Source organism: Mucilaginibacter sp. (genome assembly GCF_025362475.1).
In the GTDB taxonomy this organism is placed as follows: domain Bacteria; phylum Bacteroidota; class Bacteroidia; order Sphingobacteriales; family Sphingobacteriaceae; genus Mucilaginibacter.
In genome coordinates this window covers 1-57,671 of sequence record NZ_JANYGH010000067.1, presented here as the reverse complement: position 1 = coordinate 57,671, position 57,671 = coordinate 1, and the positions used below count along the sequence as shown (strand labels likewise).

Here is a 57,671-nt window from a genome sequence, read left to right as displayed (position 1 = left end):
GGGTGTTCTGATTTTAGCTATATATGTTCAGAATCCGGATTATGCTGTTTTAGAAATATTATTGTTGTAAATAGTTGTATTTCAAGAAAATATATGTTTTTTTAATTGAACCGCTTTTTGCATTTCTGATATACAGCTGTTCAATACATTAAGTTCATCCGTAACTGCGTACGCCCGTCTAGTACAAGATACTCTTTAAGATGGGATTTTTGAAGCCGGCGTGAACAGTAAAATATAATACTAGATGAAATAGGATAATACAGGCTTAGTTCCTTAATTCCGAGAATTCGGCTACGTTCGGAGATTTATTGCCTTCAATAGCAAAGACGTGCCCATGGGATCAATACCCTAATAGTACAAAGTACAGAACTTTAATTTCTTAAAAATTAAGGTTAATGAAAACTAATAAAAACCTACAACCGGCAGGGGTGGCCGTTTAACGATTGAACCAGTTTATCACAAAATCCAGCTTTGATCTTTTTAAAATGTCAACCCAGAAGCGATGTATATGCATTGATTTCATGCTTGTTAGTGCTTTATTTTATATAATAACTTTTTAAATGTAAAAATATTGTGATGAAACGTTGGTTGAGGGAAGCGGGTTACGGGGGGCCTGTTAAGATTTATAGTTTTAGAGCCGTGGGTTTTGAGAAAATAAGTTTGAAATGTTGGGCGGTTAACCAGCCTCCGGCAACATCCTCAACCTCCTGATCCAGATTCCCGCAAACCGAACCAAAAAAGCCCTGCAACTATTCATACATTTGCTTATTTTTGCGCGTTATGAGTATTTCTAAAACGTATTTGCCTAAAGAAACCGAGGATAAATGGTACAGTTACTGGTTAAAGCACGATTTTTTTAAGTCGGTGCCCGATGAGCGCGAGCCCTATACAATAGTCATTCCGCCGCCAAATGTTACCGGGGTCTTGCATATGGGCCATATGTTGAACAATACTATACAGGATGTATTGGTGCGCCGTGCCCGTATGAAGGGGAAAAATGCCTGCTGGGTTCCCGGAACCGACCACGCCAGTATTGCTACTGAAGCAAAGGTTGTTGCCATGCTTAAAGAACGCGGCATTAGCAAAAAAGACCTTACCCGCCCCGAATTTTTGGCTTATGCCTGGGAGTGGAAGGAAAAATACGGCGGTATCATCCTTGAACAACTTAAAAAATTAGGTGCATCCTGCGATTGGGATCGTACCAAATTTACCATGGACGAGGACTTATCCGAAGCCGTGATAGATACTTTTATCCACTTACATAAAAAGGGGCTAATTTACCGCGGTGTACGCATGGTGAATTGGGATCCGCAGGGAAAAACCGCGGTGAGCGATGAGGAGGTAATCAGGAAAGAAGTTAATCAGAAGCTTTATTATATAAAGTACTCGGTTGCGGGTGACGGGTTGCCTGTTGCGGGTGAAGAGGTATCATCGGTTGCTGATGAAGCTACCGGCAACACGCAACACGCAACACACAACTATTTAACCATTGCCACTACCCGCCCGGAAACAATTATGGCAGACGCGGCTATCTGTATCAACCCTAATGATGAGCGGTATTTGCATTTGCATGGCAAAACGGTTTTTATCCCGTTGATTAACCGCGAGATCCCGGTTATTTTGGATGAGTATGTTACCATGGATTTTGGTACAGGCTGTTTAAAGGTTACACCTGCGCATGATTTGAATGACTATGAACTTGGGCAAAAACACAACCTGCCGGTTATTGATATTTTAAATGATGATGGTACGCTGAACGAGAAAGCACAAATATTGGTGGGCGAGGATCGTTTTGCGGCACGTAAAAAAATTGCTGTACTGTTGGATGAAGCCGGTGCTTTAACAAAGGTAGAGGATTACAAATCGCAAATTGGTTTTTCTGAACGTACCGATGCGGTGATTGAGCCAAAACTATCCATGCAATGGTTTTGCAAAATGAGTGAAATGGCTAAGCCTGCCCTTGATTATGTATTAAATGGCGAAGTAAAGCTGATTCCTGAAAAGTTTATAAACACCTACCGCCATTGGATGGAGAACGTTAGGGACTGGAATATTAGCCGGCAGTTATGGTGGGGACAACAAATACCTGCATGGTATTTACCAAACGGCGAATTTGTTATTGCTAAAAATATTGAAGAAGCTTTAGAAGAGGCAAAGCTTAAAACTAAAAACCCACAGCTTACTATTCAGGACCTAGCTCAAGACCCCGATGTTGTTGATACCTGGTTCTCTTCATGGTTATGGCCAATATCTGTATTTAATGGATTTAAAGATCCTGAAAATGCCGATATCAACTATTATTATCCAACTAATGATCTGGTAACAGCTCCCGAGATCTTGTTTTTTTGGGTAGCCAGGATGATTATGGCCGGGCACGAGTTTAGGGGACAGGCGCCGTTTAAAAACGTTTACCTAACTGGTATTGTGCGTGATAAGCTGGGCCGCAAAATGTCAAAATCATTAGGCAACTCGCCAGATCCGCTTGATCTTATTGAACAATACGGTGCCGATGGTGTAAGGGTAGGTATGCTGCTTTGCTCGCCTGCAGGTAACGATTTGATGTTTGATGTAAGCTACTGCGAGCAGGGTCGTAATTTTGCCAATAAAATTTGGAACGCTTTTAAACTGATAAAAGGTTGGGAGGTTGATGCAAGCCTGGCAAATCCAAACGAGATAGCTATTGAATGGTTTGGCAGCAGATTTAACCAGGCCCTTGGCGAGATAGAAGATAACTTTGCACAGTACCGCTTATCGGAGGCGTTGATGGCTACCTATAAGCTGGTTTGGGATGATTTCTGTGCCTGGTATCTTGAAATGATAAAGCCTGTATACCTGCAGCCTATTGATAAAGTTACGTATACTACTACCGTTCAGTATTTTGAAAATATTTTAAAGGTGCTGCACCCTTTTATGCCTTTCCTTACGGAGGAGCTTTGGCATGATGAATTACTTGGAGAACGTGCAGAAAAAGATTGTTGTATTGTTGCCCAATTGCCAAACATTGGGGAAATAAATACTCAGCTAATTAGCGAAGTAGAGATCGTTCAAATTGTTCTTACACAAATCAGGAATATTCGTAACACAAAACAAATCTCACCTAAAGAGGCGCTTGAGCTATCCTATAAATCAAATTCAGGCGTAAATTATCAGCAATACCAGGCTATTATATCCAAGTTGGGTAATATAAGCCAGTTTAGCGAGGTTGATGATAAGGTTATAGGGGCAGTTAATTTTATTGCGTCAACTGATGAGTTTTTTATTCCCTTAAGCCAAAATCTCGACCCTGTTGCTGAGTGTGCAAGGCTTGGAAAAGAGAAAGAATACCTTTTAGGGTTTCTGAAATCGGTAAATGCAAAGCTTGGTAATGAGCGCTTTATGAGCAACGCCAAGCCCGAGGTTATTGAAATTGAACAACGGAAAAGAGCTGATGCCGAAGCTAAATTGAATATCATTGAACAAAACTTAATTGATTTGGCTTGCTAATTGCATGAACAAGAGGCTGTAAACCGCATAATGTAAAGGGCTATAATATAATATATATCATAGCCCTTTATAAAAAACGTGCGGTAACATGCCCATTGACCATGAGTAAAGAAGTAAGTTTTTTTAACTTTTCCATTTATAAAATTTTAACAAAGGAGCAGCCTTTCCTTGATCAGGCCCGTATCCGGCTGCTTTATTACGGTTTTCCGCTGGTGTTTATAGCCCTGGGCACCGTATTTCTGAGTGTGTATTTCCAGGGGCAAATGATGCTGGCTTATACTGCGGGGGCATTAATGGTATGTGTTGCCATCCTGTTTAAGATGTTGACCTACAGGCCCAACTGGCGTTTAATTTCGCACTTACTACTCAGTGCAGGTACAATAGCCAACGTCACCATTGTTTATTTAACAGTTCAAACAGTTAATATAGTTACGGTACAGGTAATTATACTGGTAATTGTGTTTAGCTATTACATGCTTGGGCAAACGGATGGGCTTGTTTATTCGTTGTTGAACACGGTGCCGGTGCTTGCTTTTATGATTGTTGAATTTACCAAGGGATATGTAATTGGCATAAAGCCTGATAAGATAGATCAATCAACCATTATTATTACGTTGTTTGCCAATTTTATATTGCTCATATTTATTCACAGCCACTTTTATACAGCCTTTTTAAAGAATATAAAACAGCTTAAAGATAGCAGCAAAGAACAGGAGGCGCTTAATGCAAGGCTTGAAAAAGCAATTGAAAAGGCCGAGAAATCAACTCATGCCAAATCTGAATTTCTTTCAACCATGTCGCATGAAATTCGTACGCCACTTAATGCGGTGATAGGAATGAGTAACCTGTTGATGATGGGAGACCCGCGAAACGACCAGGTGGAGAACCTGGAGGTGCTAAAATTTTCTGCAAATAACCTGCTTGCAATTGTTAATGATGTGCTTGATTTTAATAAGATAGAATCGGGTAAGGTTGTTTTCGAGAATGTGCGATTTAACCTTGTAGAGCTGATTAATAATATTTGTGGCGCGCAAATGATCAAGGCCGAAGAAAAGGGATTGAAGTTTAATGTTGAAGTTGATTGTACATTAAAAAATAAGGTGATTTTTGGCGACCCTACGCGCATTACACAAATTATTTATAACCTGGTTAGTAACGCCATAAAATTTACGCCAAAGGGAGATGTATTGGTTAGTGCTACCTGTTTTGAGGATAGGCATAATACAGTTACCGTTAAGTTTTTGGTAAAAGATACGGGTATCGGCATTGCAGAACATGAGCTTGCCAGCATATTTGAACCATTTACGCAAGAGTCATTAACCACTACCCGCCAATATGGTGGCACGGGATTAGGTTTGGCTATTATAAAACGATTACTTGATTTGCAGGGCCTGCAGATGGATGTTAAAAGTAAGGTTGGTGAAGGATCGGAGTTCTCGCTTACAATGGAGTTCCCGGTATCAACAGAAATGGTTGTGGAAAAAGTAATTGCCCCATTACCAAAGGCTGAGTACCAGGGAGATGATTTATCAGGGGTAAGAGTTCTTATTGCCGAAGATAACATTGTAAATGTTATGCTGATGAAGAAGCTATTATCAAAATGGAATATTATACCCACCATTGCCGAAAATGGCATACAGGCGGTTGAACTGATGCAATATGGCAATTTCGATATTATCCTGATGGATTTGCAAATGCCGGTTATGAATGGTTTTGATGCCACCATAGAGATCAGGAAAATGGCCGATCCTAAAAAGTCAAAGATCCCTATTATAGCGCTTACGGCTTCGGCTTTGTTTGATATTAAGGAAAAAGTTCAGGAGGCTGGCATGAATGATTATGTATCAAAGCCATTTAAGCCCAATGAATTGCTTGAAAAAATTCAAACCCTGGCAGTAGCCGTTTAAATGGGTTTGTTGTATGCCGGTAAATCTTCAATAAACTTATATTCTCTTTTCTCCAGATCAATGGTGCAATAGTAGTGTTGCAGTCCGTTACTAACTGCCAGCAGGGATACTTTATGCACCATGTTATAGCGGGCTACCTGGTCAAAGGTTTTTTGATCAATCGTAATTGATGGCGCCTTACACTCTACAATTAATATTCGCTTTCCGTCGCTATTAAACACCACAATATCTGTACGTTTTTGCAGGCCGTTGAGTTTAAGACCACCTTCGAGCCTGATTAGGGACCGGGGGTAGTTTTTTTGCCTGATAAGGTATTGCACAAAATGCTGCCTTACCCATTCTTCGGGCGTAAGAATGATCGTCTTTTTACGGATCTCATCAAACAGTGATAATTGCCCGTTCTCGTCGCTTATTTTAAAAGGGTAGGGCGGTAAATTAAGCGGCTGTAACATGAATTAAAAAGTCAAAATTAAAAAGTCAAAAATAGCAAGTAAAGCGGGTAACACAGAAGTGTTATAAATATTACTTTCCACAATTTGATAATAAGAACATTTTACCGCTTCGTTTTTTTAATTTTGAATATCCGGGATAAAAGTCAATTTTGACTTTTGATTTTGACTTAAAAAGATGACTGCTGCAGAAATATTAAAGGATATCAAAAACCGCAAATACAAACCTTTGTATCTGCTGCATGGCGAAGAACCCTATTTTATTGACCTGGTAAGCAATCATATTGAGCATCACCTGCTTCCTGACGCCGAGAAGGGCTTTAATCAAACTGTAGTATATGGTAAGGATACCGATATGATGTCGGTGCTTAACGCTGCCAAGCGTTACCCCATGATGGCCGATTACCAGGTTGTGCTGGTAAAGGAAGCCCAGGATATGAAATGGGGTAAGGATGATGACAATAAAAAAGGGATCGACCCCTTATTGAGCTATCTTGAAAAACCATTAGCAAGTACTATACTGGTATTTTGCTACAAATATGGAAAGTTTGATAAGCGCAAAAAAACATATAAAGCGATAGAGAAGAATGGACTCATTTTTGAATCGGCTCCTTTATATGATAGCAAGATACCCGCCTGGATTGAAGGATTTATAAGCGATAAAGGTTACAAAATAAACCAGCAGGCCTCGGCTATGTTATCAGAATACCTGGGTAATGATCTCTCGAAAATTTCAAATGAGCTTGATAAGCTGATGCTGAACTTGGCCGCCGGCCAGGAGATAACCCTGAAACTTATACAGGATAATATTGGCATCAGTAAGGAGTACAATGTATTTGAACTGCAAACCGCACTCAGTAAAAAAGACGCCTTTAAGGTTAACCAGATTATTAATTATTTTGAAGCCAACCCCAAAGCCAATCCTATAGTGCTGGTGCTGGGTAACCTTAATAATTTTTTTAGTAAGGTGTTGGCTTATCATTACGTAAAAGATAAATCACAACAAAACGTTGCCCGCGAGTTGGGGGTGAATCCTTATTTTGTGAAAGATTATGAACTTGCCGGTCGTAGTTATAACTATCCAAAAACAATGCAGGTTATCAGTTATCTGCGCGAGTACGACCTTAAAAGCAAAGGTGTTGAATCAAACGCTCCCCACGGCGAATTGATGAAAGAACTGATGTTTAAAATACTACACTAACAGCACGCTAAAGCTGCTTCGGTAAGCCGTAAAACAGGTAACATTTTTGTTAGGTGTATCAACTAATATACTGGTAGATGTACTTGTCGTTTAAGAAAAAACGCCCTTTGCAGTCTAATTTAAAGGTTTTTTGAGGTTTTAGACCTGTGTATTAACTTGTTTGTAAAGAACTATTTACAATGTAACATAATTTAACCTGTAATTTAATTCCCTATGTTCACTTAGCGAATAGCATCCTGCAGTGCGTTTGCGGCATGATAAATGAAAACATAAATTATTAGATTATGATACTTCTATTCTGCGGATTATCAGGGGCAGGAAAAACAACATTAGCACAAAATGTTGCCAATGAACTAACCGGACTTGCCATAAGAACGGAAATCATTGATGGTGATGAATATCGCAATGAAATTTGCCGCGACCTGGGTTTTAGCAAAGCCGACCGATGTGAAAATATACGTCGGTTAGGTTTTATTGCCAGCCGGTTTTCGGCACACGGCATTGTTACTATTGTAAGCGCTATAAACCCTTACGATGAGATGCGCCGCGAACTGGCCGAAAAATATGGACATGTAAACATTGTTTATATTGATTGCCCCATTAATAAACTTATCAACCGGGATACGAAGGGGCTGTACAAAAAAGCCTTTTTACCAGATGGGCATCATGATAAATTAACTAATCTTACGGGCGTTAACGCGCAGTTTGATGTACCCTATAAACCAGATTTATATATAAATACTAACGAAAGTACCATACAGCAAAGCACTTCATCACTGCTGTATTTTATCTTGAATAATCTTCATCCTGTTGAAAAGGCTCAACATAAAGTAAGCGATAGAATTTAGGCCAAAGGCCATTATCGTTTGTCGTATTGCCTATTATAGTTATGCAAAAAAGAACGCTCATTATTGCAGGCATGCACCGCTCGGGCACCTCGCTTATTACCCATTGGCTTGCTAAATGCGGTATGCAATTGGGCGAACGACTGGCCTTGCCGAATCACGGAAATGTTGAAGGTGACTTTGAAGATTTAGAGTTTTTAAAAATGCACGAAGAGATCCTCGCCAACCATCAGCTCCCTACATCGGGATTAACAGACCAACATGTAGACACCTTTTCTATCTACGAGCGCGAAAAAGTTAAAAGTATTATTAAAACCAAGCGGCAGTTATATGATCAATGGGGATGGAAAGATCCCCGAACATGTCTTTTCCTGGATGTTTATAAGGAGTTGATTCCCGATGCCTGCTATCTTATAATCCTGCGCAACTATCAGTCTGTAACCAGCTCATTATTGAGGCGGGAGTTTAAATACATCGATAATAAATACATGGCCCGTAAATACCTGTCGCGGTTGGTATGGACCTGGTTTAGGCGGAGCCGGCGACTGGACGCTTTTTACCATAGTTACAGTCAGGAATTTTTGAAAATTTGGATATCCTATAACCAGGATATATTAAAGTGTATAAAAAAATTAAACCGCGATGCTTTTGTAGTAGTTAATTATTCGATGTTGAATAAGGAAGATGCCAGCGTTTTTGCACACCTTCAAAATAACTGGAATTTTTCGTTAAAATATTTCAGGTTTCAGGATGTTTTTAAAGAAAGTCTCATGGGCAAGGATATTGACATTGATGGCTACATTACCGATAAATCATTAATTGCGACTGCAAAACAACTGCAGAATGAGCTTAATGGTTATATGATGATGGGGTAAATGCTTTAGCACAGCATTGTCCTAATAAAGAATTATACCCAGGCCCGTAAATTAAGTTTTAGGGGCTTGCTATTTTATAGTACAGGGCCTACTTGCTATCTATCCATTCTATTGCCAGGTCAGCATCGTTAAAAAACTGGAAAACAACTTTACCTGTCAGGGTATCTACGCTTTTTTTGGCAGATAGCTGGCTGAAAACGCTTGGCGAGTAGATCCAGGCAAAATATTGCAATCCTGCTTTTTCCATAGCTGGGAACCATTCTGTATTGCTCCAGTCTGCCGCTTCTGACCAATTGCCAAGTACATGAATATTGTTATTGAGCACCTTATGAGCATTGTTTTCTTCCAGCATATCCAGTATGCGCAGGCATCCCTTTTGTATTGATTCCAGGTTTTGGAAACCTGTCCAATCGGCATCTATACGGCTATGCTCCTGGTTATAAGTCAAGGTGATTGTGTCATCCTGGTAGTATCTATAGCCGTCTTTTACAGGTTCGATCCTTGTCGCATGGTCAAGCATCAGCCTAAAAAAGAAAGTTGACCCCTCACCAGGCACGCTTTCAATCCAGAAACTGCCGTTGTGCCTTTTCAGGATCTCGGCCGATATAAAAAGCCCCAGGCCCAAACCTTCAAAGCGCATGGCAGTATTATCAACCCGGTAATAACGATCAAATAGACGCATCAGGTCTTTTTCTTCGATGCCGATACCAAAATCCTGAACAGATACTATGAGGCTGTTATCAGGATGCAGGGTGCAATTCACAATTACCCTATCCGCCTCTGGCGAGTATTTTATAGCGTTGCTAAGAAAGTTATTTACTACCTGCTCCAGCCGGAAACGATCGCCGGTGTAGATGGCATCGTCAGCTTTTTCGAGAATGATCTGGTGCGATGCTGTTGCCTGTTGCACACTTTCTATACTATCTTTAAGCATCTCCACAAAACTGAAGGCTTCCATATTATAATCTATCTTACCGGCGTTGATCCGGGTAACATCCAATAGATTGCTGATCAGTTTCTCTAACCTAAGTATGTGTGCTGCCGATTTTTGTACAAATCCGGTTAGCTTTTGTACTTCATTTGTACGCAGCATCAGCTGATTAAAGGCCTTAATACTGGTGAGTGGTGTTTTTAACTCATGACTGGCTATTGACAGGAATTCATCCTTCTTTTGTTCGTTATCTTTTTGTGCCTCAATATTGGTATTTGTACCCAGCCATAATCGTATCTGTCCGTTCTCTACCAGTGGCACAGCCCTGGCCAAATGCCATACATACTGCCCGTCATGAAATTTGAGGCGAAACTCAACCGTAAATTCATTGGCGTTTTGCAAAGCGGCTTTCCATTTTAGCGCACTCCTATGCCTGTCATCAGGATGTATAAATTCCTGCAGGCTACGTCCCAATACATGATCCATACTTTGGCCAAAATCATCGCAAACGACTTCATTTACATAATCAAGAACGCCATCGGGGCGTGCTGTCCAAACCTGTTGCGGCATTGCATTCAGTAAAAATCTAAAACGCTGCTCGTTTTCTTTTTCTTTTTGCCGGGTAAGTACGGTTTCGGTTATCTCAAAAGCAAAAACCAAAATTCCATCCACAATGCCATCGCCGTCATACCTTGCCTGGTAAATAAATGTAAAGTAGCGGTCTTCAATAGGGCCGTTGGCGGTGCGCGCCAACGGTACTAAAAATTCTTTACCTTCAAAAGTATTACCGGTATAATAAACACTTTTTAATATATCTATAATAGGGGTGCCTGCCAGCTCTGGCAATGCTTCTAAAATGGGTTTATTCAACAGATCCCTGCCAGGAAAGAGTTGCTGGTATGGTGGGTTCACCAATTCAAATATCATCTCGGGCCCATCAAGCAAACAAATACCTGTAGGTAATTGCATAAAAAATCTTTTCAGCCTGTCGCGTTCGCCGGCTGCTTCGGCCTGGGCATTAAAAAGTTCAATGCTCCGTACTTTTACCCTTTCCTCCAATTCATCATTTAGCTTAAGCATATTTTGCTGGGCTAAAAACAACTCCTCGTTGGTGGCGCTCAGTTCTTCATTAGATGCCCTTATTTCCTCATTGGTGGCCTGTATTTCTTCATTGGCATTTGCCAATTCATAATTTAAAGCCAATAGCTCCTGCTTGTTTTGTTCGAGATTTTTTTTGGCTAAAACAAGTTCGGTTACTTCATATTTAAAACTTAAAACAGATACTATCTCCCCTTTCTCGTTTTTTATGGCCTGGTAAACAAAGTTAAAATAATGGTCTTTTAAAGGTTTGCCAATTTCGCTGGCCAGGGGTATGCAAATTTCATTGCCGGCAAAGGTTTCGCCGGTTTTGTAAACACGCTGCAGCTCATCCCAGATGGGTTGGCCGGCTACTTCGGGCAAGGCGTATAGTAAGGGTTTGCCTAATACCTCGCGGTTGGGAAAAAGCTCACTCTTATACCGTGGATTTATGAAATCATAAACCATATCAGGCCCGGTAACTATGGCTATCTGCGCAGGGATCTCCTCAAAAAGTTTTTCCATTTGTTTGCTCAGATTTTGGGCCTTTGCAGCAGCTACTATTTCTTTTTCCAGGCTTTCTTTTAAATTCCGTTCGGCAATCACCTGCTGGGTAACATCCTGGGTGTGATGAATAATGTAACTTATTTCGCCCTCGTTATCCAAAATCGGTGTGTGGGAGGTATTCCAGTAGTGTTCTTCAAATTGTAAAGTATTACTTGCATTGGGTATATCAAACCGCATTACCGGCAATTGATGCGGCTGGCGGGTTTCTAATACTTTATTTAACGAAAAGGAGATACCTCCCTCGTGTGATGACGGATCAGGAATTTGAGGGAAAACATCAAAAAGATATTGTTCTTCGAGCGCTAATCTCGTTCTACCTGTTAGCTGTAAATAGGCATTACTGGCCGTAAGTATATAAAAAGCCGGTGAAAGTACCAGGTAGGGTTGAGGTAACGTCTCAAAAACCCTTAACATTTCCGGGGGGAAAGCAGAACTATGTTTTAACGCCATTTAAGCTTTAGAAAGATGTATACAAGGATACTAAACGGTTAGCAGTTATTAAAATATCATTAGAGAAGAAAATGTTTTAAAAAAAATATTACGGTTAGCAGGTTGAGTATTTTAACTAATTGCCTCATCTTTACTTTGGTTTTTAAAAATAGTATGGCAGGTACCGCATCCATTCCCAAAATTTACTTGTACAGGCGTATTGTGCATGCCAAATTGTTTATTGATGATCATTATCACCAGCCCATCAACCTGGATGACATTGCTGACGAAGCCTTTTTCTCAAAGTTCCATTTCATTCGCCTGTTTAAATCTACTTACGGTAAAACGCCGCACCAGTATCTGATAGCTGTAAGAATTGAGCAAGCCCGCTTGCTGCTGCAAACAGGTACACCTGTAACACAGGTATGTTATGCTGTAGGGTTTGATAGTGCCAGCTCTTTTTCGGCTTTGTTTAAAAAAGTTCTGCGGCAGTCGCCTTATGCATACCAGCAACAGGCGCTTAAAAGATCGGCCGATATGCTGCAATCGCCACTAAAATTCATTCCTAATTGTTTTGCGCAGGAAAATGGCTGGATAAAAAACAGCAATTTTCAATAAGTACGCTCCTGCTTTATTGTTCATCTTTGGTTTAAACAATAATTGCAGATGATCACAAAAATGAACCACGTTAGCATATTTGTTCTTGACCAGGACAGTGCTTTTGAGTTTTACGTTAACAAGCTTGGTTTTAAAGTACATACCGATGCATCCATGGGGCCGGGAATGCGCTGGCTCACGGTATGCCCACCGGAGCAACCCGAACTGGAAATATCCCTTATGGCTATTGCCGAAGGCATGATGTTTAAAGAGGAGGCGGCCCAACAAATGCGTGCATTGGTAAGCCAGGGTACTTTTGGCTTTGGCGTATTTGAGTGTAACGACCTGATGGCAACTTATGAAGAGTTGAAAGCCAAAGGCGTTGAATTTAAAAAAGAACCAACAAAAGAGTTTTATGGTTTTGAAGCCTTGTTTAAGGACGACTCTGGCAATTGGTTCTCTTTGGGCGAAAAACAAAAAGGATAAAAATAGCCCCGAACCATGTTTACTGCAGTAAACATGGGAAACAACAAAATTACTGATGTAAAGAATTGTACTTTTAATGCTTTGCCTGCAGTATAACTAATACACGTTAGTTGAGCTGTTTTGTGGCGTTATATCCTTAAAAATCAATGATGTAACTGCTTTAAGCGCAATCGCTTTAGGAAAACCATTTGATTTTTAACTATTGGATATGAAACCCTTTAGCAAAAATAAAATGGTAATGCCCTAAAAGGGGTATTATTTTACAGTTTCTTCTTTGGTAACAACTGGCTTAGGGGCAGCAGTTTTGGTGTTACTTTTTGCTACAGTTTTTTTAGCTTCTGCTGGTTTGGCAACAGGCAAAACAGGAGCTTTGGCTTCAGCCGAAATCACTTTGGTTTTTTTATCGGCCTCGGCAGGAGCTTCTTTTTTGTCGCTTATTTTGGCAGCAAGTGTTTTAGCTAAGTTCCTGGCAGCTTTTTCAATAGCCTTAGTTACATTTTTCAGGTCTGGTCCAATTTCGCTTACAATAGCTTTTAACTGATCAGTAAATTTATCGTTCAATTGTTTTTTAAGAGCTTTGCGGGCCTCCTTCGCGGAGGATTTTGTTTTTTTATTTTTCATGGAAAAGGGTTGAGAAAATTCAGGTTGATTTTGAACTTATTTTCGGCACAAAGGTAGGTTAATATAAAGCTAATCTAATATTATGTTTATGTTAACAAAGTTACTGTATGTTAACTGATTGTTAATCATATAGCATAACCAAATTTTTGCAAATCTGTTTTAAATTTGCGTTTTTTTGAAAGCGCTGTGGTTATTCATAACTTAGCGCCCTTAAATACTTCCTGAAAATTATGATTCAAGATTTAAACTCTTTAAACCAGGTTGCCGAATTTCACAGCACTTTTAAACACCCTATTATAGCTGCGCCACAGATTCCGTCAAAGGAGCGGTGCCAGTTACGTATAGAACTTTTGGCCGAAGAGCTTAAGGAATTACAGGAAGCGGTTAATGATAATAACCTGGTTGAAATAGCCGATGCGCTATGCGATCTGCAATATGTTTTATCAGGTGCGGTACTGGAGTTTGGTCTTGGCGAAAAGTTTAAGGAATTGTTTGATGAGGTTCATCGCTCCAACATGAGCAAGGCCTGCAAAACTATAGAAGAAGCTAACCAAACTATTGAGCATTACCGTAATACAGCGGGTACCGAATCGCACTATAAAGAGATTGACGGATTATACCTGGTATATCGTACCGCGGATAGCAAAACACTTAAATCAATTAATTATTCGCCTGCCAATTTGGGCAGTATTGTAGGGTAGATAGCTAAAAGCTGAAGGCGGAAAGCTTAAAGCTAATTAAGAAACTACCTTTTTTAAATTTATAAATTAACAAACAACAACTTGCCAGAATCAGCCCCAAATCAACCCGAAATTAAAGAATTTATGCACCCGCGTAACCGCCATCGCGAGGGCTATGATTTTAAGGCGCTGATGAGGGCCATTCCCAAGCTACGGCCTTTTGTAACGGTAAATAAATATGATAGTCAAACTATCAACTTTGCCAATCCAGAGGCGGTTAAGTTGCTTAATAAGGCTTTATTAAAGCATCATTATGGTATCGGCTTTTGGGATATCCCCGAAAGCTATCTATGCCCACCTATCCCAGGCCGGGCCGATTATATTCATTATGTGGCCGATCTTTTAGCTACAGCCAATGGCGGTGTTATTCGTAAGGGCAAAAAGGTTAGGGTGCTGGATATTGGGGTAGGGGCAAATTGTGTATACCCTATCATTGGCCACCAGGAATATGGCTGGAGCTTTGTGGGGATAGATATTGATGAAGAAGCTTTACAGGCAGCCCAGGAAATTATCACTAAAAACGATGAGCTGAAGAATGCCATTGAACTAAGGCTACAAAAACACAAGGCGGATATTTTTGTATTTGCCATAAAACCCGGCGAGAAGTTTGATCTTACCATTTGCAACCCTCCATTTCATGCCTCCATTAAAGAGGCTGCCGAGGGCTCACGCCGCAAATGGAATAACCTGGGCTTAAAAACAGATAACGAACCCGTACTAAACTTTGGCGGCCAAAATACCGAATTATGGTATCCCGGTGGCGAAGCAGCATTTTTAAAACAAATGGCTACGCAAAGTACCCGTTTTGCTAAACAATGCTTATGGTTCACTACACTGGTATCGAAAAAAGAAAATTTACGCATTTTGTATAATGCTTTGCAAAAGGCTGGTGCAACCGAGGTGCAAACCATCAACATGTCGCAAGGGCAAAAAGCAAGCAGGATCATGGCCTGGACCTTTCTTTCGCCAGAAGACCAGCAGGAATGGGCTAAAAAGCAATAATTACGAGCTGGTAGTTTTTAATCAATTGATAATTATTTTTTACCATAAGCGGCTTTTTATTAAAGCTGTTTATGTACTTTTATATTGAAACAACAATCGATTGCGTATTAACTAAACCTCAGTGTTATAGCATCTCACCACTATGAAAAAAAGCTCAACCATTGTTTTAAGCTGCTTATTTATATTGGCGCTCACATCATTCAATCCCGATAAGGGCTGGATCAGCCTTATGGATAAAAAAATGAGTAAGTGGACAATTTACCAAAGTTACCGGCTTAAGTTTCCTTATAAAGGGGAGGCGCCTAAGGATGTGAACGGTAAAACCCTGCCGCCCATTGGTTACGATAAAAATGAGGCAAATGTATTCTCAGTACAAATGCAAAACAATGAGCCGGTATTACACATCAGCGGCGAAATTTATGGTTGTATTTATACCAAACAGGAATTTCAAAACTATCACCTTAAGCTGAAAACCAAATTCGGTACCAAGAAATGGGATCCCCGCTTAAATGAACCTATGGATTCTGGCCTGCTATACCACTCGCAGGGCGAATGTGGCGCCGACTATTTTCATTCGTGGATGTTATCAGAGGAGTTCCAGGTGATGGAGGGAGGCATAGGCGACTATTGGAACGTGGGTACTGCCCATGCAACGGTTCGTGCAAATAAACCAGCAGGCGTACCCAATTATGTGTTTAATAAAGATGCCGATAGGGTATTTATGGGTGTAGGGGCACCCAACCAGGGTTTTTGCCAACGCCACGAAAACTTTGAAAACCCAAAAGGCGAATGGAACACTATGGAATTGATTTGCTACGGAGATAAGAGTGTTTATATCGTAAATGGGCATGTGGTTAATGCCTTGTCAAACCTAAGTTACCAGGATGGTAAAGGAAGTAAACCCCTAACCAAAGGCAAACTCCAACTGCAAAGCGAAGCTGGAGAAGTATATTTTAAAGATATCCAGATCAAAAGCATTGATAAAATGCCAGAGGAGTATGCTGCTTTTTTTTAAATGCAGTTTTCTAAGGATGGTCTAAGGAAATTGTAACTCTGCATAGTTGAGTCTCCAATTATGCAGAGCGGATATACCAGGCTGGATCTGCATCGCGAAGACGCAAATATGCGTCTCTACAACCCCCAAATCATCAGCTTAAAATCTCCGCGATATCGTCGAAGCCTTTTTCGCGGGCCAAATCGGCAGGGAGTTTACCTCCCTCCATACGGGTATTAATTTCAGCGCCTTTTTCCAATAGTAGTATCAACAGTTCTAAATTTCCGTTTTGTGCTGCAGCGTGCAAGGGGGTAGCGCCGGCTTGTTGCTTTATATGAATAAGCGATCCGTTTTCAATAAGCATACTGGCAATCTGGGTATAATTGCCGGCGCACGCCGAATGAAGCGGGTAAACATGAAAGCCATTGTTTGATGGGAGGTTTACATCGGCACCTTTCAGCACCAGGTAACGGGCAACATCATAATTCCCAAAATAGCAGGCCAGGCCAAGCGGGGTGAAGCCATCCCGGGCATAATCATTAATCGAGCTGGGGTTGGCGTAAATAAGATTAGCCATCACATCAAGCTTGCCTGCGGCTGCGGCCTCAAATATATTTATCTCGCCAACATGCTTCAGCAACAGTTCGGTAACTGCAGGCTTTTTGTAATAGCATGACAACATCAATGGTGAAACCTGGTGGCTGGTAAGGGTTGTTGCCAGCTTGGGGTTTTGTGTAAGCAAGGCATCCAATTGGGGTAAATTGGCAGCGGTGATATATTCTTCCAGGGTTTCTATACTCATTATTTACAGTTAAATAAGGGCGTTGAAATTTTTTTATAGGTTAGGACAGCCCTGTTATTCAATTATACTAAAAAAATAAAAATACGCCTAACTATTTACATAATCTGCTAACTTTATATTTCAACAGTTAGCAAAATTTTTGATGATTGGTGAGGATAGGAAAAAATTTTATGTTGTTTTTGTAAAGTTTACATAGGTGAAATTTTATGTAAGTTTGCAGTTAAAGGATGTTACATCAGGATGCCGGTAAAAGGAAATCAGTTTAAATCAAATAGTTTCAAGGACGATAATCAGCCCCGTCAAACCAATGGCAAGGCCGAAAAAGAAAGTGTAATTAAAAAGGCACTTCCTAAGTTACCCCAATTGGATATGGTGAACGGGCGTACGGTAAAAATAGCGGGTTTGTTTTCGCTTTTACTGTCTGTTTACTTCCTTATCGCCTTCACATCATACCTGTTTACCTGGCAGGAAGATCAAAGTTATATTTCAACAACTAATGGCGGCTGGCATAACCTGGCTACCGGTAAAACCGTGCAGGAAATTGCCGATGCCGGCACACCACAGGTTGCTCAAAACTGGCTGGGTAAATTTGGCGCGCTGTTAAGCAACCAGTTTATTTACGAGTGGTTTGGGGTAGCATCATTCCTGTTTATTTTTATATTTTTTGTGTTGGGATACCGGTTGCTGTTTAAAGTAAGGCTATTTTCATTATCCAAAACGCTGGCTTACTCTATATTTGGAATTGTTTTTACCTCAACAACTATAGGCTATTTTCATGCCTTTATTATTGATTATCCACACTTTTTAGAAGGCGGCTTTGGCTACTGGAGCAACCGTTTGCTTGATGCACAGATTGGTCCGGCGGGCACGGCTGGTTTGCTTGTATTTTTGGCCCTTGCGGTATTGGTGATCGCTTATAATATCGATTTTAAACTACCATCCAAAAAAGAACGGGTTAACGCCGTGGAGATAGACGAAGTAGTTCCAGAGCCTGTTGATTTGGCTGATGAAGAAATACCCATCCCGATGGAGTGGCCCCGCGGTAACCGGGTTGTAGATACATTAAACCCCGAGGTGAATGTTGTAAAACCCGAACCTTTAAAGCAACAACCGCTGATACAAACACCAATATATCACGAGCCGGTTGTTTTAACGCCTACTAACACTGCACGTTCTGAACCGGAAGAAGAGACGGAAATACCGCTTACCATTGATGTAAACCGTCCCCTGCCAGAACTTGCCGTTGAAAAAGCCGACGATGTTAAAGCACAGGAGCTGGTAAATAAATTTGGCATTTATGACCACAGGCTTGACCTGGCAACTTATAAATTTCCACATCTTGATTTGTTAGAGAACCACGGATCAAATAAAATATCGGTAAACGCCGAGGAACTGGAAGCCAACAAGAACAAAATTGTTGAAACGCTGAACCATTATAATATCGAGATAGATAAGATAAAGGCCACCATTGGGCCAACGGTTACGCTATATGAAATTATACCTGCACCCGGTGTACGCATCTCCAAGATCAAGAACCTGGAAGATGATATCGCGCTGAGTTTAGCCGCGCTGGGTATCCGTATCATTGCCCCAATGCCGGGTAAGGGTACCATAGGTATAGAGGTACCAAATCAAAACCCCGAAATGGTTTCGATGCGGTCTATCCTTTCTACAGAAAAATTCCAGAATACTACGATGGATCTGCCCATCGCTTTGGGTAAAACCATATCCAACGAGGTGTTTATTGCCGATTTGGCCAAAATGCCCCACCTTTTGGTTGCGGGTGCTACGGGGCAGGGTAAATCTGTTGGTATCAATGCCATATTGGTTTCGCTGCTGTTTAAAAAGCACCCGTCCGAACTTAAATTTGTTTTGGTGGATCCTAAAAAGGTGGAGCTTACGCTTTTCCGTAAGATTGAGCGGCACTTTTTGGCCAAACTGCCCGATGAGGCCGATGCTATTATTACCGATACCAAGAAGGTGGTAAACACCCTTAATTCATTATGTATCGAGATGGATCAGCGGTATGATCTGTTGAAGGATGCGCAGGTGCGTAACCTTAAAGAGTACAATGCCAAGTACGTTAACCGCAAAATAAGTGATCCCGAAAAACATCGTTATCTGCCATTCATTGTACTGGTGATAGATGAGTTTGCCGATTTAATGATGACAGCCGGTAAAGAGGTGGAGGTGCCTATAGCACGTATTGCCCAGCTGGCCCGTGCGGTGGGGATCCATTTGGTTATTGCTACACAAAGGCCGTCAGTAAATATTATTACGGGTACTATTAAGGCCAACTTCCCTTCAAGGCTTGCTTTCAGGGTACTATCAAAAATAGATTCGCGTACGATATTGGATGCCGGCGGTGCCGATCAGCTGATCGGTCGTGGTGATATGCTGTTCTCTACAGGCAGCGACCTCATCCGTTTGCAATGCGCCTTTGTAGATACGCCGGAAGTTGAAGCGATATCTGATTTTATAGGTAATCAAAAAGGTTATCCTACAGCACTGCTGCTGCCAGAGTATGTTGGCGAAGGCGAAACCAGCAGTGCCAAGGAGTACGATCCGGATGATCGCGACCCTATGTTTGAGGATGCCGCCCGTTTGATAGTACTGCATCAGCAGGGGTCAACATCCTTAATTCAGCGTAAAATGAAGTTAGGCTATAATCGTGCAGGTCGTATTATTGATCAATTAGAAGCCGCAGGTATAGTTGGCGCATTTGAAGGCAGCAAGGCCCGCGATGTTTTATATCCCGATGAATACAGCCTGGAAAGGTACCTGGAAACACTTCAAAAACCGAAGGATTAAACCATTTACAATTTATATGCTCAAAAGCAATAACTATTAACAGTAATAGTTGTTGAAGAATAAAACAACCGATGAAAAAAATAATTTTAAATACCCTTATAGCTTTAAGTACCTGCACTACCGCATTTGCCCAAAAAGATACACAAGCCAAAGCTATTTTAGCCCAGGTAAGCCAGAAATATAAATCGTACGATGTTATTAAAACCGATTTTTCTTTTACGCTGGATAACCAGCAGGCGGGAGTTAAGGAAACCCAAACAGGCACGTTGATTTCAAAAGCCAAAGCGGGTAAATACAAGGTTACCCTTTATAGCTCGGCATCAGTAAAGGATGTGGATAAAGAGATCATTAGCGATGGCAAAAGCCAGTGGACCTATCTGAAAAAAGATAAAGAGGTACAGGTAGGCGACGCTGCCAAAGGAGGAGAAGGCATTAATAACCCATCCCAGATTTTTACTATTTATGAGCGCGGCTACAAATACCTGTACACCGGCGAGCAAAAAATAGCCGGCAAAGCTTTCCAGGTGATAGACCTTACTCCTGAAAACGAGAAGCAAAGTATCTTTAAAGTTCGTTTGCTTATTGATAAGGTAAAAAAACAGATCTACAGCGCCCTTTTGTTTGATAAAAATGGCAACAAATATAACTACACCGTAAAAAGCTTTACCCCTAATGCACCTATTGCCGATAGCATGTTTGCATGGGACGCCAAAAGCCATCCCGGTATTGAGGTGGTGGATTTAAGATAATTGATACATTTTGCTATCATAACAAGGCGATGAATTTTAAAACTCATCGCCTTTTTCTTTGCCCATCGCCTGTGTTATTGCAGGTGATATAGTGAAATGGTTGGCTGTGAGGACAGCATAAGGGTTCGAAAGATATGTTAAGTTTTTTTTATTCCCTCCCAACGGGAGGGGTGCGGCTGGAATGTGCGCAATGGCAGGGAGGGGTTTCGCTGACATGCCATATGCAGCGGTACTTGAACTCCTGATTTAACCCCTACCTTCCCTTCCCCGAGGAAGGAATCGCACATTGCCCCTGCCTTTTATATCTTTCAAACACCTATGGTGGGGACACAGCCAACGGGGTAAGATAATTACTCTTCAGTTTTTGGCACTCTCTTATCTGGCATTGGTCCGCGTTTGTAGATGATGAGGCCATTGAGGAAATTGCGCAAGATCTGGTCGCCGCAGGGTTTAAAATTGGGATGGTCATCATTACGAAAAATGGCGCCCAATTCGGTCTTGGTAATGCGGAAGTTGGCCAGCTCCAATACTTTTATAATATCATCATCGGTAAACTTCATGGCTACCCTCAGCTTTTTCATGATATCATTATTACTCATACTATTGGTATTTAATTATATGGAAATGTCTATTTTAACTTTTTTGTTTTTGATCTTTTCGCCTTTTATCTGTTGAACGGCCTTCTCAATCCGGTTACGTTTAACAGCGGCGTAAGATGTGTAATCAAGCACTTCAATTAAGCCTACATCTTCTTTATCTAAACCCCCCTTTTTCAACAGCAGGCCTACAATGTCAATCTTATTAACCTTGTCCTTTTTACCGGCGGCAATGTATAATGTAGCCCATGGTGATGGTGGCGGCACAATCGGGTCTGCCGGTAGTTCTTCAACTTCCGGCATATCTTTTAAATAGGATGGCTTTTCATCGGGCGCTAATATCAGGTATGATGTTCCTTTGGCGTGCATTCTCGCTGTACGGCCATTGCGGTGCAGGTAAGCCTCCTCGTTATGCGGCAACTGGTAATGTACCACGTGCTCAATCTCGGGTATATCCAGCCCGCGGGAGGCCAGGTCTGTGGTGATCAATAAACGGTGACTGCCATTCCTGAACTTCAGTAAGGCACGTTCCCTGTCATCCTGCTCCATACCACCATGGAAAATATCATGCGGTAATCCTCTGTCAAATAATAGATCACTGATGCGTTCTACAGCTTCGCGATGGTTACAGAAAACAAGGGTGGCTTTATCGCCTATTTTGCAAATCAGGGCAAACAATGCATCCAGCTTATCGGCTGCTTCGGCTATTACGGCTTTTTGTTTGATATCCGGCGCATTAGCGGCATTGGTAAGGTAATCTAATTCAACTGGCCTAACCATGCCCGTAAATGAAGGAATTTCCTGCATTTTAGTGGCCGAGGTAAGCATCCGCTTTTTGATGTTGGGCATTTGCTTAATGATAAAAGCCATATCCTCCTGGAAACCAAACTCCAAAGCTTTATCAAACTCATCCAATATCAGGGTGTGGATAGTATCCGTACTGAAACTATGACGGCGCAAATGATGTGCTATCCTTCCCGGTGTACCAATCAAAACAGCAGGTGGCTGCGAGAGGTTATTACGCTCAATTTTCACAGGGTGACCGCCATAACAGCAATTTACCTTAAAGCCGCTGCCAATGGTTCTGAAAACCTGCTCAATCTGTAAAGCCAACTCGCGCGATGGCACCATGATCAGAGCCTGCACAGTTGGTATACTTGTATCTAATAAACTTAACAATGGCAATAAAAAACCAAGTGTTTTACCCGAACCGGTTGGCGATAGCAGTATCACATCGCTTTTTTTGGCTGCGGTAATGGCAGCCTGCTGCATTTCGTTAAGGGCATTTATTTTAAGATTCTCGAGCGCTTGCTTTATCATTGTAGGCGCAAAGATAAGGTAAATATAGTGGTGAAGGTTATCTTTAAGGTTTGATAGCTGTATAAAACCGTCATTGCGAGGTACGAAGCAATCTCCATGTTATACGAGCCAACTATATAAATTCGATCTGCCGTTGTAGAAGATTGCGTCGTATCCCTCAATTACGGTTTTTATATTTAAAAAATCATACTGCCATACCCTCATCCATCATTCTGTCCTCAGGGTCGGGCTCGTGGTAGTTTTTAATGAAGCTTGCAATTTCTTCGGCCTGCTTATGGGTTAGGTCGCCCATGCAGCTGTATTCCCATTCGTTCATTTTATCATCAAAAACAATATCGCCCAAATCAACACTGCCTTCGTTTAAGCCAAAAACCCCTGTCGAACGCATATTACCACCGGGCATTATTTGGGTTGCTGGTTTGATAATGATTAAGCGATCGCCATTGCTGGTATATAGACTATAATTTGCCGACTTTATCATGATTAAAGTATTTGCTTAACCTACAAACACGCTTAAGTTTTGTTTTTATTGTAGTATAAATATAATAATATGACTACCAGTTCATCAGCTTCATTACCCTTGTAAACTCGGGTTGTAAGCCAGCATTAATTGTAATATTTTGGCCGGTTATGGGGTGGTTAAAGTTTAGGGTTGAAGCATGTAGCAACATGGTGGTCATATCCCAGGTATCTTTAAAAAATTTGTTCTGCTTATTGCAGCCATGAGTTCGATCGCCAATAATAGGATGGAAAATATGACTAAAATGTTTGCGCAATTGATGCATGCGCCCGGTAGTAGGCACTGCTTCAACTAAAGAATACCTTGATGTGGAATGAGCGCCAAAAGGAATATCCAATTCAACACGGTTAAGGGTGGTATAAGTTGTAAATGCCTCCTGCAGCGTGCCATTTTCCTTGCGCAGGGGATAATCAATATCTTCCGTATCGGGTGTATGACCACGAACTATGGCCAGGTATTTTTTATGCACCTGGTTTTCCATAAAAGCCTGTTGCATGGCAATTTCTACCTGTTTTTCAAGGGCGAAAAGTAATATGCCACCTGTTTTTCTGTCAATACGATGCACAGGGTTAACTTTTTGGCCAATCTGATCGCGCAGCATCTGCAGGGCAAATTCAGATGCATCAGCAGCAATAGGCGAGCGGTGTACCAGCAAGCCATGCGGTTTATTGATGCCTATAAGGTATTCGTCGCGATATAATATCTCTAACATTCGGTGCAATTACAAAACGCGAAGTTACAAGAATAGATTTGAGATGTGAGACATGAGGTTTGAGGAACTGTTTTTAAATAAATGAGATCGTGATTGCAAGTTTTACTATCCTGGGAATACTGAAAAGAAAATGACGTTTGAAAAGTTTGTCATCCTGAGGAACGAAGGATCTATTCACAGACTGTACAGGGCGAAGAAGGATAGCGAATAATAGATCCTTCACTGCGTTCAGGATGACAAATAGCTCGTCATTTTAATAAGTTAAACAGCTAAAAAAAATATTTTAATTAGTCGGCCTTTTTATATCTTTAGTTCAAACAAAAATCCTATAACCAATGGCTTCCAAAGCAATAACCAGCACAGGCAATACCGCGCCTGATGATATTAATGCCGCTCCCACCCGTTTATTTTCGTTAGATGCCCTTCGCGGCTTTGATATGTTTTGGATTATGGGGGGCGAAGAGATCTTCCATACGATGGCTAAAGCCACCAAATCACCGTTTTGGGGAGCTATTGCAAATCAGTTTACACACCCCGACTGGAATGGTTTTCATCTTTACGATTTGATATTCCCGCTGTTCCTGTTCATGGCCGGCGTATCTACCCCGTTTTCTGTTGGCCGCGAATTAGAGAAGGGCAAAAGCAAAAAACAGTTGGTGCTGCGTGTTATAAAAAGAGCCTTCATATTGGTGCTACTGGGTTTGGTGGTTAACAACGGATTGAACATTATGCCGATATCCGAGATTCGTTTTGCCAGCGTGCTTGGGCGCATTGGGATAGCTTATATGTTTGCCAACATTATTTACCTGTACAGCAGCGAGCGGATGCAGATGGTTTGGTTTTGGGTATTCATCATAGGTTACTGGCTGCTGCTCAAATTTACTTCGGCACCGGGCTTTCCTCATGGCGATTTAACCATGCAGGGCAATTTTGCATCATACATGGATAGGATTATCCTGCCGGGCAAATTGTATTTAGGTATTCATGATCCCGAAGGTTTATTTTCCACTATCCCCGCTATCAGCACCGGTTTGTTAGGAATAATTACCGGCACCATATTAAAGAAAACCGGTTTAAGGCAAATGAAAAAAGTGGCTATACTGGGCATTGCTGGTGTCATATTCCTGATTATTGCTCAAATCTGGAATCTTGATTTCCCTATCAACAAAAACCTGTGGAGCAGTTCATTTGTAATGCAGGTAGGCGGTTTAAGCCTGCTGTTGATGGCACTTTTTTATTATATTATAGATGTGCTGGGTTATCAAAAATGGTCGTTTTATTTCAGGGTGATCGGCATGAACTCTATACTGATCTATGTATCCGGCCATTTTATAAAATGGGGTTACACCAATAATGGTTTCTTTGGCTGGATAGGTCAGCTCATCGGCGATCCTTTTAATGCGGTAGCCATGGCCATTACCTTTGTAATGGTTAAGTGGCTGTTCCTCTATTATTTATATCAAAAGAAAACCTTTTTAAGGGTTTAATCCATAAAGGAGTATATGCAGATATTCGCGGATGGGAAAATTTAGGTTAATACCGTCTTTTTCGCCGGGTCAGCGTTGCTGGCGTTTTGCTTTTCCAGTTCCTCAAAATACTTCTTCTTTACAACGGTGGTCATTTTATGATCACCGTTATGGTTCCAGCCGGGAGGCATTACAATGTAAAGGAGCTTGTTTTTAATGCCGGGCGCCTTATATACATCTTTTACTAAGGCTACTATTTCGCCAAAGTAGGCGTCCAGGAAACTATTTTTAATCAGCGGGCGACTGATGCCGTACTCAATAGGAATTTCCATTTCTTCGTTTTGGTAAGTGCCAAATACTTTATCCCAAATAGGCAGCAGGTTACAAAAATTGGTATCCATGTATTTTATATTACGGGCATGGTGTACCCGATGATGCGATGGCGTAAGCAAAATATTGTTTAAAAAGCCTAATCGGGCATCCTTCATTACGTTTTCGCCAATATGGATAAATGTTCCCCAAAATCCATCAATAAACATAATTACAAACAGCATGGTAGGGGTAACGCCCAACATGATGCAAACCGTGGTGCGTATAAAATCGGCGTAAGGCCCCTCTAAAAAGAAATGCGCGTTACTGATGGCCAGGTTCATGGTTTCGGGCGCGTGATGGGTGGAGTGAAGGCACCAGAACAACCTTACTTTATGACCGAAGTAATGGTACAGGAAATGGCCAAATTCCCAAACTATGTAACCATAAATAAACCAGTACCAGGTAAATGTAGTTTTAAAAAAAGCATGTTTTTCAAATAAACCTATGCACAGGAAAACCATGCCTATGGATATATACCGCCCGATAACAGAATTTAATACGAATGAAAAAAATGGTATTTTATAATGGATAACCTTAAAGCGTTTATAAAAGGCTGCCCGTATAATTTCAAGTGAGAGCAGGAACGGCAGGATTGGGAATAGCATCGCCCTGAAACCGTCGTAAGTAAGCAATTTGCCATAATCGCCAGATTTGATGATGTTCATCAAACTGTTCCAACTGCCCCAGCCAAAAAAGCCTTTAAAAAAATCAAGTATGGTATTCAAAAAATCCATTGTACAAAAATTTATAATTGGTATGAGTTAATAACGTATAATGTGTTAATGTATGTACATTATTAATTCATAAAATTAGAAAATTAAGATTAATAAACAAATAGGTCTGTATAGGTTATCAATGTAACAATATTATATAAAGGCTGAAAGCAGAATGCGCAAAGCCTTTGTTCTTGATGAAAGTAACCAGGTTGTTTGTAACTATTGTTGAATGGGGGGCAGGGGCGAGAACTAAAAGTTTGTTAATGACGTTACATTGAGGACAGGTGTGAAAGCTGCGAATCGTATTATATATTATTAGATAATCTAACAGAAAGTTTAGCTTTAAGCAACTCTTACAACCATTTTCATGAATTTCGATATAGATAGGCAAACACTAAATGATTTGGCAATATTTCAAAATAACAATTCCCGCCAATCTATATATAGCCTTTTCAACCAAACAAATACAATTGGTGGCAATGAAGCGTTGCATGATATGTTCAACAAGCCGCTTATCGATCCTGTTCACATACAGGAAAGGGTAGAAGTGTTTTTATATATTGAGGAACATGATATTAAAATTAGCTTAAATAGAAATGATTATGATTTTGTAGAGTTTTATTTAAAAAAGCATTACCATGCTAAACCATTTTCGGTTATAACCCGGTTTTTAGAAAAAATCATACATGCGTTTATTACTAATGATGATCATTATGTAATTCAAACCGGTATAGAAAATACGCTATCGATACTGGAAAGCTTAATAGATTACGCTGAAGCACTCAAGGGCGATCTGCCAAAAAAAATACAGGAATTCCGCTTAATTATTTTAAATACTTTCCAGCCCGAAGAATTTGTATGGCTAAAACAATTGATAAAGAAACCTAATCGCAGCCCGGCGGATATGGCGAAAGCGGACCACTTTTTCAGGCACCTTGCCCATGAAAGAATGAAGATTTTGTTGAATGTTGCTTACCAGTTAGATGTTTATCAATCCGTAAGTTTAAGTGGTAAGGCGCTTGGTTTTACATTTCCAGTAGTTAATGATACTAACGCAACGGGATTAACTATTAAGGGCTTATTCCACCCGTTTATTGCCAATCCTAAAAGTAACGACATTGAATTTAGTTCCGACAAAAATGTTTGTTTTATTACCGGTACTAATATGGCCGGAAAATCATCTCTGCTTAAATCAATTGGAATTGCTATCTATTTATCTCAAATAGGCTTTCCGGTGCCCGCGAAACACATGGTGACTTCCGCATTTAAAGGTCTGATTACAACCATAAACTTAGCGGATGATGTTGAACAGGGACATAGCCACTTTTATAAAGAAGTTTTGCGAGTTAAGCAAGTGGCTGAAAAATTAAATCAGTCAAAAGATGTTTTCGTCATTTTTGACGAACTGTTCAGGGGGACAAATGTTAAAGATGCCTATGATGCCTCTCTTGCTATAATTGCTGCCTTTGCAGAGGTAAAAAGCTGTTTTTTTGTAGTTTCTACACATATTGTTGAGGTTGCCCATGAATTATCATCCATTGAAAATATCAATTTCCGATATATGGAAACTGTTTTTGAAGATACGAACCCAGTAAATACCTATAAACTTAAAGAGGGTATTACAGAAGAGCGGTTAGGAATGTGGATTGTTAAAAATGAACGGATCCTGGAAATAATAAAAAGCTCTTTAAAACCATAACATTAGGTTAATAATTAAAACCAATCGTCCATTCAACTTTATTAGTAAAAGACGTTTATGAACCTTTATCAAAAGAAATGGCTGGATGTATTGCACAATACCCGGCTGCCGGGATGGAAAATTGAAGCACAGGGCGAAGATATTTTTATTGAAATGCCCCAGGTAACCGATCTGAAACTGATTCGGGATAATCTGCCAGAAACTTTGGCATTAATGTCATTGGATATTGATGTGCCAAAGGAGCGGTTAAAATTCATTATACACAACGGGCATGAGCAGTTTGATTACCTGTTAAACCCGGGCGATGCCGATCTTAATAAAGCTTAGGATTCAATTTTAGCTTTGGTAGATACGATAGTAACCAATAGCCCCATTAATGCTATCAGCACAAATGATGCTCTTAACGTGGCAACACCTGCTATAAAGCCAATAACCGGCGGACCAACAAAGAAGCCAAGGAAACCAATAGTAGATACCGCTGCCAAAGCAACGCCCGGCAACATCGTTTTTGATTTACCTGCAGCGCTATAAACCATTGGCACTACAGATGATACACCGGCACCAACCAGTAAAAAACCAATTATTGCTGTATAAATATAAGGGAAAACTACAGCTATTGTGAGGCCTGTAGCGGTTAACAGACCGCTTACCTGTAAGGTGCGTTTTAGGCCAAATTTATGGGCAAAGGCATCTGCCACAAAACGACCAATAGCCATGGTGAACATAAACGCTGTAAAGCCTATCCCTACCATGGTTGCGGGGGCAAGCACTATTTTTTTAAAGTAGATAACACTCCAGTCAAACATGGCCCCCTCACAAATCATGGAGCAAAAAGCAATCACTCCTAATTTAATCAGCGATTTATCGGGCATAACAAATACAGGCCCGGCGCTGGCTACTTTATCATCCTCTAAATAGCGGGCCGCTATGGCTACGCCGGCCGCAATAACAACCAGCATAAGCAAAAAATGATATAAGGGTGAAATATTATGAGCTATCATTAAAGAGCCTATCCCGCCGCCTGTAAACCCTGCCAGGCTCCATAAACCATGAAATGATGCCAGTATAGGGCGTTTATAAATCTTTTCGGTAGCTACGGCCTGGGTATTTACAGCTATGTTAACTGCGTTACTGCTAAAGCCGAAACAAATAAGGCAAATAATAAGCTGAAATGTATTTTGTGCCAAACCTAAAGTTACCAGCGCGATTGCATACACCAGCAATGCACTGATTAACAACCTTCGGCTGCCAATTTTAGTGATGATCCACCCGGAAAACGGCAGAGAACACATTAAACCAACAGGTAATGAAAACAGTACAGCACCTAAAGCGGCATCAGAGAGGCCCATGGTTTGCTGTACCGTAGCTATACGTGATGCCCAGCTTGAAAAGCTTAAACCAGCCATAAAAAACATGGCTCCCACAGCTATGCGGAGCGTTGTTTTGGAGTTTAAAACCGGGAGGGCGGGAGCGTCTATCATCTGTATTTTTATTATGCTAAGTGTAAAAAATACACTTAGTTGTATTAATGCAAATATAGTGCTTTAATTTATACTTTAAGTAAGCTAAATCGTTTTTGACTTTTGAATGGATTTTAAAACGAAATTACGTAATTGTACTGAAAATCAATAGTGTTAATTGCAATCTCCATTCGGCGAACATGATTCGCCTTCAATAACGGTTAGTGCTGGTTTGCTGTTTTCCAGTTGCCATTCGGCAAATGATTTCTCAATTGTTTCCTGGAAAACCGGCACAGCCTGCGCACCCGATACACCATACTTGTTATTCATCACAAAAAACGGAACCCCTCTTATGCCTAATTGTTGAGCCTCGGCAATATCATACTTTACGTTGTCAGCATAAGTATCACTTTCAAGTACCTGTTTTATTTCTTCGGCATTAAGGCCAATATTGGTTCCCAGTTGTATAAGGGTGTCGTTATCATCAATATTTAAGCCTTCGGTAAAGTAAGCTTTAAACAGGGTTTCTTCGGCCTTATCGCCAAGGTTATGTTTTTTGGCAAGGTGGCTAAAACGGTGAGCTTTGAAACTGTTAGCCACAACTGCCTTGTCGAAATCATAGGTAAGGCCAACTTCGGCAGCCATTTGGGTAACGTGGTTGTTCATTTGCTGCGCGTAGTCAAGTGTCCAGCCTTTGGCATCAGCCAGGTATTGACTAATATTGATGTTAGGGTCGGTTTTCATATCCGGGTTAAGCTGAAAGCTTTTCCACTCAATTTCCACCTGGTCTTTATGATCAAATTGTTCCAAAGCCTCTTCAAACCTGCGCTTGCCTATATAACAAAACGGGCACATTACGTCGCTCCAAATTTCTACTTTCATCGTATTCCTGTTTTAAGGATACACAAATCTAAAATAAGCAACCTGTTTCCCCGTAAGGGTAACGTAAAATTTGAAAATGGTAGGTTTTTAATTTTCCATAAACATTTGGATAGCTTGCTGTAAAACAATTGCTTTGCAAAGCTTAAATCCAATTCCTTTATGATGTCGAAAAAAATCCTTTTTATCTTGTTAGCTATTACCTGTGTCAACTACAAATCCATAGCACAACAAAAATCCAATCCTTTAAAAAACGACAATAATTTATTCAGCGCGGGGTTTGCTTCGGGTTTTATAGGTGGCTTATATGATAATTGGTACCCTTATAAAGAATTGGAAAAGCACGGCAATTTTGGCCTGGGTGCGCCCGGTCATCTTGATGGCGAACTGCTGTTGCTCAACGGAAAAATCTACCAAACGCAATCTACCGGCAAAACCACTTTGGTTGCCGATACCGGCAAATTGCCCTATGCGGTGGTGTGTTTTTTTAAGGCAAAAAAGGTGTACAAGCATGCTGGCGCGTTAAGCAAAACAGCGCTTTATAGTTACCTGGATAGTTTGCTGAGCAACCAGAATGGTATATACGCAATCCATATTACTGGTAAATTCAAATCGATTAAAACCAGGGCTTTCCCACCGGTTGAAAAGCCATACCTGCCTCTTGCCGCTATGCTGAACAGGCAGCATTTTTTTGAACATAGCGATATCACAGGCGATCTGGTGGGTTTTCGTATCCCTACCTTTATGGAAGGCGCGCACATCAGTGGGTATCATTTTCATTTTTTATCGGAGGATAAAACAGCAGGTGGCCACCTCGTTGATTTGAATATGGAAAACATCACCATTGAAATAGATACCCTCACCAATTACACCATGGATCTGCCACAGACAACGGATTTTAACAACTTCGATTTTAAAAAGGACCGTAAGGAAGAGATTAAGAGTGTGGAAAACGGAAAAAAGCAATAGTTTTAAAACGTGCGATTCTAATTATAAGGGATACAATTAGTTATAGGCTAAAAGTATAACTATACTTGTGTACCTGAATTATATCCATTCCTGATAATGAAAAAGAATATTTTCCTGTTTGCCTTATTTATGGTCACCGCGGCTTTTAGCCAGGGAAAGACGCCGATAGCCCTGGCTGTAGATACTAACGTGCAGCATAAAGAGGATCATAATAAAAAGGGTTACCGTTCTTTTGGCGGCCTGAAGTGGAAATTTGCCACAAAAGGTAAAATATTCTCATCGCCGGTTGTAGCTAATGGTATGGCGTATATAGGTAGCGAAGACCATAATTTATATGCCGTTGATGTAAAAACAGGGAAGCAAGTTTGGAAACTCACTACTGGTGGTGCCGTAAATTCATCGGCAGCAATAAATGGCGATAAGCTGTGTTTTGGCAGTTTTGATGGCTATTATTATACCTTAAATGCTAAAACTGGCAAACTTATCTGGAAGTTTAAAACTGGCGGCGAAAAGAAGGTTGGTGCAAAAGGATTATGGACCATGAAACCGCTGAATGAATATATGGATGATCTGTATGATTTTTTTCTGTCTTCGCCGGTATTTAGTGAAGCAAAAAATAATCCCACCGTATATTTTGGCAGCAGCGATGGTAAGCTTTATGCGTTGGATGGTAATACTGGTAAGTTGAAATGGGCTTATCAAACAAAAGGAATTATCCATACCAGTCCGTATTTATACCAGGGTAAGGTTTACTTTGGTAGTTGGGATACCTACCTGTACGCTTTGGATGCTGCAAGCGGTAAACTTGTATGGAAGTTTAAAACAGCCGATCAGCCGGGTTATCACCAGTTGGAGGGGATTCAGGCCTCGCCAATCTGCAATAATGGTTTTGTTTATTTTGGTTGCCGGGATAGCTATTTTTATGCGCTTAATGCCAATACAGGAAAGTTAAATTGGAAATATAATGCCAATGGCTCCTGGATACTTACCACCGCTGCTATAAAAAATGGCAAGGTTTATTTTACTACATCAGATACCTATTTGTTTGTTGCTGTTGATGCTTTAACCGGCAAACAGCAATTTAGCTATAAAGCCAACGGCTATTTATATTCCTCCCCGGTATTATGGGCAAATACAGCTTTCTTTGGCGATTTTACGGGAAAACTTTTTGCTGTAAATATTAAAACTGGCAAACTCTCCGGCGAATTTAAAACTGCAGGCCGTGATGCCTATGCCGCAAAAGTATTGAAGCAGGATACACTTAACTTTGAATTTGCGGCAAACGGTGTCGATAACTCGCTGTATAAGACGGCGGTTGATGTAATGGATAAATTATATTCGCTTGGCCCCATAGTGTCATCGCCGGTTATTCTTAATGGCGTAATTTATTTTGGCAGTGCCGATGGCAACCTGTATGCTATAAACTTAAAATAAATAAAGGGGGAGATCTGCCTTTAAAAATAATTATGCCCGATGTTGCGGATTATTTAAATTTTTAGATAAATTAGGGTCGATTATAAAGCCTTTATTAAATTTATTGATCGGTTGAGAAGCCGAGCCCCATTGTACTATTGATATGCCATACATACCATTAGATGATAACCTGCCCGGTATTACCGGTTTACTGAATTATAGACAAGATACGGCTTTGCCCATAAGGCAGCTTACCCAGATACTATTACGCGGTGAATCAACCCTTACCGAAGGTGAGCGCGAGCTGATAGCTACTGTTGTGAGCCATGGTAACCAATGCCGTTTTTGTACCAATGCCCATACCGCGGCGGCAGACGTGCTGTTGGGAGATACCGAAACTGCCGAAAAAGTAAAGAATGATCCCGATAACGCGCCCGTAAGCGAAAAAATGAAATACCTGCTGGAGATTGCCCGCCAAACACAGGTGAGCGGTAAAAATGTTACTGCCAACCTGGTTGAAAAGGCAAAGCAGGCAGGCGCAACCGATTTGGAACTGCATGATACCGTTTTAATTGCCGCGCTGTTTAGTCTTTATAATCGTTACGTTGACGGGCTGGCCAGCGTAACCCCAACTGAACCTGCTTTTTATAATCGCCTTGCAGGCATACTAAAAACAAATGGTTACCTGCCATCGGCCAACAGGTATGCCGCTTTAAATGCAGATTAAATGAAGAAATATATACACAGACCGGGAATATTTTGGATAGGGATAATTTTATTGGTAGTACCGGGTCTGGTGCATGCCTACCTCCTGATGCCTTTTCCGGGCAGTCAGGATCTGAATGCCATTACGGTATGCTATTACCTGGAAAAAATTGTGAATCCGCTGCGCCTCATCGGGGTTATATTTATTGTATGGTACCTGTTTAAATTTTATTCAAAAAATACAAAAAGAGGTCAGCTGGTTAAGGCCATTGTTCTGGTACTTTGCCTGGGTAGTTTTTATATTACCGACTATTTATACAAAGCCGAAACCATGTTTAAAGAAACCCAGTCGGCTAAATTTGCCAATGGGCTAACCAATAAAGTGCCACTTAATTACTTAGTAGTGGGTGTTGTAAACAACGGAGTGGCCAAAGCTTACCCGGTTATATATTTAGGCTATCACCATAAAGTACAGGATAATGTTGGGCCCGAACCAGTTTTGGTAACCTACTGTACTATGTGCCGCACGGGGCGGGTTTACAGCCCGGTAATAAATGGCAAAAGGCAAAACTTCAGGTTGGTAGGGGCAAGGCATTATAATGCTATTATTGAAGACGAAAGCACCAAAACATGGTGGTACCAGGCTACCGGTAAAGCGGCGGTCGGCCAACTAAAAGGGCAGCATTTACAGGAGTTGCCCTATGAGCAGTTAACCCTGGGCGCCTGGCTGGAAAAACATCCAACATCCATGATTATGCAGCCGGATAAATTGTATGCTGCTGATTATACCGACCTTAAAAACTATGATCGTGTACAATACATTGATAAAGACAGCACCTTAAAAAACAAAGATTCGCTGATCAGGAAAAGCTGGGTTATAGGGGTGATCATAAACGGGCAGGCTAAAGCTTATGACTGGCGTCATTTATTTCATAAACGTGTACTTAATGATGAGCTCAATAAAACATCTTTACTTGTAGGCATAGAAAAAGATAGTCTGAGTTACCATGTTTGGAACGCCAATTTAAATGGTAAAACACTTCATTTTGATTTGAATAAAGACGGACAACTTACCGATAAAGAAACTGCGTCTGTTTGGGATTGGGATGGCTTATGTACATCCGGTGCGCAAAAGGGTCAAAAACTAAGCAAGGTACAAGCCTACCAGGAATACTGGCACTCCTGGAAACATTTTCACCCGGCTACCACGTTTTGGAAAGAAGGCGAGGTTAAAGAAACCATTGCCGCTATTTATTGGACTTTCCCTTAAATAACAGCCACAATCTTGTCTACATCGCTATCATTCAGCAACTCACCATTATTGATGTTGGGATAGTATTTGTTAAGGATCTTCTGTATTAGCATATAGCTTTCCATAGATTGAATTGGTGGATTGGCCAGCTCGTTGATGATTGAGCCAATCATCTTCAATTTTTTAGCTTCGTATTGATTCAGCACAAAATCTGATGTCTTTTTTTTACGGCTTTGCGTAATCAATTCATCCAGTTTTTTGATCTCCTCGATCAGATCTATCAGCTTTAATACTTCCACTTTTTTCATCGGACCAAAATTAAACAAATAAACGAATGTGCATATGTGCAGATTTTAGATGTGCAGATTATTTTAATGTTACAATTTAAGTCAATTTAGTAATTCGTTCATCCTTAAGCTCGCTAACTAAAATGTAACAATTTATTTCTTTAGCCGTCTATAAAGCAATATGCTGCAGCTTCAAAAAGGTAAATACTTCGGGATCCAAAACAAGGCTATTCAACTGGATAATCTCATTATTACCGATACCGAATACACGCATGACCGTGTTGACTGGCATACACACCAAAATCCGTACTTTACTTTTTTACTTACCGGCAACATGCTGGAGACCAATAAAAAAGAGAGTTATGAATGCAGCGAAGGCACACTGCTGTTTCACAACTGGCAGGATGCACACTGCAATATCAAGCGCCCCGGCTATACCCGTGGTTTTCATATCGAGCTGGAAAAGGATTTCTTTGAAAGATATCAATTGCCGCTAAACCAAATGGAAGGCAGTGTAAAGCTGAATAACCCGGTTTTAAAGTTGTTGTTCCGCAGCATGTATTTGGAAACAAAGTATACCGGGGCGATAGAAATACTGGCTATCCGTGAATCGCTTTTTAAAGTTTTTGGTTTACTTGCCAATGTAAGGCAACAGGAAACAGCGCGGCAACCCGCATGGGTAAAAAAGATAAAAGAAGCACTAAACGACGCCGACACCAGCTTACTATCATGGGATGCTTTAGCCGCTCTTGCTCAAGTGCACCCGGTTCATTTATCGCGGCAGTTTCCTAAATATTTCCATACCACGGTTGGCGATTATCTTAAAAAATTAAGAATAGAGCAGGCTGCCGGTTTGCTGAGTAAAAAAGGAATGCCGCTAACGCAGATTGGCTATGAATGTGGCTTCGCCGATCAGAGCCATTTTATCCGCAGCTTCAAACAGGCTGTTGGGGTAACGCCCTTACAATACCGAAAAATAATTGAGGCACGTTAACAATGTGCTATTTTGCCTATCGCTAAGTGCTTACTATTGTGCCATAAATATATACCATGTTATTATTCAACTATTTTAAAAACAGCTTACCCGCAATAGTATTGATGCTGCTGATCAGCACTACTTGTTTTGGGCAGATTGGTATGAAGCCCTATGAAGGCCATTGGGAAGGTTTATTAACCCAGCCCCAAAACTTCGGTATAGTCGTAGCGGTAAAAAAACTTACTTTAGGCAACTATACGCTACAGTTAACTTCTTCCGGTAAATCGATCTACAAAAACTTTAAACTATCGGCCAATAATAATTTCGAGGTTAAGCTTGATAACAACCTGGCAGTTAAAGGCACCATAAGGGATAAGGAGGTTCGGCTGTTCATCCGTTCCGTTCAATGGAGTTACCACATGGTTTTAAAAGCAAAGGCAGCCGGCACCAACACCGGTAAATGGAACATTTTGTTTGTTCCCGATCTGAAACCTGAATTTTATATTGATGTTGAAAATACCGATTCAACTAAATACGAAGCATATATTTTCCTTGGCGATACCCGTTTTTCGGGCTTTGCAAGTGGCGGGTTAACCCTTAATGCTGATAGTGTTCATTTCAGGGATTATCGCAGCGGTTTAAAGTTTAATGGTAAGTTATTTAAGGATGTCATTACTTTACAGGCCGAAATTGCTGGTTTACCCATAACCACGGTTTCCTTACACCGCTCTGTTAAGGAATGGGATTTGGCAGGCAAAGCTCCTAGGTTGCCTTTTAACGGCAATATGCCTGTTGATATGAAAGATGGCTTGCCTGTTAACAGCCTGAAAGCAGCCGGTTTTGATGAAAGCTATTTAAAACTGATGGTGGATAGCATCAACGCAAATAAGATCACCAATACACATAGTGTGCTCATCAGCAGGAGTGGAAAGCTTGTTTATGAGCAGTATTTTAATGGGTTCGATGAAGGCGCAGTTCATGATCTGCGGTCGGCATCAAAAAGTATCTCATCTGCCATTGTGGGGATAGCTATGGATAAAGGCTTGCTGAAGGATACCGCCCAAAAGCTGTTGCAGTTTTTACCTGGTCAATATAAGCATGCTGCCGATGGTGATAAACGGAAACAGGCCATCAGCATAGGCAGCTTGCTCACGATGAGCTCGGGCCTGGATGCCATAGACTTTGGGATAGACAGGAAGTCGGCAGCATCAGAAGATGAATATCAAAACTCGGCAAACTGGCTGAAAACAGTGGTTGAGGCGCCGATGATCAACTATCCGGGTACGCATGCCAACTATAGTTCGGCCAATCCTTACCTGCTTGGGGTAATTGCAGATACCGTAGTGAAACAGCCGCTCGACTTGTTTATTGATCAAAATTTGTTTGAGCCATTAGGTATTAGCAACTATATTGTTTTTGATGATCCGCTTAACCGGCCATATTTTGGTGGCGGTATGCACCTGCGGCCACGGGATATGTTAAAGTTTGGTTTACTTTATGCTAATGGTGGTAAATGGAAAAATCAGCAGCTCATCAGCAAAAACTGGGTTGATGCCTCCTTCAAGAAGTACCTGGTGCTTGAAAATCATAACGAGAAAAATGAATATGGCTTTTTGTGGTGGCATTATCATTACAACGTTAATGGTAAAATTATTAACACTGTAGAGGCGCGTGGCGCGGGTGGGCAATATATATTTATAGTGCCTGAATACCAGTTGGTGGTGGTTATTACATCGGGCAATTTCAGGAACCGCAGGGTGTGGCAGCCCGAGAAGATTATGGAGAATTACATCCTGAAAGCAGTGGCGGCCCGGTAGGCTAAATGCTTTGATTATAACTTTTTAATAATTTTATGGTAACATATTATAATGAAAAACATCTTATCTTAGATATGAACAAATTTAAGTTATGAAAAGAAAATTATTTACAACTGCTTTATTACTAAGCTGCTTTATGGTATGCCTTGCAGCCATTGCTGATTTAAATGGAAAATGGTCTGGAAAGGCTGATATTGGCGGTACAGAGTATCCATTGCTTTACAATTTTAAGATTGATGGAGACAAATTAACGGGTACTGCGCTTACTCCCGATGGCGATGTGCCTTTAAACAATGGTAAAATAACCGGCGCTGATTTTTCATTCACCATAAGCACCAGCGGAATGGATATTCCACATACTGGTAAGTTTTATGGCGATTCAACAACTGTAGACCTGGAGGTTAGCGGTTCAAAAGTTCACTCGGTATTAAAACGGGTTGAAGATAAAAAGTAAGCAGCTTACTTTTTAAGATATGGAGTCGTGTTGAAACCAATTCAACATGACTTTTCTTTTTTACAGTACTACCAGTCTGTGTCAAATTTCACCCAATAGATATCATCCCAGCCGTTACCCGCGCTGTTCAGTAAGGTTTTTAATTGCGGGTAAGTTTTTGTTTTACCATCGGTCAATTCCTTATTTAACCGGCTGCTGGTGAACATTAAATATTTTTTATCCCAGGTAACAAAGGGGCAATAGTCAATGGCGGTTGAGTTAACGGGCACCGGCAAATGTTTCACCGGCAGCCAGTTTCCTGCTTTATCCTTGTGGCTAATGTAAAGGTCGCCCCGGCCTATATCATCAGGGCGGCCTTCAGAAGTAAGCAAAATAAATTGCTCATCAGGGTCGACGAAGGCATTAAACTCATCGTATTTGGTATTGATATCTTCGGGTAAACTCTCTGGTTTGGTATAGCCGCCAGGCATTGGTTTGCACACAACAATATCTTCGCTCCCTTTGCCATAATCAGCCTCAACCGTGAAATAAAGGTTGCCGCTGCGCGTGATGCTGGGGTAAAATTCATTTTTATTGGTGTTAACGTTGGGTCCTAAATTCTCGGGCGCGGCCCAGGTGCCATTTGAATTGCACTTAACCCGCCATATATCAAAGTCCTTTTTAGCGGCGCCATCTTTTAGCGGCCTGTCCGAAGAAAAATAAATATACATTCCGTCTGGGGAGAAAGCAGCCTCCAGATCCCTAAAACGACCGGAAAATGGGGCTACGAGGGGTTTGCTCCATTTGCCATTCTTTTTTGTAAGATACAGAATGGTACTGCTAACAAAACGTGGTTGTTGCAGGGTGTAAAAAATCTCGTCGCCTTTGGGCGAGATGGTAAAATCGCGGTTGCTAAGGCCATCGGTTAGAATACCTTTGGCAAAAAGAATCGGGAAATTTGCAGGTAAAGTTGCATCCGGGTAAGTTACCTGGGCAAAGGTTTTACAACAGCAGGTTATCAAAGCAATTATAAGGGTAAGTTTACGCATGGTGCTTACAATTTACATTATTTGAGGGTATATTTTGTAACATAGGCTACAAATAAACATCGAAGCTTGTAATCCTTATGATATTTTAAAACCCCATTATGAAGACACTCTTATTTTGTGCCGGCTTTTTTATGCTGTCCTTTTTTGATGCCCGCGCTCAGCAAAAATTTGATGCTTTTTCAGCCCGGTTTGTAAGCGGATATACCGCACTTAACCTGCCGCAGCCAGAGCTAAGCTATGTAAGCGGATTGGAACATATCGGCACAGAAACAGCCATACAGAAGCAAGAGGAGTTTTTTAAGTGGGCTGATACGGGTTTGTCAAACTTCAAAGTGGAAGCCTTAAGCCCATCGCAAAAGATAGATTACGAATTGATTAAATATGAATGTAAACTTAACCTGGAGCGGCTGGTATTGGAACAGGAATGGATCAAATATCGACCTGTAAAAATTTCAACAGGTGGTATTATTACCGTTCCTGACGGTAAAGCCTGGTATGCTTATTTGCTAAAACGATGGGTGAGCGCCGATGTAACGCCCGATGAGATCTATAAATTTGGACTGGGGGAGGTGAGCCGGGTGCAGCAGCATATTGAGTCGGTGCGGCAGCAGACCGGCTTAAGCGAGGATGCCTTTTACAAACACCTTAACGATCCTGAGTTTTTTGAGCGCGATCCCAAATTGGTTCAGCAAAGTTTTGAGCGCACCAGGGCCATCATCTACAGTAATTTACCCAAACTTTTTAACGATTTTGAGATACCTGATTTGAAAATTAAAGCAGGCGAGAGTAAGCAACTGGCACAAACGCCCGGTTACTATGATAATAACACTTTTTATTATAATCTTTTTGATAAGCCTTACAATAAACGCCAGTATGATTGGCTTTTTATACATGAGGCTGTACCGGGCCACCATTATCAATCCAGCATCGAAAGTAAAACCAAAACATCGGCAGTTCAGCAGCTTTTTTACTATATGGGCTTTGCCGAGGGCTGGGGCGCTTATGCCGAAGAACTGGGCAAGCAGTTAGGCGTTTACCAAACCCCTTATGATGAGTTAGGTAAATGGGAATGGGATATTGTGCGCTCGGTACGGGTGCCACTTGATGTTGGCCTAAACTATTACGGCTGGACTGATGAGCAGGCCCTTGCCTTTTGGAAAAAGAACATCCGCAACCAGGATGATATTGCCCTGCGCGAAATTGCCCGTATACGCCGCTGGCCTGCGCAGGTAGTTACCTACAAGTACGGCGCGCTGCTAATACTGCACTGGAAAGAGGAGTTGCAAAAAAAACAAGGCAGAGATTTTAATATCAAAGATTTTCACTCCCGTGTACAGGATCATGGTTCATTGCCTTTGTTTATGGTAAAGGAAAATGTGTTTAGGTAAGTTCCGGGCATCCCTCGTCCTTCAAAAAAATATGCTACATTGGAAGTATGATCATTGATTTTATTAAAAGCTGTTTTCTTTTAGAACTAAAGCCAACCTACAGCCTGAAGATTTTTATGTAGTTACCATTACTGTTGAATCGGTACTGGTTGAACATCCAAAATGGGGCAATGAATCAGTTTTATGGAAAGAAGTGCATACAATACTATTGATCAATACCAATGAAGGCCCCTGGTTACCGGATGTGTGGTTAACATTAGTGAGTAATAATAGCTGCTGCAGGATTCCGTTAGGAGCAAAGGGCTATGAGGAGGTTTATAATATCGTTTCTAAGTATGAGGGTTTCAACTTCGAGAACGCGGTAAAGTCAATGACATGTACTGATAATGCCGAGTTTTTGTTGTGGACAATAATAGCCCCACTTAAAAGTTGAAATTTGTGTTTTTTATAGTTGTGGGGGCTTAATGTGCTGGTAATTAATATTTTATTTTCATTTGATTGGAAAAAATGTTATTTTGGGATACCCAATCTGTCACGCTATGGAAAAAATAGGCATTCCTATAATAAAAATTCATAACTCCATTAGTTATCCTTAATCAGCTTTTCTTAAATAACAATTTTGTTTTGGATAAAAATAACCAAAACCAAAAGCTATTGCTATATATAACCGAACATGTCAACATCATATCCTAAACTTTAATTATGAAGTATTCAGCTATTACCCTCTTTATCTTTGTTTTTTTTACGGCTAACTTAAAAGCGCAACAAAAAGATACCGTAGTTACTCCTTCTACTGCCAAGGTATTTGGCGGTATTGGTCAGTACAACACCTTTAGTATCGGCGTTAACGTTGGTATTACAGACGGACTTGTTCCATTTACTATTAACACTACAAACAAATTTAAAGTTGATTTGGGTTATGGTGTTACCTTAAGGCAACAATTATCACACATTTTTAGCTTACAATTAGACTACTTAGGTGGTAAAGTTCACGGTATCGATAAAGCAGGAACTGAGAAATTTGGTATCACCGAGTATAAAACTTCTTTCAATTCAGGAGCTATCAGTGGTGTATTCAACATTGCAAGTGTGAGCTTCTTACACCGCAAAAACAGTGTTAACTTTTATACATCTGCCGGTTTAGGTTTAGATATGTATAAAATTAAGAGCAATACATCTGCTGGAGGCACTGTAAATACTTTACCATTCGGTGATAAAAACGTGAAAGAATTATTTGCTCCGGTAGGTGCAGGTGTTAAATTCAGACTATCTGACGCGTTAGCTTTAAACTTAGGTTACACTGTTAGCTTTGTACAAGGTTATGACTTTGCTGGTGTTCACACTTATCCTACTTTTAGCCACTACTCTTATACTTACGGTGGTTTAGAGTATACTTTTGGTCCTAAATCAAAACAAAACTTAGAGTGGGTAAACCCGGTTGCTCAAATGTATGATGAATTATACGATGCAGCTTTACGCCAGGAAGTTGAAGCTTTAAAAGGCCGTGTTACCAACGTAGAAACTGCGGTTAACGACCTGAAAAAAGATTCAGACGGTGACGGTGTTGCTGATCAGTTTGACAAATGCCCAGGTACTGCTGCCGGTAGCGTTGTTGATGGTTCTGGTTGCGTTATCGTATTCCCAGCTTCTCCTGTAGGTTCTATCGGCATCGATACACCGGATACGGGATCAGGCACACCGGGGGTAAATGGAGCACAGCAAAATTCTTTAACTAACGTTAAGTTAGAAGCTGATAAATATTTAAAATTGATATATAATTACTGGGGTAATAAAAAGCAGTTTACCAATGCCCAAAAACTTAGTAACATAGAGCGTTATAAAAAACTGGAAGCAGAAAAGGTTGATGCAGGCAATTGGTTTGGTTTAAGAGATTATAGACTCTCTTTTTATAATAAGCTAACTAAGAAATAAGTATGAAAAGGATAGTTGTATTTTTTTGTTTATTAACAATCTTAACTTCAAATATTGCCCAGGCGCAAACAAATGGACAACAGGAAACAGAAAGTGTTTTTGTGTCTACAAAAAAGGATACGACTAACTACAATACTCATAAATATGTAGATACAAAATATACGCTATTAAGCAATATTAAAAAATCGGAAGATTTAAAAATAGAAGAGGATAGGTATGGTATTAAACACGGACAAAAAGTATATGATTTTCAATATTATACGTCAATAATTATATTCGTGGTAGTTATATTTATAGTTTTAACGGGTTTGTATCTATCCTATAAGCAGTTTGAATTTACCCATGAAATGCTGAGAAATCAAACTGATGCTAAAAAAGCTATTATTATACAAGGGCCTGATGCCACTACCAAAATTACAGATGACACTACATCCCAGGAAACTAAAGCTGATATATCACTCTCCGGTTCCACTACCTTTGAGCTAAGTAAAGATGGTATCAAAATTAATTCGGCCGTTATAGGCTTAATTATATTAGCAATTTCAATTGCCTTTTTCTTCTTATATCTTGAATATGTATATCCTGTACATGTTATTAAATAAAATCAGCGAGTTCTGCTATTTGCGTACCTAATAATGGAATAAAAAATTTTGTTTTCGACGAATAAATATGGTTGAAATAGAAAAAAGCTCATCAAAAAAAAGATGTAAATCAGCGGTTTGTACTGTATGCCACACCAGTACAGGCCAAAGGATACACCGTAAGTTGTTAGTAAAATTGCTGTTGTTTTGGTTGCCGGTAAAAAGCTATCGCTGCAAAACCTGCCGTAAAGAATTCCTCGTGTTTGGGCGGTAAAATAGCAGATAGGGCCAGCAATACATTTACAACTTATCCTGGCGCGTGCGGCATCAATCCGTTTTACAACGTGCGGCATTTTTCGGTTGGGGTGATGCCATCATACAATGATAATTTGCAGACTGGTGATTGTTTGCCGGGGCGGCCAAATTTAATTAGTTATAAGTATTTTAAAATCCTATTTTTAGCGCCGCAAATAAAGGTACGTTAGTGCGCTTATTTGCGGTTAACAAAAATAGCAATGAAAGTTTTAAAATTTGGCGGTACATCGGTGGGTAGCCCCGCCCGTATGAAAAACCTGCTCGACATTATTAACCCTGCAGAAAGACAGATCATTGTGCTTTCGGCAGTATCAGGTACCACAAATAACCTGGTGGAGATTGGACAGGCTTATTTAACAGGAGATAAAAAGAAGGCCATTAACCTGATAACTTTACTGAAGGATAAATACGAGCTTTTTATACAGGAACTGTTTGCTAACCCCGAATATTTAACACAAGGCAAAGAAGTAATAGATTATCATTTTGCATTGCTTAGTAACCTGGCTAATGACCAGTTCACGGCCGTTGAAGAAAAATTAATACTGGCACAAGGTGAGCTACTATCCACCACGTTATATCACGTTTATTTAAAGGAGATTGGCATACCATCGGTATTGCTGCCTGCTTTGGATTTTATGAAGATAGATGAGGATAACGAGCCTATTGTTGATTACATAACCGAAAAAATTACTCCTTTATTAGATGAACACCCGGAGGTTAATTTATTTATTACCCAGGGATTTATTTGCCGCAACGCTTTTGGCGAAATTGATAACCTGCGCCGCGGCGGAAGCGATTATACCGCATCACTGATAGGTGCCGGCATCCGCAGCGAAGAGGTGCAGATATGGACAGATATTGATGGTATGCACAATAACGATCCGCGGATTGTAAAAGGTACGCAGCCCATTGCCCAGCTGTCATTTGATGAAGCTGCCGAGCTGGCTTATTTTGGAGCTAAGATATTACACCCGCAAAGCGTTTTCCCGGCACAAAAATATAAGATCCCGGTACGCTTGCTTAACACCATGGATCCGCAGGCTAAGGGTACCCTGATTACCAACACCAGCGAGAAGGATAAAATTAAATCTATTGCCGCCAAGGATGGTATTACAGCCATCAAAATCCAATCAAGCAGGATGTTGCTTGCACATGGTTTTTTAAGAAAGGTGTTTGAGGTTTTTGAGCGTTATAAAACGTCTATCGATATGATAACCACATCAGAGGTGGGCGTTTCATTAACTATTGATGATACTACATACCTGGGCGAGATTACCAGCGAACTTAATAAGTTTGGTTCTGTTGAGCTGGATGTAAACCATACCATTATTTGCGTGGTAGGTGATTTTGGCGCCGAAAAGCATGGTTATGCAGCAAGGGTGCTGGAGGCTGTGAAACATATACCGTTAAGGATGATATCATACGGTGGCAGTGATCATAACCTTTCATTACTGGTAAAAACCGATGATAAGGTAGAAACTCTGCGGAGCCTGCATAACCGGTTGTTTTAATTCGGATTTGGGATATTCGATTTCGGAGCCCGGATTTTTGACTTTTTAATTTTGATTTTTGACTCTCATAAAATGTTTAATACAGATACCATAAATAAATTTCAGCAATTAGATACCCCGTTTTATTATTACGATATGGGTGTTTTACGCCAAACTTTAGATGCCTGCCGCGATGCTTCGGCAAAGCATGGCTTCCATGTGCATTATGCCATGAAGGCCAATTTTAACCCTAAGGTTTTGGATATGATCCAGTCTTTTGGTTTTGGTGCCGACTGTGTGAGCGGTAACGAGGTAAAGGCGGCTATTGATCATGGCTTTGATAAAGGCAGGGTGGTTTTTGCCGGTGTAGGCAAATCTGACAGGGAAATTAACCTGGCGCTTGATGCCGATATTTTTTGCTTTAATGTAGAGTCGGTACAGGAGCTTGAGGTAATAAACGAGCTGGCTGCAGCCAAAGGTAAAAAGGCCAATGTGGCTATCCGTATCAACCCTAATGTGGATGCGCATACACACCATTTTATCACCACAGGCTTAGATGAAAATAAATTTGGGATCAATATATGGCAGCTGCCTGATGTGGCCACAGCATTGCGCAAATGTGCCAGCCTGCAGTTTTTAGGTATTCACTTCCATATCGGTTCACAAATTACTGATCTGGAAGTTTATAAAAGCCTTTGTACCCGCATCAATGAAATGCAGGATTGGTTTGAAGATCATGGTTTCCCGGTTAAGGTACTCAATACCGGTGGTGGATTAGGAGTTGATTACTATAGCCCCGATACTAATATTGCCGATTTTGAAAACTATTTCCAGGTATTTAAAAGCTTCCTGAATGTTAAGCCAGGCCAGGAAGTACACTTTGAGCTTGGCCGCGCGCTGGTTGCCCAAAGCGCGTCGCTGATATCGAGGGTATTGTATGTTAAAAACGGTAAAAAGAAAAACTTCCTGGTACTGGATGCCGGGATGACGGAACTGATTAGGCCGATGCTTTACCAGGCATATCATCAAATTGAGAATTTAAGTCAAAATAAAATACCGGCAACCGGCAACACGCAACCGGCAACTGATTTAAAATATGATGTAGTAGGGCCTATATGCGAAAGCACAGATTGTTTCCAGAAAGATGTTGACCTGCCAGTATCATTCCGTGGCGACCTGATAGCGGTACGCACAGCGGGTGCATATGGCGAGGTAATGGCATCTGGTTATAACCTGCGCGATAGGGTAGGAAGCGTTTATTCGGAGTAGGCTTTAAAACTTAAGACCTACCCTGAACTGCACATAGGTGCCACCTTCAACAACTGCAAAATATTGTTTAAACTGTACGAAATAAGAAAACGCGACATAGGTTGGCGTTTTATAGGTTACGTAATTGTTGTTGCTATTGTTGTAGATATTGTCGTTGCCAAATGTTTCGCCAACAAATACTCTGAAACCCATCTGGGTATCTGGTTTTCTGCCATGAAATACAATTTCGCTGGTTAAACCTCCCGTAAAAAGGTTGGTACGGGTATCTGTATAAAAATTGGGCTGGCCGGTTACAGCTTTCCTGAAATTGGCATAGTCGCCAAATTCATGACTGTAGACAGCTTCAAACCCAATTATCCTGAAATCTGTACGGCTATCGCTATTGATAAAAAAGTTGCCTGACAGGCGTCCACCAACAGCACCAAAAAACTTATTTTTAAAATAAAACGGGTCATTAGGCTGCAGGTCGCTATTGGCATAATTACCCAGGGAGGTAAATGCCCCATAAGCCAGGTTAAAGTTTTTAAAAGTATTGGCATGGCTTATATTAACCTGTCCGCTTGTAAGCTGGTCGTTAAGGTTGGGGCTAAAATCAAGCACCAGCGCACCCGAAATATAGGTAGCTGATTTTGCGCTATCCATTGACATGGGTTTGGGCATGTAGGCTATATCGCTATGGTGCAAAGCAGGGCCGTAAATATGGTCGCTACATGAGCTTAATAAGCCAAGGATGAGTAATGCAGGCAGGTAAAATTTTATGTTCATATATCAGGAAAGATTAGGTTTAAGGCTTACAGAATATAAACCTTAATCAATAATACGGTAAATCTGCCGGATATATAACAGGGGGATATAAATTAATCTATCAGCCCTGTAAAATAATCATCCTTAAAATCGGCCGAATAATGCAACACGTTGGTTAATCTTTCAAATTCATGCTGCTCATGCGTTGTGGTAATCACTATAGCCTTCATACCGGCATTGGCCGCCGCCTCAACGCCTTTGGGCACATCTTCAAACACAACACAATCATCGGGTATGGTATCTAAAAGTTGTGCGGCCTTTAAAAAGGTTTCGGGGTGCGGTTTGCTTAATACCACATCATCTGCACTTACAATTGCTTTAAAGTAATGCCTGATGTTAAGATTATCGAGCACATAATCAATATTGAAAGGGATAGCAGCCGAGCCTATGGCCATAGGGATACCTTTTTGATAGGCAGCTTCTAAAAATTCATGTAAACCGGGTAAAAGTGCCAGGTGTGGCAAAAACTCCTGCTGGTATTTTTCTTCTTTTTTGTAGGATAGATCGTTCATCTCTTCCGTGGTAAAACGATCGGGGCCAAACATCCTTACCAACACTTCGGGATTTTTACCATACATCTGCTTTTTTACTTCTTCCCAGGTGAAAGAGCCACCCAGTTGGTCATTTAAAAGTGTTTGCCAGGCTTTGGTATGATAGGGCATATCATTGATCATGGTACCATTAAGGTCGAATATAAAGGCCTTCATATATCTGTTTTTGATTTTGGCGCAAACTTACAATTTAATAAAACTAAAATTGAAGCAGACACGTATATATGCCATATACATGATAGGAATTTTACTTTAACTATATGTTGAAATACAGTTTTTAAAGATGTAGCTAAAATAATAAGGAGTGTGTTGTGGTTGCTTTTGTGCGATTATTACTTTTAGCAAGCCCGTTTGCCCAAAAGCTGATGGGCTTTTTTGTTTTAAAATTTATATGATGAGGTATAATAAATCCTGCAGACTAATTTGAAAATCTGAACGCGGGATATGCTTTGAAAATCAGTTAATTAGCTACTGTTGCTTTTTAAAAACGTTAAACAGCCAGGTTTTCAAATTGAATAATGACTTTTGGCTGTTAGGCTTTTTAGAAAATTTGCCTAAATTGGCGCCTTTAATAAATAAAATAATGCAAAAAGAAGGAACAGTAAAATTTTTTAATGAGACAAAAGGTTTTGGATTTATCACACCTACAAGCGGTGGTCAAGACATTTTTGTTCATTCAACAGGCCTAATCGATGAGATCCGTGAAAATGATAAAGTTGAATTTGAAGTAGAGAACGGCAGAAAAGGTTTAAATGCGGTAAATGTAAAAGTTATCTAAGTATAATATAATCATTAAGCATACCAGGCATTCACTTATAAGTGGATGCCTTTTTTATTGGGCATTGGTTTTAGTAACTGGCCGCCAGTTCTTTCGCCTGTTTTGTATTCACCTGGTATTATCTCTTTTACGCTGCTGCCAAAACTGGCATTGTTGTTGTTTGTAGTTAGGTAAGTTAAATCATATCTACAAAAACATATAAAAAATGAAAGATCAAGCAAAAATTATAGCCGCACTATTAGTTGGTGCCGCAGCGGGTGCTGCATTAGGTTTATTGTTGGCCCCGGAAAAAGGTGGTGAGCTGAGAGACGATATTGCCGATTATATAAACGACCTTTTGGATACTGCCAAAAATAAAGCACAATCAACAGCAAGCGACATTAAACAATATGGTAATGATGCTTACGAAAAGGCAAAAACAAAATTTACCGGCACCGTTAACGATCTTTATGATTCTAAAGATGATGCCATTGAATTTGTAAAATCAAATGCTAAAAATGCGGATGATAAGGTGCATGCAGCTGCAGAAAGTGCTGTTAATGATGCCAAAGCAAAAGTAAAAGGCACTGCCAATGATTGGAACAATTCTATACAGAACGCATAATATTTAGTACTATATATAAAAACAAAAAACCCGGCCATTTTGCCGGGTTTTTTGTTTTTACAAGTATTGTAAATTTATTTAACCTCTAAGGTATTGTCTTTTTCATTGGCATCCATAAACACGCCGCCATCTAATGTTATTGTTTTGATGGTTTTAGCGGTTTTAATATTTAACACAATCTGTTTCTGATCGTGTTCCCAAACAGCAGGTGTTTGGTGTAAGGTTTCGGTTGTACCATCTGCATAGGTAATTTTTGCATCAAACGGAATGGCAAAACCACCCACGTTTTTTATGTTTGCTGTATAGCCACCAGCAACTTTGTTTATCTTTTGCAAATTGAGATCAATATAATAGTTGGTGAAGAACCAGTTATTAAAAAACCAATCGAGGTTGCGACCAGATACATTGCTCATGGAGTTAAAATAATCCCAGGGAATAGGGTGTTTCCCATGCCAGCGATCCATATAACCATGTAGCGCTTTTTTAAACAGATTATCGCCCAGCATATCTTTCAACGCAAAATGGCTTAATGCCGGCTTGCCATAAGAGTTGTTACCGTAACCAGCCTTTAACTCGCTTGATGGGGTTATAATTGGCAAATCCTCTGCTGTTGAGGCATCATGGATCCATCTGTCTACCCTGAAATCTTTAAACAATTTGTCGGCTTTCTCGGCTCCTACTTCGTCTGTACCTATCAGGCGTTCAAAAGTGGTGGCCCAGCCTTCATCCATAAAGGCGTAGCGGCTTTCGTTAATACCCATGTAGAAGGGGAAATAAGTATGCGCTATTTCATGATCTTGCACAAAAGCAGCAAATTGTACATCATCCTGGTGACTATCATTTACCATCATAGGGTATTCCATATCGGCAAAACCCTGGAATGCGGTCATTTTAGGAAAAGGGTAGGGTACACCCGGCCAGTTATGTGATAACCAGCTTAATGAGTGACGCCCGGCTTGCACCGCGTGATGGAAATCGGCTGCACTATCCAGAAACGCTGCCTGCATGCTGGCCCTGCGGTGGGTAACATCATCAACAATAGCACTGGCAGCATCCCACACGTAATGATCGCTTATACCAACAGCCATATCGCTGATGTCATTAGCTTTCCATACCCATGAATTTTGATCTTTTTGTGCTGTAACGTTTTTCTTAGCCAGGTCTGCAGCAGTAGCCACATGTATGGTTGAGTCGCTGGTCATGGATGTTTCCAAACGTTTAGCGTATTCCGGCTGTAATACAGCATTAGGGTTTTGTAGAGTACCGGTTGCCCATACAATGTAATTTTTAGGGGCATTTACAGTAAGGGTATAATCATTAAAATCATTATAAAACTCCTGTCCATCTAAAAATGGAAGTCTGTCCCAGCCATTATAGTCATCATAAACAGATACTCTTGGGTAAAAATAAGCCAGGTAATAAGTGGTTTGGTCTATCATTCCCTCGCGTCCGCTTTCTAACGAGATCTGGAAATGCCAGTCAATATCTAACTTTACCTGCTCATGAGGCGCCAGTGGTTTGCTTAAAGTAACCCCCATGTTGGTTGATGCGCCTGCGCCATCTATTTTTGCAGCCACGCCATTAACTAAAAACTTATCAAACTGGATGCCGGGTGTTAAGTAATCTGCGCCAGCATCGCCAAAACGGGCAACGCCCGGTTTGTGTATATTCAGGATCAGCTTCATGTTGAGCCTTTTCAGCGTATCGGGGCTGTTGTTTTCATAGGTTATGGTTTCTGATCCTTTTATATTCCTGTCTGGCGGCAAAGCAGTAATGGTAATGTTGTAGGTGCCGTGGTTTTGCCAGTATTTTTTTCCCGGATTGCCATCTGCCTGTCGGGTGCCTTTATTGAAGGCTTTCTGGATATCGCGCGGCATATACAAATTTTGCGCCTGTACTTGTATAAGCGCGAAAAAGGATAAAGCAGTTAGCGTAATGGGTTTGATCATGTTCATTGTTTAAATAAATTCCTGTTGGATATTTGTAAAGATGCTTTTTAAAGTAAAAAGTTACAAAATAAATAAAAAATCAATATACCTACTTACTGGTCAGTTTTTGGTAACAAAATAGTAACAACTAATTTATTGGTCAAAAATGTTTTGTGATTACGGAAAATGTTTATTTTATTTGTTCAAGTTATTTTAATAGGGGTATTAAATAACTAATATTTAAGCCATCCGCTTTTTTGCGGATGGCTTTCTTTTTTAAGAAAAGGTTTGATAACCTATTAATCCTCTGATAAATATTCTTTGGAGATGATCATGAACAGGCGGTCATTATCTGTTGATTCATCCATGCACTCAGTAAGCAGCTGATTTACTTTATCGTATTTTAATAGTTTGGCTACCATCATCAGCATCCGGCATGATGTGATGTTTACGTGCTCCAATAATTGAATGTACATAATGATATCCAGATCGCTGAAAACAGTTATTGCCTGCTTTTCATCCAGGCAAAACTGGTCTTTAATGATAGCTTTTATAGGGTTGCAGTTTTTATCAGAAGGGATTTCGCCCATATAGGAATACACCTCGTCCATCCTGATTATTTGTTTTTTTACATCACCCCAAAATTCATTAATTGCAAGCTTTAAATTGCTGAATGATGCCAGGCTGATGATGTGGTCAAGGTTTTTATTGAGGTAACATTTGCTAAAGTATAACCGGTTAAGATTATGAATGAATACTTGCTTTAACTGGCCGGGCTCTAAAATTTTAATGGTATTATCGCTCATGATATCATAATTAATATTGTTAACAATAAGAGGTATCAATAAATTAGTGTATATAAAGTTATACTAAGAAAGCCTGTAAGTTTTATTTTGTTTTAATGTGTACGGATAAACTAACTTTGCTTCCTGATAAGTACAGTTATGAAATATAAATTAGGCGATTTTGTTCGGTTTGTTGATGAAAAAATGGAAGGGTTTGTAACCCGCATTATTGACGACCAGATGATTGGCGTTACCGGCGAGGACGAGTTTGAGATACCTGTGCTGGCCAGTAAAGTTACTACTGTACACGGTTATGAACCTGCCGGAACAAAAAAGAATACCGAAGCTGATGAAAAGCCAGTTGATTTATCGCAGTTTGATAAAAAAGGTATCTACGTTGGTGTTGTTGCCGATGCGAAAGCACAATCTGTAGTACATTTTCATTTGGTGAATACTACATCGTTCCAATTGCTGGCCGGGTTTAACACCGAAAAACAACAGGTATTTAAAGGCGAGTTTTCTGGAATTATAGCTCCAAAGTCATCAGCAATGATTTACTCAGCGCAATTGGCCGATCTGCAACTGTGGCCTGCATTTACATTTCATATTATTTATAGTACTAAACAAAATATTGAACCACCTGCGCCATTGGTAGTTAAAGAGAAATTTAAAGCGAAGGATTTTTCTTCAACAAAAAAGCAAGTGCCATTATTGAATCAGGCAGGTTGGGAGATACGGCTTGACGAGCCTGAATTGGTCCTGGACGCCCAAAAGCTAAAAGAAAGCTTTTTTAAACCTGCGGAAGAGAAGGTTGTTTTTGAAAAACCGGTGAGCGAGGTTGATCTGCATATAGAAAAACTACGTGACGACTACCAATTTTTGCAAAGCAGCGAAATACTGAGCATTCAGCTGGCTCATTTTCATAAAGCACTTGATGCGGCTATTGTACACCAATTACACGATATAACATTTATACACGGTGCTGGTAACGGCACTCTGCGCCACGAATTGCAAAAGGTGTTAAGTAAACATCCTAAAGTGCAAACTTTTATGGACGCAAGAAAAGAGAAGTTTGGCTACGGGGCGACTAAGGTAATGCTGAAGTAGAAATATTATACTGAGCAAAGCAGTCTTATAAAACAAGGCCTTGTTACCTGTTTTGTAAGATTGCTTTTTGCAATATTGCTACAACGCATCCGGATTTGGAATGAAATTCATAAACGCCTGGAATTTAGCATAGTAGTTTTGCATATTAAGCTGGTAATAATAGGCCCCCCGTTTGGAGCCCGCTTTATCCTTATCGGCCAGTTTAATAAGTAAGCCTGTTGCCAGTACACGCTTGCTAAAGTTACGTTTATCAATGGTGGTGTTAAAAACGCTCTCGTACAGGATCTGTAGTTGGGGGATAGTAAATTTGGTAGGTAAAAGTTCAAACAGAATAGGGTGCATGGCAGCCTTGTAACGGATACGCTTACGGGCTTGCTCCACCATTTCCTGTTGATCAAATATCAGTTTTGGCACCCGTTTAAGCTGAAACCATTCGGCATGATAGTCGGCACTTATCTGTGTTTCGTACTTGTGGATATCTATCAGGGCGAAATAGGCAACTGATACAGTGCGCTCCAGGGGATCGCGATTAGGGTCGCCATAAGTATATAATTGTTCAAGGTACACTCCTTCAAGCCCGGTTAACTGCTTTAAAATACGATTAGCAGCCTGGTCCAAACTTTCGTCATTCTGCACAAAACCACCCATTAAACTCCAGTTACCTTTTTCGGGCTGAAAGCCTCTTTTAATTAGTAATATTTTTAGAAGCTCCCCATCAAAGCCAAAAATTATGCAATCTACCGCTAATAATAACCTGGTTTGTTTAGAATACTTGAGCATTTTTTACTTTGAACTTTTGTAATAAAAACAAATATATAACAACATTTGGTATATGTGAACTAAATGGAAGTTGTAACTGCAATCTGATACATGGGGGGCAATAATTGAGAGGATTTGTAGTGTTGTAATAACAATTAAAGTAACCAGCATATTTTATTTAGCGAGCGGCAAAGTGTCAATTTTTAAATGTGCGGCACCCAACAAGCTGTGTTTAAATTTATCCTAACCTAAAACGTTTCGGTTTTGTTGCGGTTGTTGTTATTTTGAATGATCTTTAATTAATAAAATATAAAGTATCTTAGAATGATGTTTTCTTGGTATTTTAAAAAAATTGAAACTATTTAAGTCAAAAAATGGTTGCGATTTTAATACATTGAAAAGTTATTCAGGTTACATAAAAATATAACATCAGTACCAATTGGAAAATTTTACCCCCGAGATTCAGGCAGATATAGAAGCTGTAAATAATATTCCTGTAGTCGCCTCCATTTTAGAAGTAATATGCCGTACCACAGGTATGGGATTTTCTGCTGTTGCAAGGGTTACCGACGAAAAATGGATTTGCTGTGCCGTACGTGACGAGATTCAATTTGGACTTGTACCCGGAGGTGAGCTGGTATTGAAATCAACCATTTGCCATGAGATAAGGCAAAGCGGAGTGGGCGTAATTATTGATCACGTAGATAAGGACGAACGTTTTTATAATCATCATACGCCTGCCATGTATGGTTTTCAAAGCTATATTTCTTTGCCAATTATACTTAAAAACGGTGATTTTTTTGGTACGCTTTGCGCTATTGATCCCCGCCCGGTTGTTTTAAGTTCGCCCGAAATTGTTGGCATGTTTAAGTTGTTTGCGGAACTTATTGCTTTCCACCTGGATGCGATAGACAGGCTGGCGCTGAGTGAAATGAAATTAACTGAAGAACGCCAAATTGCCGAGTTACGCGAGCAGTTTATTGCCATATTGGGCCACGATTTGCTTAATCCGGTAAGCGCGGTACTTAATGTTGCCCAATTGTTGTTGCGTGTGCCAGCCGATGATCGTGTTAAACGTTTAGCCAACATTGTACAGGATTCTGCCTATCGCATGAAAGGCCTCATTGAAAATATATTGGACTTTGCACGCGGCAGGCTTGGTGAGGGGATCATACTTAATCGTAAAGATAACGAGCCGCTGGAAGAGATCCTCAACAATGTAATAACCGAATTGCGTATCATCTGGCCGGAAAGGGTTATCGTTGTCAATTTAAACCTTACGGATACTGTGAATTGCGATGGCAGGCGCATTGCCCAACTGTTTTCAAATATATTGGGTAATGCACTATCACATGGCAAAAACGATATGCCTGTTGTTGTTGAAGCATCAAGCAGCGCCAACGGTTTAACGTTATCCGTAACCAATAGTAGTAACAGGATCCCGGATGCGATGCAGGCGCGCCTGTTCCAGCCATTTTACCGTGGCGACGTTGAGCCGCACAAGGAGGGCCTTGGCTTGGGTTTGTATATCTCATCAGAAATTGCGCGGGCACACCGCGGCACACTAAGTGTATCGTCTGATGATGATAGCACCTGTTTTACTTTATGGCTCCCGCCTTGTTAATTGTTTCAAAAACAAAGTCTGCGCTTTTAAAACACGGCTTTTTATTCGCTCCTTAAACTCTTTACCGGGTTCATTAAGGCAGTTTTCACCGCCTGGAAACTTATGGTAGCAAAGGCAATAATTAGCGCTATCATTCCGGCAAATACAAAAACCTGCCAGCCTACATTTATTTTATAGGCAAAATCCTGCAGCCATTTGTACATAGCATACCACGCCAGCGGCGAGGCTATCACAATGGCTATCAGCACTAGTTTAATAAAATCGCGGGCCAGCAAGCCAACTATGCCACTTACGCTTGCTCCCAATACCTTGCGTACGCCAATTTCGCGGGTACGTACCTGTGCGGTATAGGCTGCCAATCCTAATAAGCCGAGGCAGGATATAAAAATGGCTATAGCGGCAAAATAGGTAAAGAGTTTGCCTTCCTGCTGCTCGCTCTGGTACATTTTGTTAAATATGTCATCCAGGAAGTTATAGGAAAATGGGTACTCTGCATTGTACTGCTTAAATACCTTTTGAGCCGCGTTGATAGCTTTTTGAGCGTCGCGACCGGTGGTTTTTATGTAAATGGTATTTAAATACCTGGGCTGGTAGTAAAACATAGCCGGGGCAATTTTTTCTTTCATGGATGCATAGTGAAAATCCTTCACAACACCTATGATAATACCTTTTACACCTTGCATGGTGAAGCGTTTGCCTACAGGGTTTTTAATTCCCATTTCTTTAATAGCAGCTTCGTTTAAAACATAGTGGGCGGTATCAGTAACCGAACCTGTAAATGTGGCGCCTTCTTTCATTTTCATTTTAAAGAACGATACCAGGTCTTTATCAACCACAATAGGGTGGATCATCATGTTTTGCTTGGGATCTTTCCCGTCCCAATCCAACCAGCCCGTAAAACCTTGAAACCTTACCACGTTTTGATTTGATCGGGTTACATCCAATACACCAGGTTGTTTTATCAGCTCGGCTTTTACAGCATCATAATGCTGGGTCATATCGCGCATCCAAAAACTGAGCACATTGGTTTTATCATACCCCAGGTTTTTTTGACGGATGTAATTGAGCTGCCCCGTAATGATCATAGTACCAATGATGAGCACTATTGAAAATACAAACTGCGTAACTACCAATATCTTGCGGAATAGCACATCGCCAATACCGGCCGAGATTTTGCCTTTTAATGCTTTTAATGGCTCAAAGGATGACAGCAGCAGAGCCGGGTAAATGCTTGATGCTGCCAAAGTGCCCGTAATGGCTCCCAGCAGAATGCCCCAGATATGATAATCGGCCAGGTTGAAAACCATTTCTTTATGAAGCAGGTTATTAAACATGGGCATCAAAATAAATATCAGCCCAATGGCCAGCAATGCAGCCAATGAAAACAGCAAGGTGGTTTCCACGATAAACTGCATGAACAGCTGTATTTTTTCTGCCCCGATGATCTTGCGCATGCTGATCTCTTTTGACCTGAGCATGGAGCGCGCGGTTGATAGGTTTACATAGTTGATGCAAGCGATAACCAGTATCAGCAAGGCTATAACGATGAAGATGCGCACTGTGGAGATACCCTTATCACTCATATCACCATTGTATAAATGCATTTTGGTTATGGGGAGTAACAGGTATTCGGCATCGGTATCGTCCGCTTTGTGGTTCAGGTGGATCTGCCTTATTTTGGTGGTAAGGCCTTTTAATGAGGCTCCCGGTTTAAGCTGCAGATAGGTGATGTAATTAAAAAAGCTGAAGTTGCTGCTCAGGTCGATTTTTCTGGTTAGCATATCTTTTATATGGAAACTCATCGGCATCAGCATATCATAGTTGATGCTGGAGTTTTTGGGGAAGTCGGCAATTATACCGCTTACAGTAAGATTGTTACCATCGGCAATAATTACTTTACCTATAGGGTCCTGATCCCCAAAGAATTTTTGGGCAGTTTTTTGGGTGATCACTACCGAGTTATCATCTGCAAATGGCTTGGCCGCGTTCCCTTTTATCAAGTGAAAATCAAACATCGAAAAAAAAGAGGGGTCGGTAAAAGCAGCATTCTCATCACCAAAAGCCTTATCCCTGTACTTGTACAGCGAAAAATTATTACTCGTAATGCGTACCGATTCTTTTACCTCGGGCAGTTGTTGCTTGGCCATTGGCCCGATAGGCGCTACACCAATGCTGTAGATCTGCCTGCTGGCACCTGTACCGCCAAACAGCTCAAGCCGGTAAATATCGGGTGCCTGCTTATGAAAGCCATCAAAACTCAACTCGTCCTGTACCCAAACCAGTATCAGGATGCCAATGGCCAAACCAAGGGTTAAACCCGCAATATTGATGATTGAATAAAACTTATTCTTGAGCAAATTGCGCCAGGCTGTTTTTATATAATTTCTTAACATAAGCGTATGGATGGATGTGCGGATTATAGATTACAGATGTGCAGATGGTTTTGGTGATTTTGTCGATTTTAAGAAGCTGTTTAAAAATAGAGAAAAAGATCGTCATTGCGAGGTACGAAGCAATCCCAAACTGTGCAGATCGGATTTGTAAAGCTA

General features: G+C 40.6%; 52 protein-coding genes. 32 read left to right on the top strand and 20 right to left on the bottom strand.

Annotation, left to right across the window (positions count from 1 at the left end; genetic code table 11):
• The first annotated feature begins 780 nt into the window (after window positions 1–780).
• Together Q0R88_RS23475 and Q0R88_RS23470 are read left to right on the top strand one after the other, a co-directional pair.
• Window positions 781–3,483, top strand: coding sequence for a valine--tRNA ligase (locus Q0R88_RS23475; protein WP_295720858.1), 2,703 nt, complete (start codon window positions 781–783; stop codon window positions 3,481–3,483).
• A 101-nt stretch (window positions 3,484–3,584) separates the two neighbouring features.
• Window positions 3,585–5,390: an ATP-binding protein gene (locus tag Q0R88_RS23470; protein WP_295720857.1), complete on the top strand. Its 1,806-nt coding sequence runs from the start codon at window positions 3,585–3,587 to the stop codon at window positions 5,388–5,390.
• On the opposite strand, the gene Q0R88_RS23465 is transcribed toward Q0R88_RS23470, so the two are convergent.
• Window positions 5,387–5,842, bottom strand: coding sequence for a type I restriction enzyme HsdR N-terminal domain-containing protein (locus tag Q0R88_RS23465; protein WP_295720856.1), 456 nt, complete (start codon window positions 5,840–5,842; stop codon window positions 5,387–5,389). The two genes, Q0R88_RS23470 and Q0R88_RS23465, sit on opposite strands and share 4 nt — an antisense overlap.
• Window positions 5,843–6,017: 175 nt before the next feature.
• On the opposite strand from Q0R88_RS23465, the gene holA reads away from it, so the two are divergent.
• The 3 genes from holA (at window position 6,018) to Q0R88_RS23450 (ending at window position 8,760) form a co-directional block, all read left to right on the top strand.
• Complete coding sequence (holA, locus tag Q0R88_RS23460; RefSeq protein WP_295720855.1) at window positions 6,018–7,040, top strand: DNA polymerase III subunit delta; 1,023 nt, start codon at window positions 6,018–6,020, stop codon at window positions 7,038–7,040.
• A 284-nt stretch (window positions 7,041–7,324) separates the two neighbouring features.
• A complete protein-coding gene (gene cysC, locus Q0R88_RS23455) occupies window positions 7,325–7,888 on the top strand; it encodes an adenylyl-sulfate kinase (RefSeq protein WP_295720854.1) in 564 nt (187 codons plus the stop codon).
• Window positions 7,889–7,929: 41 nt separating this feature from the next.
• The gene (locus Q0R88_RS23450) at window positions 7,930–8,760 is read left to right on the top strand and encodes a sulfotransferase (protein WP_295720853.1); all 831 of its coding nucleotides are present in this window, start codon (window positions 7,930–7,932) and stop codon (window positions 8,758–8,760) included.
• 88 nt (window positions 8,761–8,848) lie between these two features.
• Here the strand turns inward: Q0R88_RS23450 and Q0R88_RS23445 are convergent, their stop codons facing one another.
• Window positions 8,849–11,785: a PAS domain-containing protein gene (locus Q0R88_RS23445; RefSeq protein WP_295720852.1), complete on the bottom strand. Its 2,937-nt coding sequence runs from the start codon at window positions 11,783–11,785 to the stop codon at window positions 8,849–8,851.
• Between the two features lie 153 nt (window positions 11,786–11,938).
• Between Q0R88_RS23445 and Q0R88_RS23440 the strand changes: the two genes are divergently transcribed.
• Both Q0R88_RS23440 and Q0R88_RS23435 read left to right on the top strand, forming a co-directional pair.
• A complete protein-coding gene (locus Q0R88_RS23440) occupies window positions 11,939–12,382 on the top strand; it encodes an AraC family transcriptional regulator (RefSeq protein ID WP_295720851.1) in 444 nt (147 codons plus the stop codon).
• 48 nt (window positions 12,383–12,430) lie between these two features.
• Window positions 12,431–12,847: a VOC family protein gene (locus tag Q0R88_RS23435; protein WP_295720850.1), complete on the top strand. Its 417-nt coding sequence runs from the start codon at window positions 12,431–12,433 to the stop codon at window positions 12,845–12,847.
• Window positions 12,848–13,102: 255 nt separating this feature from the next.
• Here the strand turns inward: Q0R88_RS23435 and Q0R88_RS23430 are convergent, their stop codons facing one another.
• Complete coding sequence (locus tag Q0R88_RS23430) at window positions 13,103–13,468, bottom strand: hypothetical protein (RefSeq protein ID WP_295720849.1); 366 nt, start codon at window positions 13,466–13,468, stop codon at window positions 13,103–13,105.
• A 230-nt stretch (window positions 13,469–13,698) separates the two neighbouring features.
• On the opposite strand from Q0R88_RS23430, the gene Q0R88_RS23425 reads away from it, so the two are divergent.
• The 3 genes from Q0R88_RS23425 to Q0R88_RS23415 all read left to right on the top strand — a co-directional run bounded on the left by Q0R88_RS23425 (window position 13,699) and on the right by Q0R88_RS23415 (window position 16,225).
• Window positions 13,699–14,169 (top strand): nucleoside triphosphate pyrophosphohydrolase family protein, encoded by a 471-nt coding sequence (locus tag Q0R88_RS23425; RefSeq protein ID WP_295720848.1) that lies wholly within the window; start codon window positions 13,699–13,701, stop codon window positions 14,167–14,169.
• An 81-nt stretch (window positions 14,170–14,250) separates the two neighbouring features.
• Window positions 14,251–15,210, top strand: coding sequence for a 23S rRNA (adenine(1618)-N(6))-methyltransferase RlmF (rlmF, locus tag Q0R88_RS23420; protein WP_295720847.1), 960 nt, complete (start codon window positions 14,251–14,253; stop codon window positions 15,208–15,210).
• Between the two features lie 142 nt (window positions 15,211–15,352).
• Entirely contained in the window at window positions 15,353–16,225 is an 873-nt protein-coding gene (locus tag Q0R88_RS23415) for a DUF1080 domain-containing protein (RefSeq protein WP_295720846.1), read from the top strand.
• Between the two features lie 133 nt (window positions 16,226–16,358).
• Here Q0R88_RS23415 and Q0R88_RS23410 read toward each other — a convergent pair whose 3' ends face one another.
• On the bottom strand, window positions 16,359–17,006 hold the full coding sequence (locus tag Q0R88_RS23410; protein WP_295720845.1) for an ankyrin repeat domain-containing protein: 648 nt from the start codon (window positions 17,004–17,006) through the stop codon (window positions 16,359–16,361).
• 240 nt (window positions 17,007–17,246) lie between these two features.
• Between Q0R88_RS23410 and Q0R88_RS23405 the strand changes: the two genes are divergently transcribed.
• Window positions 17,247–19,817, top strand: a complete 2,571-nt coding sequence (locus Q0R88_RS23405) for a DNA translocase FtsK (protein WP_295720844.1) — start codon at window positions 17,247–17,249, stop codon at window positions 19,815–19,817.
• 71 nt (window positions 19,818–19,888) lie between these two features.
• Window positions 19,889–20,566 (top strand): outer membrane lipoprotein carrier protein LolA, encoded by a 678-nt coding sequence (locus tag Q0R88_RS23400; protein WP_295720843.1) that lies wholly within the window; start codon window positions 19,889–19,891, stop codon window positions 20,564–20,566.
• A 350-nt stretch (window positions 20,567–20,916) separates the two neighbouring features.
• Here the strand turns inward: Q0R88_RS23400 and Q0R88_RS23395 are convergent, their stop codons facing one another.
• From Q0R88_RS23395 to Q0R88_RS23380, 4 genes are all read right to left on the bottom strand, one after another.
• Window positions 20,917–21,165: a DUF1456 family protein gene (locus tag Q0R88_RS23395; protein ID WP_295720842.1), complete on the bottom strand. Its 249-nt coding sequence runs from the start codon at window positions 21,163–21,165 to the stop codon at window positions 20,917–20,919.
• Between the two features lie 15 nt (window positions 21,166–21,180).
• Window positions 21,181–22,482, bottom strand: coding sequence for a DEAD/DEAH box helicase (locus Q0R88_RS23390; RefSeq protein WP_295720841.1), 1,302 nt, complete (start codon window positions 22,480–22,482; stop codon window positions 21,181–21,183).
• Window positions 22,483–22,666: 184 nt separating this feature from the next.
• Window positions 22,667–22,963 (bottom strand): hypothetical protein, encoded by a 297-nt coding sequence (locus Q0R88_RS23385; protein WP_295720840.1) that lies wholly within the window; start codon window positions 22,961–22,963, stop codon window positions 22,667–22,669.
• A 73-nt stretch (window positions 22,964–23,036) separates the two neighbouring features.
• Window positions 23,037–23,714 carry a pseudouridine synthase gene (locus Q0R88_RS23380; RefSeq protein WP_295720839.1) on the bottom strand — a complete coding sequence of 226 codons (678 nt, stop codon included), beginning with the start codon at window positions 23,712–23,714 and terminating at the stop codon, window positions 23,037–23,039.
• Window positions 23,715–24,049: 335 nt separating this feature from the next.
• Here Q0R88_RS23380 and Q0R88_RS23375 point away from each other — a divergent pair, with 335 nt between their 5' ends.
• Window positions 24,050–25,201 carry a DUF5009 domain-containing protein gene (locus tag Q0R88_RS23375; protein WP_295720838.1) on the top strand — a complete coding sequence of 384 codons (1,152 nt, stop codon included), beginning with the start codon at window positions 24,050–24,052 and terminating at the stop codon, window positions 25,199–25,201.
• A gap of 41 nt (window positions 25,202–25,242) precedes the next feature.
• Here Q0R88_RS23375 and Q0R88_RS23370 read toward each other — a convergent pair whose 3' ends face one another.
• Window positions 25,243–26,286, bottom strand: a complete 1,044-nt coding sequence (locus Q0R88_RS23370; protein ID WP_295720837.1) for a sterol desaturase family protein — start codon at window positions 26,284–26,286, stop codon at window positions 25,243–25,245.
• Window positions 26,287–26,635: 349 nt separating this feature from the next.
• On the opposite strand from Q0R88_RS23370, the gene Q0R88_RS23365 reads away from it, so the two are divergent.
• Both Q0R88_RS23365 and Q0R88_RS23360 read left to right on the top strand, forming a co-directional pair.
• The gene (locus tag Q0R88_RS23365; protein ID WP_295720836.1) at window positions 26,636–27,967 is read left to right on the top strand and encodes a DNA mismatch repair protein; all 1,332 of its coding nucleotides are present in this window, start codon (window positions 26,636–26,638) and stop codon (window positions 27,965–27,967) included.
• 57 nt (window positions 27,968–28,024) lie between these two features.
• Window positions 28,025–28,294 (top strand): hypothetical protein, encoded by a 270-nt coding sequence (locus tag Q0R88_RS23360; protein WP_295720835.1) that lies wholly within the window; start codon window positions 28,025–28,027, stop codon window positions 28,292–28,294.
• Here the strand turns inward: Q0R88_RS23360 and Q0R88_RS23355 are convergent.
• Both Q0R88_RS23355 and Q0R88_RS23350 read right to left on the bottom strand, forming a co-directional pair.
• Window positions 28,291–29,448, bottom strand: a complete 1,158-nt coding sequence (locus Q0R88_RS23355; RefSeq protein WP_295720834.1) for an MFS transporter — start codon at window positions 29,446–29,448, stop codon at window positions 28,291–28,293. The genes Q0R88_RS23360 and Q0R88_RS23355 overlap by 4 nt on opposite strands.
• A gap of 153 nt (window positions 29,449–29,601) precedes the next feature.
• Window positions 29,602–30,309: a DsbA family oxidoreductase gene (locus tag Q0R88_RS23350; RefSeq protein ID WP_295720833.1), complete on the bottom strand. Its 708-nt coding sequence runs from the start codon at window positions 30,307–30,309 to the stop codon at window positions 29,602–29,604.
• Between the two features lie 159 nt (window positions 30,310–30,468).
• Here Q0R88_RS23350 and budA point away from each other — a divergent pair, with 159 nt between their 5' ends.
• The 4 genes from budA to Q0R88_RS23330 all read left to right on the top strand — a co-directional run bounded on the left by budA (window position 30,469) and on the right by Q0R88_RS23330 (window position 34,663).
• Window positions 30,469–31,275 carry an acetolactate decarboxylase gene (gene budA / locus Q0R88_RS23345; RefSeq protein ID WP_295720832.1) on the top strand — a complete coding sequence of 269 codons (807 nt, stop codon included), beginning with the start codon at window positions 30,469–30,471 and terminating at the stop codon, window positions 31,273–31,275.
• A 96-nt stretch (window positions 31,276–31,371) separates the two neighbouring features.
• Window positions 31,372–32,709, top strand: coding sequence for a PQQ-binding-like beta-propeller repeat protein (locus tag Q0R88_RS23340; protein WP_295720831.1), 1,338 nt, complete (start codon window positions 31,372–31,374; stop codon window positions 32,707–32,709).
• Window positions 32,710–32,851: 142 nt separating this feature from the next.
• Entirely contained in the window at window positions 32,852–33,415 is a 564-nt protein-coding gene (locus Q0R88_RS23335; RefSeq protein ID WP_295720830.1) for a peroxidase-related enzyme, read from the top strand.
• Complete coding sequence (locus Q0R88_RS23330) at window positions 33,416–34,663, top strand: DUF3179 domain-containing (seleno)protein (RefSeq protein ID WP_295720829.1); 1,248 nt, start codon at window positions 33,416–33,418, stop codon at window positions 34,661–34,663.
• Here the strand turns inward: Q0R88_RS23330 and Q0R88_RS23325 are convergent.
• Window positions 34,660–34,953, bottom strand: a complete 294-nt coding sequence (locus Q0R88_RS23325; RefSeq protein ID WP_295720828.1) for a hypothetical protein — start codon at window positions 34,951–34,953, stop codon at window positions 34,660–34,662. The genes Q0R88_RS23330 and Q0R88_RS23325 overlap by 4 nt on opposite strands.
• Window positions 34,954–35,113: 160 nt before the next feature.
• On the opposite strand from Q0R88_RS23325, the gene Q0R88_RS23320 reads away from it, so the two are divergent.
• The 3 genes from Q0R88_RS23320 (at window position 35,114) to Q0R88_RS23310 (ending at window position 38,179) form a co-directional block, all read left to right on the top strand.
• Window positions 35,114–35,926 carry a helix-turn-helix transcriptional regulator gene (locus tag Q0R88_RS23320; protein ID WP_295720827.1) on the top strand — a complete coding sequence of 271 codons (813 nt, stop codon included), beginning with the start codon at window positions 35,114–35,116 and terminating at the stop codon, window positions 35,924–35,926.
• A gap of 56 nt (window positions 35,927–35,982) precedes the next feature.
• On the top strand, window positions 35,983–37,725 hold the full coding sequence (locus Q0R88_RS23315) for a serine hydrolase (RefSeq protein WP_295720826.1): 1,743 nt from the start codon (window positions 35,983–35,985) through the stop codon (window positions 37,723–37,725).
• A 91-nt stretch (window positions 37,726–37,816) separates the two neighbouring features.
• A complete protein-coding gene (locus Q0R88_RS23310; RefSeq protein ID WP_295720825.1) occupies window positions 37,817–38,179 on the top strand; it encodes a hypothetical protein in 363 nt (120 codons plus the stop codon).
• A gap of 68 nt (window positions 38,180–38,247) precedes the next feature.
• On the opposite strand, the gene Q0R88_RS23305 is transcribed toward Q0R88_RS23310, so the two are convergent.
• A complete protein-coding gene (locus Q0R88_RS23305; protein WP_295720824.1) occupies window positions 38,248–39,207 on the bottom strand; it encodes a hypothetical protein in 960 nt (319 codons plus the stop codon).
• A gap of 98 nt (window positions 39,208–39,305) precedes the next feature.
• On the opposite strand from Q0R88_RS23305, the gene Q0R88_RS23300 reads away from it, so the two are divergent.
• The 6 genes from Q0R88_RS23300 (at window position 39,306) to lysA (ending at window position 46,182) form a co-directional block, all read left to right on the top strand.
• Window positions 39,306–40,595, top strand: coding sequence for a DUF885 domain-containing protein (locus Q0R88_RS23300; protein ID WP_295720823.1), 1,290 nt, complete (start codon window positions 39,306–39,308; stop codon window positions 40,593–40,595).
• A 193-nt stretch (window positions 40,596–40,788) separates the two neighbouring features.
• On the top strand, window positions 40,789–41,028 hold the full coding sequence (locus Q0R88_RS23295) for a hypothetical protein (RefSeq protein WP_295720822.1): 240 nt from the start codon (window positions 40,789–40,791) through the stop codon (window positions 41,026–41,028).
• 269 nt (window positions 41,029–41,297) lie between these two features.
• Window positions 41,298–42,527, top strand: a complete 1,230-nt coding sequence (locus Q0R88_RS23290) for an OmpA family protein (protein ID WP_295720821.1) — start codon at window positions 41,298–41,300, stop codon at window positions 42,525–42,527.
• Between the two features lie 2 nt (window positions 42,528–42,529).
• Complete coding sequence (locus Q0R88_RS23285; protein WP_295720820.1) at window positions 42,530–43,129, top strand: hypothetical protein; 600 nt, start codon at window positions 42,530–42,532, stop codon at window positions 43,127–43,129.
• 494 nt (window positions 43,130–43,623) lie between these two features.
• A complete protein-coding gene (locus Q0R88_RS23280) occupies window positions 43,624–44,934 on the top strand; it encodes an aspartate kinase (protein WP_295720819.1) in 1,311 nt (436 codons plus the stop codon).
• Window positions 44,935–45,006: 72 nt separating this feature from the next.
• Window positions 45,007–46,182, top strand: coding sequence for a diaminopimelate decarboxylase (lysA, locus tag Q0R88_RS23275; RefSeq protein WP_295720818.1), 1,176 nt, complete (start codon window positions 45,007–45,009; stop codon window positions 46,180–46,182).
• A 3-nt stretch (window positions 46,183–46,185) separates the two neighbouring features.
• On the opposite strand, the gene Q0R88_RS23270 is transcribed toward lysA, so the two are convergent.
• Both Q0R88_RS23270 and Q0R88_RS23265 read right to left on the bottom strand, forming a co-directional pair.
• On the bottom strand, window positions 46,186–46,947 hold the full coding sequence (locus Q0R88_RS23270) for a hypothetical protein (protein ID WP_295720817.1): 762 nt from the start codon (window positions 46,945–46,947) through the stop codon (window positions 46,186–46,188).
• A 92-nt stretch (window positions 46,948–47,039) separates the two neighbouring features.
• Window positions 47,040–47,693, bottom strand: coding sequence for an HAD family phosphatase (locus Q0R88_RS23265; protein WP_295720816.1), 654 nt, complete (start codon window positions 47,691–47,693; stop codon window positions 47,040–47,042).
• A gap of 427 nt (window positions 47,694–48,120) precedes the next feature.
• On the opposite strand from Q0R88_RS23265, the gene Q0R88_RS23260 reads away from it, so the two are divergent.
• Window positions 48,121–48,315 (top strand): cold-shock protein, encoded by a 195-nt coding sequence (locus tag Q0R88_RS23260; RefSeq protein ID WP_090644815.1) that lies wholly within the window; start codon window positions 48,121–48,123, stop codon window positions 48,313–48,315.
• Window positions 48,316–48,520: 205 nt separating this feature from the next.
• The gene (locus tag Q0R88_RS23255; protein WP_295720815.1) at window positions 48,521–48,919 is read left to right on the top strand and encodes a YtxH domain-containing protein; all 399 of its coding nucleotides are present in this window, start codon (window positions 48,521–48,523) and stop codon (window positions 48,917–48,919) included.
• A 74-nt stretch (window positions 48,920–48,993) separates the two neighbouring features.
• On the opposite strand, the gene Q0R88_RS23250 is transcribed toward Q0R88_RS23255, so the two are convergent.
• Together Q0R88_RS23250 and Q0R88_RS23245 are read right to left on the bottom strand one after the other, a co-directional pair.
• Window positions 48,994–50,868, bottom strand: coding sequence for a M1 family metallopeptidase (locus Q0R88_RS23250; protein WP_295720814.1), 1,875 nt, complete (start codon window positions 50,866–50,868; stop codon window positions 48,994–48,996).
• A gap of 278 nt (window positions 50,869–51,146) precedes the next feature.
• Window positions 51,147–51,653, bottom strand: a complete 507-nt coding sequence (locus Q0R88_RS23245) for a DUF892 family protein (RefSeq protein ID WP_295720813.1) — start codon at window positions 51,651–51,653, stop codon at window positions 51,147–51,149.
• A 138-nt stretch (window positions 51,654–51,791) separates the two neighbouring features.
• On the opposite strand from Q0R88_RS23245, the gene Q0R88_RS23240 reads away from it, so the two are divergent.
• Entirely contained in the window at window positions 51,792–52,739 is a 948-nt protein-coding gene (locus Q0R88_RS23240; protein ID WP_295720812.1) for a Smr/MutS family protein, read from the top strand.
• 78 nt (window positions 52,740–52,817) lie between these two features.
• Here Q0R88_RS23240 and Q0R88_RS23235 read toward each other — a convergent pair whose 3' ends face one another.
• Window positions 52,818–53,519: an NUDIX domain-containing protein gene (locus Q0R88_RS23235; RefSeq protein WP_295720811.1), complete on the bottom strand. Its 702-nt coding sequence runs from the start codon at window positions 53,517–53,519 to the stop codon at window positions 52,818–52,820.
• Window positions 53,520–53,937: 418 nt separating this feature from the next.
• Between Q0R88_RS23235 and Q0R88_RS23230 the strand changes: the two genes are divergently transcribed.
• Complete coding sequence (locus tag Q0R88_RS23230; RefSeq protein ID WP_295720810.1) at window positions 53,938–55,122, top strand: GAF domain-containing sensor histidine kinase; 1,185 nt, start codon at window positions 53,938–53,940, stop codon at window positions 55,120–55,122.
• 41 nt (window positions 55,123–55,163) lie between these two features.
• On the opposite strand, the gene Q0R88_RS23225 is transcribed toward Q0R88_RS23230, so the two are convergent.
• Together Q0R88_RS23225 and Q0R88_RS23220 are read right to left on the bottom strand one after the other, a co-directional pair.
• A complete protein-coding gene (locus Q0R88_RS23225; protein ID WP_295720809.1) occupies window positions 55,164–57,515 on the bottom strand; it encodes an ABC transporter permease in 2,352 nt (783 codons plus the stop codon).
• Window positions 57,466–57,671, bottom strand: a 206-nt coding sequence (locus tag Q0R88_RS23220; RefSeq protein WP_295720808.1) for a hypothetical protein, incomplete at its 5' end; no start/stop codon positions are given. The genes Q0R88_RS23225 and Q0R88_RS23220, both read right to left, overlap by 50 nt.

What these genes read in the sequence shown, in the direction of transcription:
- Q0R88_RS23475 (WP_295720858.1), top strand. Translation starts at nt 781, where the DNA reads ATGAGTATTTCTAAAACGTATTTGCCTAAAGAAACCGAGGATAAATGG.
- Q0R88_RS23470 (WP_295720857.1), top strand. Translation starts at nt 3,585, where the DNA reads ATGAGTAAAGAAGTAAGTTTTTTTAACTTTTCCATTTATAAAATTTTA.
- Q0R88_RS23465 (WP_295720856.1), bottom strand. Translation starts at nt 5,842, where the DNA reads ATGTTACAGCCGCTTAATTTACCGCCCTACCCTTTTAAAATAAGCGAC.
- holA (WP_295720855.1), top strand. Translation starts at nt 6,018, where the DNA reads ATGACTGCTGCAGAAATATTAAAGGATATCAAAAACCGCAAATACAAA.
- cysC (WP_295720854.1), top strand. Translation starts at nt 7,325, where the DNA reads ATGATACTTCTATTCTGCGGATTATCAGGGGCAGGAAAAACAACATTA.
- Q0R88_RS23450 (WP_295720853.1), top strand. Translation starts at nt 7,930, where the DNA reads ATGCAAAAAAGAACGCTCATTATTGCAGGCATGCACCGCTCGGGCACC.
- Q0R88_RS23445 (WP_295720852.1), bottom strand. Translation starts at nt 11,785, where the DNA reads ATGGCGTTAAAACATAGTTCTGCTTTCCCCCCGGAAATGTTAAGGGTT.
- Q0R88_RS23440 (WP_295720851.1), top strand. Translation starts at nt 11,939, where the DNA reads ATGGCAGGTACCGCATCCATTCCCAAAATTTACTTGTACAGGCGTATT.
- Q0R88_RS23435 (WP_295720850.1), top strand. Translation starts at nt 12,431, where the DNA reads ATGATCACAAAAATGAACCACGTTAGCATATTTGTTCTTGACCAGGAC.
- Q0R88_RS23430 (WP_295720849.1), bottom strand. Translation starts at nt 13,468, where the DNA reads ATGAAAAATAAAAAAACAAAATCCTCCGCGAAGGAGGCCCGCAAAGCT.
- Q0R88_RS23425 (WP_295720848.1), top strand. Translation starts at nt 13,699, where the DNA reads ATGATTCAAGATTTAAACTCTTTAAACCAGGTTGCCGAATTTCACAGC.
- Q0R88_RS23415 (WP_295720846.1), top strand. Translation starts at nt 15,353, where the DNA reads ATGAAAAAAAGCTCAACCATTGTTTTAAGCTGCTTATTTATATTGGCG.
- Q0R88_RS23410 (WP_295720845.1), bottom strand. Translation starts at nt 17,006, where the DNA reads ATGAGTATAGAAACCCTGGAAGAATATATCACCGCTGCCAATTTACCC.
- Q0R88_RS23405 (WP_295720844.1), top strand. Translation starts at nt 17,247, where the DNA reads ATGCCGGTAAAAGGAAATCAGTTTAAATCAAATAGTTTCAAGGACGAT.
- Q0R88_RS23400 (WP_295720843.1), top strand. Translation starts at nt 19,889, where the DNA reads ATGAAAAAAATAATTTTAAATACCCTTATAGCTTTAAGTACCTGCACT.
- Q0R88_RS23395 (WP_295720842.1), bottom strand. Translation starts at nt 21,165, where the DNA reads ATGAGTAATAATGATATCATGAAAAAGCTGAGGGTAGCCATGAAGTTT.
- Q0R88_RS23390 (WP_295720841.1), bottom strand. Translation starts at nt 22,482, where the DNA reads ATGATAAAGCAAGCGCTCGAGAATCTTAAAATAAATGCCCTTAACGAA.
- Q0R88_RS23385 (WP_295720840.1), bottom strand. Translation starts at nt 22,963, where the DNA reads ATGATAAAGTCGGCAAATTATAGTCTATATACCAGCAATGGCGATCGC.
- Q0R88_RS23380 (WP_295720839.1), bottom strand. Translation starts at nt 23,714, where the DNA reads ATGTTAGAGATATTATATCGCGACGAATACCTTATAGGCATCAATAAA.
- Q0R88_RS23375 (WP_295720838.1), top strand. Translation starts at nt 24,050, where the DNA reads ATGGCTTCCAAAGCAATAACCAGCACAGGCAATACCGCGCCTGATGAT.
- Q0R88_RS23370 (WP_295720837.1), bottom strand. Translation starts at nt 26,286, where the DNA reads ATGGATTTTTTGAATACCATACTTGATTTTTTTAAAGGCTTTTTTGGC.
- Q0R88_RS23365 (WP_295720836.1), top strand. Translation starts at nt 26,636, where the DNA reads ATGAATTTCGATATAGATAGGCAAACACTAAATGATTTGGCAATATTT.
- Q0R88_RS23360 (WP_295720835.1), top strand. Translation starts at nt 28,025, where the DNA reads ATGAACCTTTATCAAAAGAAATGGCTGGATGTATTGCACAATACCCGG.
- Q0R88_RS23355 (WP_295720834.1), bottom strand. Translation starts at nt 29,448, where the DNA reads ATGATAGACGCTCCCGCCCTCCCGGTTTTAAACTCCAAAACAACGCTC.
- Q0R88_RS23350 (WP_295720833.1), bottom strand. Translation starts at nt 30,309, where the DNA reads ATGAAAGTAGAAATTTGGAGCGACGTAATGTGCCCGTTTTGTTATATA.
- budA (WP_295720832.1), top strand. Translation starts at nt 30,469, where the DNA reads ATGATGTCGAAAAAAATCCTTTTTATCTTGTTAGCTATTACCTGTGTC.
- Q0R88_RS23340 (WP_295720831.1), top strand. Translation starts at nt 31,372, where the DNA reads ATGAAAAAGAATATTTTCCTGTTTGCCTTATTTATGGTCACCGCGGCT.
- Q0R88_RS23335 (WP_295720830.1), top strand. Translation starts at nt 32,852, where the DNA reads ATGCCATACATACCATTAGATGATAACCTGCCCGGTATTACCGGTTTA.
- Q0R88_RS23330 (WP_295720829.1), top strand. Translation starts at nt 33,416, where the DNA reads ATGAAGAAATATATACACAGACCGGGAATATTTTGGATAGGGATAATT.
- Q0R88_RS23325 (WP_295720828.1), bottom strand. Translation starts at nt 34,953, where the DNA reads ATGAAAAAAGTGGAAGTATTAAAGCTGATAGATCTGATCGAGGAGATC.
- Q0R88_RS23320 (WP_295720827.1), top strand. Translation starts at nt 35,114, where the DNA reads ATGCTGCAGCTTCAAAAAGGTAAATACTTCGGGATCCAAAACAAGGCT.
- Q0R88_RS23315 (WP_295720826.1), top strand. Translation starts at nt 35,983, where the DNA reads ATGTTATTATTCAACTATTTTAAAAACAGCTTACCCGCAATAGTATTG.
- Q0R88_RS23310 (WP_295720825.1), top strand. Translation starts at nt 37,817, where the DNA reads ATGAAAAGAAAATTATTTACAACTGCTTTATTACTAAGCTGCTTTATG.
- Q0R88_RS23305 (WP_295720824.1), bottom strand. Translation starts at nt 39,207, where the DNA reads ATGCGTAAACTTACCCTTATAATTGCTTTGATAACCTGCTGTTGTAAA.
- Q0R88_RS23300 (WP_295720823.1), top strand. Translation starts at nt 39,306, where the DNA reads ATGAAGACACTCTTATTTTGTGCCGGCTTTTTTATGCTGTCCTTTTTT.
- Q0R88_RS23290 (WP_295720821.1), top strand. Translation starts at nt 41,298, where the DNA reads ATGAAGTATTCAGCTATTACCCTCTTTATCTTTGTTTTTTTTACGGCT.
- Q0R88_RS23285 (WP_295720820.1), top strand. Translation starts at nt 42,530, where the DNA reads ATGAAAAGGATAGTTGTATTTTTTTGTTTATTAACAATCTTAACTTCA.
- Q0R88_RS23280 (WP_295720819.1), top strand. Translation starts at nt 43,624, where the DNA reads ATGAAAGTTTTAAAATTTGGCGGTACATCGGTGGGTAGCCCCGCCCGT.
- lysA (WP_295720818.1), top strand. Translation starts at nt 45,007, where the DNA reads ATGTTTAATACAGATACCATAAATAAATTTCAGCAATTAGATACCCCG.
- Q0R88_RS23270 (WP_295720817.1), bottom strand. Translation starts at nt 46,947, where the DNA reads ATGAACATAAAATTTTACCTGCCTGCATTACTCATCCTTGGCTTATTA.
- Q0R88_RS23265 (WP_295720816.1), bottom strand. Translation starts at nt 47,693, where the DNA reads ATGAAGGCCTTTATATTCGACCTTAATGGTACCATGATCAATGATATG.
- Q0R88_RS23260 (WP_090644815.1), top strand. Translation starts at nt 48,121, where the DNA reads ATGCAAAAAGAAGGAACAGTAAAATTTTTTAATGAGACAAAAGGTTTT.
- Q0R88_RS23255 (WP_295720815.1), top strand. Translation starts at nt 48,521, where the DNA reads ATGAAAGATCAAGCAAAAATTATAGCCGCACTATTAGTTGGTGCCGCA.
- Q0R88_RS23250 (WP_295720814.1), bottom strand. Translation starts at nt 50,868, where the DNA reads ATGATCAAACCCATTACGCTAACTGCTTTATCCTTTTTCGCGCTTATA.
- Q0R88_RS23245 (WP_295720813.1), bottom strand. Translation starts at nt 51,653, where the DNA reads ATGAGCGATAATACCATTAAAATTTTAGAGCCCGGCCAGTTAAAGCAA.
- Q0R88_RS23240 (WP_295720812.1), top strand. Translation starts at nt 51,792, where the DNA reads ATGAAATATAAATTAGGCGATTTTGTTCGGTTTGTTGATGAAAAAATG.
- Q0R88_RS23235 (WP_295720811.1), bottom strand. Translation starts at nt 53,519, where the DNA reads ATGCTCAAGTATTCTAAACAAACCAGGTTATTATTAGCGGTAGATTGC.
- Q0R88_RS23225 (WP_295720809.1), bottom strand. Translation starts at nt 57,515, where the DNA reads ATGTTAAGAAATTATATAAAAACAGCCTGGCGCAATTTGCTCAAGAAT.